We start from the raw sequence: 57,671 nt of genomic DNA, 5'->3' as shown, positions 1-57,671 counted from the left end.
TTATAGTCCCTTTTATTATAACCTGCTCCTTTTCCTTATCCAGCGACTTTATAATCCTTCTCATTTCCTCAACTTTACTCTCGTCTCCGCTAAAAATTACCTTATTGTCAATTCCAATCACTTCAAATCCAAAAAAGCCATTAAGCGCCTCAGTAATATCCTTCACATTCCTGTACTCCAAATCAACTTCTCCAGTTTTCTTTTTAATTTCCTTTACAGTCTGCTGCGTCTGATTCTGCCCCTGATTCTTGCTTTCCTCCTTCTTTTTTCCAAGATTATTATTTTTATTCTCCTGCTTACTGGTACTTTTTCCCTTATTTTCACTATTTTCCTTTTTCTCAACTTGAACTTTCTTTGGAACTTCATAAATAAATATTTTTTTAGCATTTTCTATATCGCTCTTGTTTACATAGTCAGCCGCTTTCGCTCCAAAAATATTACCCCAGCCAAACCAGAAAGCCAAAACCAAAACAATTGGCAGCCTACAGTTTCTCTTTTTTTTCAAAATTACAATCCCTCCTTTCAAATACGAAATTTATGCAATTTCTCCTCTATTTTCAACAGCAATTTTCTTTTTATCCGCAACTTTCTCTATAAAACCAAGCGAAATTTTAAATCCATCGCTTGTAAGTTCTATAAACATTTTGGAAGTATCAATATACTTTTTGCTTTTATTCACAAAATAAATAAACTTTCCAAAATTATTCAAACTCCCGTACATTGTGAAATGAATATATTTAAGCCTATATCCGTTCCGTTCCCAGACATTTTCCGACTTTGAGATTTCCTTCATTTTCAGTCCACTGTCATGAGAAAATATATAAATCATCTTTTTAAATTCAGATTCATTTTTTATCGACAAAAACGACAATCTTTTCGTCAATGCCAATATTTGACTATATTCTCCCATAATCCTTTCACGCTCTGAATTTTTCTCTTCTACCACATCCACAATCTTACTTTCCAGATTCCTTTTATTCTCAATCAAAATTTTCCTATTATTTAAAATTTCCTTATATTTCCCATACTTTTTATTAGTGCTCACCAGCATAAAAATAACCCCAGCCGCAAGCACCAGTATCTTCAAATTTAATTTTATCATCCTATTTCTTCCTATATATCTTTATTCTATTAAAAAAGTTTACTCATACTGCAATACTAAGCTCCATTTAAAAAACGAAAATTGTATTTTATTTTTTTTATATTTATTAATTTAAAGCGGTTCAAAAATATACTCAAAAACCGTCGCTGTATCATTATCTTTCAAATATCCCAATTCAGAACTTGGATACTTTTTTAAAATATTATTTTCAAATCGTTCAAAATTATTAAAATTTTCCATTTCACCTTGAACAGTCCATTTTGCATTTTCATAATTAATTTTTGTATAATCAATGCCATTTTTACTGTTTTCAACTAAAAATTTTATAACTGAATAATATTCCCGTCTTTTTATCGCTCCGTCAATTTCACGAAGAGTTGCAAGTTCCTTTGAATAATCAGGTATTTCTTCGGTCTTTTTTTTCAAATAATCCTTTTCCAGCAACTTTATCTCCTTCTGAATAATTTCATTTTCCACAGTTTTTTTCTGAAGTGGAATCGAATTATAAATCAAAAAATACGCAATAATAAAAATTCCGGCAATAATAACATCAGAAAATTTTACATTTTTTACGCTCTCCTTATCAAAAATTGCTGTTTTCTTTACAAAATCAGGACCATCTGAAAAATCTGCCCCCATAAATATAACTTTTACATCGTTTTCTCCACTTCCAACAACCGTCATATCTCCAAAATCAAAGTTTTCAGCATCATCTACATCCTCAATTTTCAACTCAATTTTTTCTACTTCAGCAATCTTCTCATCCTCAATCAAAATTCTAAGGCTGTTCTCTTCTCCAAGCTGCAAAATCTCAATTCTATCGCCTTTATTCCCTGATTTTACATCATTGTCAAAAAATCCCCAATTATCGCTACTCTCCTCATTTATATCAATTTCCTCTATTTCACCAAAATTTCTATCTATATTTGAATTTTTTATAATTCCTGTTTCCTGAACACCTTCCACAGCTCCTGTCGCATTTTGAAAATTTTCTTGATTTTCAAAAAAATCGTCATTATTTTCAAAATTTTTATCAAAGTTTTCATTCTGACTAATTTCAAAAGTTCCATACCTATAATAACTGCAGACAGCATCAAAATCTATTTTTAATTCCGAAATAACCATCTGATGTTTTTTTAAACAATTCCTTACTTTAGTAATTTCCCTTTTATCCAAATAAATATCCAAAAACTGATTTTCCAAATGATTTATAACCAATTTTCTATTTACAAAACTAATCTTTTTCTTAAAAATTTCCGAAATATCTTCCAATTTTATAGATTTTTTTCCTAAATTTTCAACATCATTTTCCTTTTTATCAGATTTTTCCACATTTTCTCCAAAATTGCCAAATAAAAAATATGAAAAATGTAAAATCACAGCCGCTTTCATATTTTTTTCAACCTGATTTTCCTCAAAAAACGACTCTAAAGCCATTTCCAGTTCCTGATTTTCAAAAAAATATATTTCTTCGTTAAAATATATATAAATTTTATTTTTACTTCTTATATATATTTTTATTTTTTCTCCCATCACTCCCCCTTTATTATTTTATTTTATTTCTAATATTCCATTTTGAACAGTTTTATAAAAAACCTGATTCCAAAACTCTCATTTCTACTTCCAGCGGACTCAATCTCCCAAACTCTATCTTTTCCTGAAACAATATCTCTTCATTCAAAATTTTCCTTGCAAAAATAACTTTCAATTCACTATAAACTTTATTTTCTTCAAGTGGCAAGGAATATTCATTATCATTGCTGTCCTTTATAGATTTTATCCTGTAATTTCCTATACTTTCAGTTTCTTTTGGTAAAAAAACTAAGTTTTTCATCTCAATAATCTGTCCATTCTTTTTTAAAATACTGTCAAAATACCGCTCCTTCTTATCTAGCGAAACTGTATTCCCGTCAAATAAAATCCCTTTATTCAAAATCCGTTCCATATTCTGATTTTCCTTCTGCGTCAAAAATTTCTTCTCAATTTTATTTTCTTTGCTACTTTTCAAAAAAACCATTTCCTTCTTTTGCTGAACATAATAAACAAAATTAATCGAAAAAGCTGAAATTATCGACAAAATTACCAAAACATAAACCAGACTTGCCCCCGCATTTCTTTTTTTAAAATTCTTATTTTCCTTATCTAGTTCCCTGCTTTTCAATAACCTAAAATATTTATTCCCCATTATCCAAAACCTCAATTTAAATTCTTATAGCTCTAACACTCTCGTTTTTCTCCTCATTTAGCCTAATAATCAACAAATCTCCCACTTTCTCAAACTTTGCCTCACGAAATTTCCCAACTTCAACCCTGCTTCCAAACTTTCTTAAATTTTCAGCATCAGAAATATACAATTTTCCCTTATTATATTCAAGCTTATAAAAAATTTGATCCAGCTTAAATACTATTCGATTTTCTTTAACAAAAATGTTATTATTCTCCCCCTCATAAGAAAATCCCTGAATATCTCTATTTTTTATATCCAAAACAATTTTATCCATCGAAAAATACATCTTCTCGTACATTTTCTGATTATCCTTCTTTGCCTTTTCCACAATAACTACACGTTTCAAGAACACAGAAACCACAAATACAAGCACCGAAAATATAAACAAGCTTATCAATATTTCAACTAATAAATATCCTTCTCTTTTTTTCATTTATTTTCCTCCTGCAAATTATTTTTTTAACTATTTTAATTAATATTTGGAAAATAATAATCCTTTATTTTATCAATATTTATTTCAAAAATATATTCCTTCTGCCCAAACTCATTTACAAAATACCCATCCGTCCTCTTTATTTCCACATTTATTTTATCTTCCTGAAACTTGCCCTTTTTATCCCGTTTTTGTTTCAAATTTTTCAAAACTTGATATTTTTTTTCAACTGCAAATCTATTATAAAAATCTTCCACTTTTGAAATCTCGTATTTCCCAATGAAATTCACAATTTCATTATATTTTTTTGCCTTTAATATTTCAGCCATATTTTCAATATTTACATTCTTTTCATTTAAATTATCGACTTTAATGTCCGTTTTAAATGTCTGTAAAAATAAATTTGCAACTGGCACAATGATAACTGTTACAAAAAACATCGAAATCAAACTTTCAATTAACGTTTCTCCCCTATTCCTTCTCATATTTTCCCCAACTTTTATTTACCAAAAATCTCAAAAATAACATAACTTCCGATGATAAACGGTGCAAATGGGATATATTCATACTTTTTCCACTTTTTCAAAAATAAAAATAGAAAAGCGATTATTCCAGAAAAAATATATAAAATCATATAAAAATTTATAACCTTGTCCACTCCAAAATATCCCAAAATTCCACCAATTCCCATCATCAGCTTCACATCCCCAAAGCCTATCAGCGTTTTTCCAAAATAATCTTCTAAAATATAAAGCACTATCATCGGCATTGAATAAGCACAAATTCCCAAATAATACCCTTCTAAATTAGTATTTTGAATTGCTAATACTAGTCCTAATGCAAGTAAAATAACAAAACTTTCTTCAGGAATAATCCTTTTTTTCAAATCAATCAAGATAATTCTAAAAAGAATACAATATTTCACAATTTCAAGCACAATATTCATTATTTCCTAATTTCTTCCCCCGCAAATGCCTTGCTTCCTGCAGATACTTTGGCAAAAACCTCTCCATCCTGATAAACTACATTTCCTTCAATATTTCCAATCTTAAATTTCCCGTTGCTGTCCAGCCCAATTCCAAGTTTATTGAGATTTCCATGCTCTGTTAAAATATCCTGTAAATTCTTAGGTGCATCTCCGCCATGATCAATACTCCAAGAAGTTGTAGTATTATTAAGTTCCGCAACTGCTCCAATTACCTTGCTTCTATTAGCCTTATTCAAATACTTCCCAACTTGTGGCACTGCAATTGCCGATATTATGGTAATAATCGCTACTACCAGTATCACCTCTACGAGCGTAAACCCTTTTTCCCTATCCTTTAATCCTTTGTTTTCCTCCCTTCTTTTCATTTTTTCAATTTTACTCTTTTCTTTTTTTGAAACCTTATCCATAATTACCCACCTCTTTTTATTAATTTTTATTTAATAATTTATACTATATTTTTAAATAAAAGTCAATATATAAATTAAATTATTTTAAAAATTTATTAATTTTTTATGAATTATAGTTTTTTTGCATAAAAAAAAGACTGACCTCTAGAATACTTCCAGTCAGCTTTTTTCATGCTTTTCTTATTCTTAAAATTTTAATTTTTTTAGCACAGTAATATTAATTTTTCCAAAAGAAAAAATATTTATTAGTCTATTAAATCTGATAAATTTTCAACATTTTCAATATTAATAACTTCAATTTCCTTATTAATTTTCTTAATTAGTCCTGCCAGAACTTTTCCTGGTCCGATTTCATAAATCTTTGTAACTTTGTTTTCAGCCAGTTTATTTATTGTGTCTACCCATTTTACTGGTCCGAATGTTTGACTGTACAGTTCATTTTGAATTTCATCAGCAGAATTTAAAATATTTGCTGTGGTATTGGCAACAATCGGAGTTACTGGATTATTCCAAGTGTAGTTTTCAAATTCTTTTTTTAGAATTTGGGCAACAGGTTTCATTAATGATGAATGGAAAGGTCCTGAAACTGCTAGAGGCAATGCTCTTCTTGCTCCTTTTTCCTTAAATAGTTCAAGATTTTTTTCAATTACTTCTTTCTCTCCAGCAATAACTGTCTGTTTTGGCTCATTATAATTTACAGCTTCCACAATTCCGTCAATTTCATTACATATATTTTCCACATCTTCTGCACTAAGTCCTAATATTGCAGCCATTCCGCCATCAATATTGGCATTACTCATTATTTCCCCTCTTTTTGAAATCAATTTTAATGTGTCAATTTCACTTAAAACTCCAGCTGCATATAAAGAGCTGTATTCTCCCAAACTATGTCCAGCCACAAAATCAGCATTTATACCTTTTTCTTTCAATAATTTTGTTAAAATGACTGAAAATAGTGCAATTGCAGGCTGTGCGTACTTTGTATTTTTCAGTTCCTCGTCAGTTCCTTCAAAAACAACTTTTTTCACATCTTCATTATTTTCAAAAATCTTATCAATTAATTTTTTATTCTCAGCATCCACTTCATCATATAGTTTTTTCCCCATTCCAGCATACTGTGTTCCTTGTCCAGGAAATACAAAAGCAATTTTTGACATAAAATTCTCCTCCTACTCTCACATGTTTTACTTGATTTTAATTGGGCAAATAATCATAATTTTTAATTTCAATAAAAATTACTAAATTATAACTATTTTTTTATTTCTTCAGCATCTACTATTTCTTCATCTTTTGATTCTTTCGTATTTTTTCCAGTAAATTTAGTCAGTTGCTTTTTATCAGCCATTTCCTTTATACCAAGTCCCATAACAGCCAGTCCTAAAATCAATGGGACAATAAATAACGGCAAATCTTCCCATACATAATGAGTAACATACAAGTATGCTCCTACACCAAGAAAAATCCATCCATGTTTTTTCTTTTTAACTAAGAAATAAACACCCACAAGAATCATTACTACCTGATAATTTACAATATACTTCATAATGTCCTCAGGTATGAATTTAAATAAACTTAAAACTACAATTACCAGTCCCCAAAAAATTTTTGAATTCATAACTTTGCCTCCTACAATTTATATTTTAAAAAATTATTTTCCAATTTTCCAACTATTTTGATAATTCCACCAAAATTGAACCATAAGTCAGTCCACCACCAAATCCAGTAGCAACAAACTTATCACCTTTTTTAAGTTTCCCTTCCTTTATCGCCTCATCAAGCGCTATCGGAATTGATCCCGCCGAAGTATTTCCGTACTTATCCAAATTTACGAAAAATTTATCTAGCGGCTGCTTAAATCTTTTTGCAATTGATTCAATAATTCTGATATTCGCCTGATGCGGAATAAATAAATCAACGTCATCAGCAGTTATTCCAGCCTGCCCTAATACATCTTCCACAGTTTCAGGGAACACTCTTACTGCAAATTTAAAGATTTCCCTTCCATTCATTTTTAAGTAAATATCCTTATTATCAATTTTTTCTTTAGATATAGGCTCTTTTGTACCTCCTGCAGGCACTAGCAGCTCACTTGCCCCAGAACCGTCAGCTACAAGATGGCTTGCCAGATATCCTCCATTTTCCACTTCTCCAAGCACGACAGCCCCTGCACCATCTCCAAACAGGATACAAGTACCCCTGTCTGTCCAGTCAACCACTCTCGACATCGCTTCTGCCCCGATAACAAGCACTTTTTTATAAAGACCAGCCTTAACAAAGCTATGCCCAGCCGAATAAGCATAGACAAATCCTGTACAAGCCGCACTCAAGTCAAATGCCGCCGCATTTATCCCCAATTTATCCTGAACAAGTGCAGCAGTTGACGGAGTCCCGTAATCAGGAGTCATAGTCGCAACAATAACCAGATCAATCTCATTTTTATCTATTCCAGCATCTTCAATTGCTCTTTGCGCCGCCCTAAACGCCAAGTCAGACGTCCCTTCATTTTCATCCACGATTCTTCTTTCCTTGATACCAGTTCTAACTGTTATCCATTCATCATTTGTATCCACAATCTTTGCCAAATCATCATTTGTCATTATCTTTTCAGGCACATAAGATCCTGTTCCTAAAATTCCAACTTTCATATCTCACCTCAGATTTATTTTTATTTTTTACTATTTATATTTCTTATTTTTTATAATTTTATACCAATTCCAGTTTAAAATCATTCTACTAAAGTCTATCATAAAATTTTTAAAAATACAACTAAAAAACATTTAAATTAATAAATAATAAAAACAATAAAAAAGCAAGACATAAATCCTGCTTCAACAAACTATTCAGCATCAGTTGTTTCATTATTTGATAATACTTGTCTGCCTTTATAAACTCCTGTTTCCAAGTTTAATCTGTGTGGTCTTCTTACTGTTCCATCAGCTTCTACAATAATATTTGGAGCTTTGATGGAATCATGCGATCTTCTCATATTTCTTTTTGCTTTAGAGGTTCTTTTCTTAGGTACTGCCATTATTTATCGACTCCTTTCTAATTTTTATATCATTAATATTTCAATTTAATATTGTAAAAATAATTATAGAAAATCATAATTTTTTCACATTTATACAAACTATTATAATAAATATAAAGCCATTTGTCAAGGCTTTAATCTATTTTTTCCATTTATTCAGAAGATTTTTTATTTTTTTTCTAACTTTTATTGAATTTCTGTTACTTTAATTTTTCAAAAATTTATTTTTGATTCTCTTCAGATAATGTATTAACTTTTTCTTGCTTATTTTTTTCAATAATAATTTGATATTTTTTCTCAGTATCAAATTCAATATTTTTTATCTTTTCAGAAATTTCATCTGTCATTGTTTCATTCCCAACAACTAAAACAACAAAGTTCTCATTATTATTTGCATCTATCAATTTCCCAATTTTAACTTCACTAATATTATTTGAAAAATTTTTATATAAAATATTTTCAACAGTTTTTAAATCATTTTCCAAAATTTCTTGATTTTTATTTTCAATCGGTAATGAAACATCTTCAGCATTTTCTTTTATTTTTTCTTCGTTCAGATATTTTGATAAGTCCTGTGCTGTTAAATACTTTTCATTGGATAACTGCTGTATTTTTAATTTATAGTTTTTCAATTTATATTTTTCCAGTTTTTTTTCTAATTTCTCAATATCCTGTTTTTTAAAGGCATCTCCTACAATTTTTAAAGTAACAGTTTTATCTTTTTTATTAATAGAATTATCAAAAACATAATGATTTTTTAATTCCCTTGAAATAAATTTTTTTAATGAATTTTCTCTCGCTGTATCTTGAACTAAAGTTGTTGCTGTATATATACTTGGAATAATTATGATTAAACTTCCTATATAAAATATTACTTGTTTTTTTATTGAAACTTTATTTCTTGCTTCAAAAATATTTCCAGAATAAACTATCAAACCAACTAATGTTGCTATCATTATAAAAAATACATTTATTATAAACAAATATCCTGCTCCAAGAAAAATTTTCAGATTCCCATGAGCAATCCCAAATCCTATTACACACAAAGGAGGCATTAATGCTGTTGCAATAGCTACTCCAGGAACTACATTTCCACCATCTTCTTTAGTTTTTCCAATTACTCCTGCAATTCCACCAAAAATTGCGATTAAAACGTCCCATAAAGTAGGATAAGTTCTTGCTAGTATCTGTGGTGTTGCATCATTTATAGGGCTTACTAAAAAATAAAAAGTGGAACTTACTACACTTATTAATATAAAAATTCCCAATCTAAAAAGTGATACATAAACTCTTTTTAAATTTCCATTTGATAATCCCAATCCTAGCGACTGAATTGGTGACATTAGTGGCGAAATCAACATTGCTCCAATAATTACTGCAACAGAATTTGTATTTAATCCTATTGAAGCTATAATCATTGCACAAATCAGAATAAACATTGTTTCCTTTGTAAAATCAGAATCTTCAATAATATTTCTTTTTAAAATCTTGTATTTCTCATGTTTTATTTTTTCTATCATTTTACTATATCTCCTTTATATTTTTATAAATTAGTAACTTATTTAATTTCTATTTCAAAAAATTTAATCATCTTCATAAACAGGCTCTATATGAATCAAAAGCCTTTTTATATTTTTATATTTATGCTTAATTTTTTTTGAAATTTTATTTGTAATATCGTGTGCTTCTTCAATCGTCTTATTTTTATCCATTCGTACATCCACAAACATATAAATGTCTTTTCCAGAAGTAGTCATGCGAAAATCGTGTGCATTTTCAATTTCTTCAAATTGTAATATTTCTGAACGAATTTTTTCAATCAGGGCATCATCTTGTGAATCCAGCAATATCAAAGAATTTTCCTTTATCAGTTCATAACCGCTCTTTATAATATACATCGACACAATAAATCCTACAATTGTATCAAATGCAGGATGAATCTTTGATAGAGTAAGCCCAATCAAAACAGAAGTTGATATTACAATATCTGTCTTGTAATCTGCAAGAAGTGAATTTATCAAAGCATTATTATATTTTTTTGCTTTCTTTTGCATAAAAGCCAACTGAAAAATTTTTATCAGTATTGCCAGAACAGTTATAATTATTGGAATGAATGTGATATTTACATTATTTTCACTGTTAAAGGAAATTAATTTTGAAAAATTATCTTTTATAAGTTCAAAAGCCGTTATCATTATAAATGTACCAATTATCACGCTAAAAACCGGCTCTATCTTTCCATGCCCAAACGGATGCTCCTTATCTTCGGGATTACTTCCAACCTTTAGCCCCACTATAACCAATACATTGGTAATTAAGTCAGAAAGTGAATTTAATCCATCGGAAAGCAATGACATACTGTAAAAAATTTTCCCAGCCATAATTTTTAATAAAGCAAGAACAATATTTACACAAATTGCAAACTTGGAAATAGATAGCATATTTTTTTTCTGTCTTTTAGTTTCTGTCAGATTATTTAATATATATCCGTCCTCTGTTTTTATAAATCGCTGTTTTTCAAGGAAATTGTTCATTTTTTTATGATTAGTTATGATTAGTGAATCAAAATTTTTATTTGTAATCCAATTAATTATATATTTTAAAAAAAATGTTCCATATCCATTATTTCTTAATTTTGGTAAAATAAATATTTTTTTCAATTGGGCAATATTGTTTAAAATAAGAATTACATATCCACACAACTCTCCATTATTATATAAAAAAAATATATCATCCTTCTCTTTATCAAAAGAAAATTTCGGATCTATCTCCAATAAATCTATTAAAATTTTACTTATATTCTCCTTTCTATCCCATTCAACTACTTTCATCGTGAAACCTCCATTCGTAGTAAAAGAAACTAAACTAAAAAATAATTATTAAACCACTCTTAGCTTTTTAAAACAAAACTAAATAAATTTAATTTTTGAAAAAGGAATTTCAATTTTAAGATAATACACTATAATTAATTAAATAAAAAGTCATACATCAAATTCTCGAAAACATTCTACCATCCGTTTCTTAATCCAAAAGCTCAAAAACAGCTACCCTGTAAACCTAGAGAAACTAACTTAGTGCTGCTTCGTTCCCAACCTGACACATTTCGCTAACTCTCTACAATACAGGACTATTTTCTCAACACTTTTGAAATAAGACGTTGATACTAGAACTTCCCTTAAATTTGACATCACCTCTACTAAAGCGGGTTGTAGATACAGGGCACCGCTAACTCCCCGGCTAGTATGACTAAACTAGTATATCATTTTTATTAAATATTGTCAATGTTATAACTTCTTTTTTTATAAGCGTTGCGATCTAAAATTTTTGAAATTTTTTCAAATCAATATGTTATTTACCAAAACTCAAAAGCTCCATCAATTCCTTCTCATTCATCTCAAAAATTTCTTTTGCTTCTTTATCATCACTTTTATTGTTTTTTTCCAAAATATTTTCACTTAAGGTTCGTTTCTTTTCCTGAATTTTTATTATTTTTTCCTCAATTGTGCCTTCTGTTATCAGTTTTATGACTTGGACGCTTTTTTTCTGTCCAATTCTGTGGGCCCTATCACTTGCTTGATTTTCCACAGCAAAATTCCACCATGGATCGTAATGGATTACAACATCCGCTCCAACCAGATTTAATCCTGTTCCTCCAGCTTTTAACGAAATCAGAACAGCCTGCCCTTCACCTGAATTAAATTTTTTGGAAATTTCCATACGTTCTTTGGATTTTACACTTCCGTCAATATAAAAATATTTGACATTTTCCTTTTCCAGTTCTTTCTTTATTTCTTCCAGCGTTCCTAAAAATTGCGAAAATATGAGCATTCTGTGATTATTTCCCAAAATATCTGGCATTAGTTCCTTTAACAGCTCAATTTTAGCAACCTCACCTGTGTAATTTTCATCAAATAATTGTGGAGAATTACAAATTTGACGTAATTTTGTCAAAATTGCCAGCACTTTTAAATTATTGTTTTCTTCCTTGTTAAATTCTCTAAGTTCCTGTTTTGCCTTTTTGACGTATGCCATGTATAATTTCTTCTGCTCTTCGCTTAATTCGACAATCATGTTGTTTTCCACTTTTTCAGGCAGTTCCGTTAATACCTCGCTTTTTGTTCTTCGCAAAATAAACGGGGAAACTATATTTTTTAGGTTAAATATTTTTTTTGAATCTGGATTGTGTAATGAATGTCTGTATTTTCTTCTGAATTTTGTTATGTTATCAAGATAGCCAGGCAAGATAAAGTCAAAGATTGACCAGAGTTCCATTATGCTGTTTTCGATTGGAGTTCCTGTAAGGGCGAAATTTACGGAACTGTTTAATTTATTTGTTGCTTTTTTTACAAGTGATGATACATTTTTAATATTTTGCGCCTCATCCAGTATTGCCACATCGAATTTTTTATTTTTATAATTTTTCACATCATTTCTGAAAGTCTGATATGTCGTTATTAGAATCCCTTTTTCTGTTTTTTTCACTATTTCTCTTCTTGCCTCAGCCGTTCCTTCAACAAGTATTGGCTTTATATCCGAAAATTTATAAAATTCTTCCTTCCAGTTGTGCAGAAGTGAAGTTGGAACAATAATTATTCCAAACAAATCCTTATTTTCCAGCTGAATTTCCGAAATAAGCGAAATCGCCTGTAAAGTTTTCCCAAGTCCCATATCATCTGCCAAAATTCCGCCAAAGCCAATATCATACATATTTTTTAGCCAGTTAAACCCAATTTTCTGATAAGGAAATAGTTTTACCTTTATATTTGACGGCTCCTTGTTTTCACGATTTTTTATTTTTTCAAATAGCTGCTTAAATTCCTCCATTTCATTTAGTTCCTCATTAATACTGCTAGAAACTTGTGCCAGCTGCAAGGCTTTTATCTTGGAAATTCTATTTTCTCCAATTTTCAAATCTGAAATTGCATCAGCAATCCCAATCATCTCTTCAGCGCTCCTGTTGGCAATTTTCACAAGTTCCCCGCTTGACAGCGTAATGAATTTATCTTCATTCCTCACTGCTTCCAGAACTGTTTCCACATCTTTTTCATCAATTCCTTCAATATTGAAATTTACGCTAAAAAGTTCATTTCCAACAGATTTTATATTGATTTCCACGCCAACTCTGCGGATTTTTCTTATCTTATCATTCACATTAATATTCACATTTTCAGAATATTTTTCATCAATAATATCCGCCATCACAAGAAATTCATTTTTGTCAATTTCCAGTACAATATCAGCTGATTTAAGTTGTTTTGGCATATTATAAAATTCATGTTCCCAATGCCAGTGATTCTCAATAAGCTTTGCATCTGCATATTTTTGAAAATTTTCAGAAATTTCTTTTTGCAACTTTTCATTTTTTTTCGGAATAAAATAGCCATCATCAGTCTTAATGCTTTCCTCAAGGCAGGAAATCGTTACTTGAAGTTTATTTTTACCATACCCTTCTTCTACAAAAATATTTACTTTTCCATACTCTTCTGTAATTTTAGCAACTGGAATTTCATATTTTGAAAGCATTTCTTTTATTTCATTAACAAATTTTCCTGATATTTCATTCAGATATTCTGTTCCGCTCCTAGTTCCATCTGTAAGAGTATTCATTATCTCCCATTCCACATCACTCATTTTATGAAATTTCTCAATATTTGATATGCCGTTTCTCAAGCTAAAATAACGGCTTGTAGATGACAAAACTATAAAATCCCTTAGAATTATTTTTTCTCTTCCACGTTTATCCTTTTGAAATGCAAATATCGGCTCATATTCCCCTGTAACATAAAGCGTCTTGCCTTCAGATCTTATTGTTTTTTTATTTTCTACAGCTGAAAATATCTGTTCTGCCAGCAATGGATTCATCGGCTCGCCTTGCGGCTTTCCATAATAACTATTAAAATGCATTCCAAATCCCTGTTTTTTCTTAAAATAATCGTCCAGATTCTTTATTATTTTTTTATCTGTTTCATTAAAATAATGCAAATCTGGATTGTAAATATTTCTCGGTGTAACTTCATAAGATTCTTTTTCCCCTATTGAACTGATAAAAGATTCCAAATCTTTTACATAATGCAAGCTTTTTTCTCCTGCCTTCATTCTCAAAGCCAATACTGAAGGTATTACTTGATTTATTTCCAGTTCCAGCCTGTACTCATTTTTTTCTGAATCTGGAATTTCATTTTTATCAAGCCTGTTCTTTAAGTCCATCAGCTTTTCCCTAAACTTATTAATTTCTTCCTCTTCAATTTCCTTATAGATATTTTTTTCTTCTTTTTCAAAAGATTTTTTAGCCTCTTTAAAAATTTCATCATACTCTTCATCTTCTGCGATTGTTACATAACTATTAATCTTTTCTCTATCTTTCTCCCTTTTAAATTCCCTATTTTCCTTAAAATAAATATTTCCAACCTCAATTTCCTTATCCGCCGCTATTCCAGTCGCAATAATATGTTTACATGGTTTCCCTGTATCAGAAAAATTTGGGCAGGTACATTCATACACTATGCTTTCATCCTGTTGCCTATTACCTGCAAAGTAAGTTATATCAACATCATAAGCGTTTCCATAATTTCCCGTAACCCGTGATTCTACCGTTATTTTATCCCCAGTTTTTATAAGTGTTGTCAATTCTGCTTTTTTCTTATTAAAATATCTAATTCCCCTATCCACGATAGATAAGCTAGTTAATTTACTTAATTTATCAAATAATTTCTCCAATTTTGTATTTTCCTTCCTAAAAAGTATTCTGTATTCAATCTTATCAAAGAAATCTGAAAATTACAACTTTATTTTAAAAAAATACAGCGAAATCTAAATTCCACTGTAATTTTAACTTATTTCCATTAAGTTTGAACAAACAACTTCCCATTTTTTATAAACATATTTTTTACTTTAACTTTTTTCTTGCCATCTGACTCATATTTATAAACTGGATTTGTTTCAAGATAATTTGCTATTATCGCCTTCATTGATTTCGCAGCAGGCGTTGTCACAACATCTTTTCCATTTTTATCCAGTATTCTCTCCACTTGCATATCTACCAGATAAAGCTGCTCCGTCTTTTCATCAAACTTAATTTCGCTATTTAGTTCAATAACTCCCTCTGATCTGTCTGCCAGCAGTGAAGCGTCATAATCAGTTGTAAGATAAATTCTGTTATCCTTAAATGAAAGCTTAGGATTTTTTACAGTAATTTTCCCTACCAAAAAGTTTTTTGTAATTGGAAATTTTTCCTTCATCTTTGATTCAATTACCGAATTTGGCACACGAATTGTCTTATTTGCCAAAAAATCGCAGGAAATTATTCCAAACATCATTATTAGCATTAATAACGCCGTTTTTAAAAATGAATTTTTACTTTTCATAACCAATCTTTTTCTCCTTTTCTTTGCTACAATTTACCTGATTTTATTTTTAAATAGTTTTATCAAGTATTTGCTTGTCCTAATAATACAAAATATTATTTATTATTTCATATTTTTAAAATTAGTTTTATCTTTTATTACAAAATTTTACTTCAAATATTTTTTCAAAAATTTTGCCGTATACGACTTTCGTGATTTTATTATTTCCTCCGGAGTTCCCTTTGCAATAATCTGTCCGCCCTTATGCCCGCCTTCAGGCCCTATATCTATTATATAGTCAGCATATTTTATAACATCAAGGTTATGCTCGATTACAAGCACCGTATTCCCTTTTTCCACAAGTCGATTCAACACTTCCAGCAGTTTTCTAATATCTTCAAAATGAAGTCCCGTCGTCGGTTCATCTAGCACGTAAATCGTTTTCCCACGTGAAATTTTAGAAAGTTCTGTGGCAAGTTTTATTCTTTGAGCTTCCCCTCCAGAAAGAGTTGTAGCAGGCTGTCCCAACTGAATATAGTTCATTCCCACGTCAATCAATGTCTGCAATTTTCTCTCAAGCGTCGGAATATTCTTGAAAAATTCGTATGCTTCCTCAACCGTCATATCCAGCACATCCGAAATATTTTTCCCCTTGTAATGCACTTCCAGCGTTTCTCTATTATAACGTTTCCCTTTACAAACTTCACATTCCACATAAACGTCAGGCAAAAAATTCATCTCAATTTTATTAATTCCAGCACCACCACAGGCTTCGCATCGCCCACCTTTTACATTGAACGAAAATCTTCCTTTGTTATACCCTCTCACTTTTGCATCATTTGTCTGAGCAAATAAATCTCTTATATCGTCAAATAATTTTGTATAAGTTGCAGTATTTGAACGAGGTGTTCTTCCAATCGGCGACTGATTTATGTCAATAACCTTTTCCAAATGTTCAAGCCCGTCTATTCCGCCATTTTCCAGTGGATACAATTTCCCTTTATTAAGTCTATTATGAAGTTCTGGATAAAGTGTCTGATTTATCAATGTCGATTTTCCACTTCCAGAAACCCCTGTAACCACCGTAAATACTTCCAAAGGAATGTGTACTGTAACATTTTTCAGATTATTTCCTTTCGCATTTTTCAAAACGATTTCTTTAGTGGCTTTTCTTCTCTTTTCAGGTACTTCTATTTTTATTTTCCCATTCAAATATTGTGCAGTCAATGATTTTTTATTTTTCATAACCTGTTTTGGAGTCCCTTCTGCAACGACTTCTCCACCATTAATTCCAGCTCCTGGCCCTATATCAATCAGATAATCAGCTTCCCTCATCGTATCCTCATCATGTTCAACGACAATTAGACTATTCCCAATGTCACGTAAATCCTTCAATGTTGCAAGTAATTTATCATTATCCCTCTGATGAAGTCCAATACTAGGCTCATCCAGCACATAAATTACGCCTGTAAGCCTGCTTCCAATCTGGGTTGCCAGCCTTATTCTCTGAGATTCCCCACCAGATAAAGTTTTTGTCATTCTGGCAAGGCTCAAATAGTCAAGCCCCACATTTATCATAAATTTCAGTCGTTCTTTTATCTCCTTCAGTATTTCAGCCGCAATTTGCATCTGCTTTTCAGTAAGCGTAATATTTTCATAAAATTTCAATGCATCAACAACACTTACTTCTGTCAGGTCAATAATGCTCTTATCATTTATAGTTATCGCTAGAACAACATCTTTCAGCCTTTTCCCCTTACAAGTCTTACAAGTTCTTTCCGTCATATATTTTGCTTCAATTTCTTCCTTTGCAGACTCAGAAGCAGTTTCCCTATACCTACGCTCAATACCATTCACAATTCCCTCAAAATCCCTATTTCCATTATAACTAAAACTGTCCCCGCTCCAAGAAAACTTAAACTTCTTATTACTTCCATAAAAAATTATATCCTTTTCTTTCCGAGTCAATTCAGACACCTTTTTATCCAAGTCGATTTTATGTGCCTTTGCCATCGCCGTGAATAAATCCCAGTTCCATCCCCTTTTCGTCGTTGCCCCCGGAAAAATAATTCCACCTTCATTAATTGACAAATTTTCATCTACAATCAATTTATTCTCATCCACTTCCAGCCTTGAACCAAGCCCATTACAAACTTCACAAGCCCCATAAGGCGCATTAAACGAAAACAGTCTTGGCACAACATCTGGAAAAATCACATCGGGATGATTTGGACAGGAAAAATTTTCACTATATTTGTTATCTTCTCCATTCACATTTGCAATAATTTTTCCATTGGAAAGCTCACTTGCCGTTTCGATAGCTTCTGTAATTCTGCTCAAAAATTCCTTGTCATCTTTTTTTACAACAAGCCTATCTACAACAACTTCAATATTATGTCTTTTATTCTTATCTAAGTCAATTGTGTCATTCAAATCCAAAATATCTCCATTCACCCGAACTCTCTGAAACCCTCTTTTTTGCAAATTCAAAAACAGATTTTTATGAGTCCCCTTTTTATCAATAACAACAGGTGACAATACAATAAGTTTATCCTTTTCGTTTCGTCCATTCACAAGATTATCCACAATTTCCTGAATCGACTGCTTTTCCACCTTCTGATGACAAATCGGACAATGTGCCTCTCCAATGTGTGCCCATAAAAGTCTCATATAATCATAAATTTCGGTAGTTGTCCCAACAGTTGAACGTGGATTCTTAGAAACACTTTTCTGCTCAATCGAAATCGCAGGCGAAAGCCCCTCAATACTATCCAATTCAGGCTTCTGCATCTGCCCAATAAACATCCTAGCATAAGCTGACAAACTCTCCACATACCTTCTCTGCCCTTCTGAATAAATCGTATCAAACGCAAGCGAGGATTTCCCACTCCCCGAAACCCCTGTAATTACCACAAGCTCATTCTTAGGAATCTCAATATCAATATTCTTCAAATTATGTTCCCTTGCTCCAATAATTTTTATTTTGTTGTCTTTCATTCTTTTCGATGTTCCTCTCTCCTAAAATTCCCCTCAATAAACCAATCCTTTTTTTATTTTTTTACTTTAGATTATTTTTATTAATAATAGTTTTTTATTTTATATTCTTATTCTTTTTTAACGTAAGGGCATCAAACGCCATGCCCTTACAACCCCGCTTTACGCAAAACTTTCTTATAAAGAAAAAATAAAACTCGATTTTGAATCAAAGTTATTTTAATACAAATAGTCAAATATAATTTAAAATTTATTTCAAAATCTCAAACAGTTATTTTTTCTTTAACGAAATTTTGCTTCGTTTTTATTTTAGTTAAAAAAATTCTTTAGTTTTAATAATTCGACGGAGCTTTTATTTGTTCAACTACGACTGTCTGACGACTGAAAGGAGGAGTTTCGGAGTTGGGCAAATAAAAGTCGTAGTCTAGCCATAGGTGCAGGATTTGCGGCAATGAGCAATCCTGCAAAAATAAATAAAGAAAAGCTATTTATTAATAATAAATTTTTAAAGATAAAAAAGCCTGTTTCACAAATTTTTTTAACAATCTATGAAACAGATTTTTCCAATTATTATTTTAATTTAAATATTTTTTATATTTATTTGTTAATTCCAGTATTCTTTGTTGTATTAAATTAATCCGTTCTCTTGTTTCAGATTTTTCTCTAACGCATAGGTTATACCAATTTCTATACATTCCATAATTTCTCATTTCTTCATCTGAATATTTTATCCACATTTTTTGAGAATTAATTAACTCCTGCTTCGATTTAGAATAACGTCTTCTATTTTTATCAAATTTTTGAATTAATTTATTGTATATTTCATTCATTTTTCTTTGTTCATTTTCTAGTATTTTTAAATGTTCATTATCATTTTCCCCACATGCACTAAAAAATTTAGCTGTACTTATTTCCAAATCTTTTGGAAAAGAAACTAAAGAAAATACCATAAATATAAAAACTATTTTTCTCATATTAAATATTCCTTTTGTGTTTTTATTCTTTTATTGCTCTTGTTGCCACAAAACTTGCAATATTAAGTTCATGCAACCTTCCGAATCCATTTGTATCATCATAAATATCTGTTAGTCTAAATCCAGCTTTCAATTGCCCGCCTATCTGTTCTGATATTGTGTGAGAAAATTGAATTCCGCAATCCTGTTCTTCCAGCTGTTTTCTTTGCTCTTCGTTGACTAATGGGTTGAATGGAAGACTGTTTATGATTTTCTCTTCCTTTTCATCTACAGTATAATTTGTTCCAATATCCAGTCCACACAATAAAATTCCATCTTTTTTCAAAATTCGATAACATTCTTTAAATACTGGTTCAACTTTTTCAATATAGCAGTTGCTTACTGGATGAAAAATTATGTCAAAACTGTTATCTGAAAATGGTAATTTTTTTGTCATATCGGCTTTGATAATTTCTATTTCATATTTTTCACGTTCTGCAACTATTTTTTCAGCTTTCAGCTGTTTATCTGAATAATCCAAAACAGTGCAGTTTGCACCCAAAGCACTAAATATAGGCATTTGCTGGCCTCCTCCAGAAGCCAGTCCTAGTATTTTTTTATCTTTTAAGTTTCCAAACCATTCGTGAGGCACAGGATTTACTGGTGTCAAAAGGACATCCCAATTACCATTTTTGGCATTTAAATACGTTTCATGGCTAATTGGCTTTCCCCATTCCTAGCCTTCTTCAATCCATCGATCAATTGTTTCTGCATTTATTTTCTGATAAGATTTTGACATTTTTATTCCTTTTTTATTATCAAATTTTATTTTTCATATGGCAATCCTGATGCCTTCGGTGCTTTCGATTTTCCTACAAATCCAACCAACGCCAACAATGTTAAAATATACGGTATCATTGTCAAAAATTGCTGAGATATTGGGAGTCCTATTGTTTTGGAAACATCGGCGAATGCTTGTCCAAAAGCGAATAATAAACTTGCTAAAATTGCTCCTATTGGATTCCATTTCCCAAAAATCATTGCTGCCAAGGCGATATATCCACGCCCTGCTGACATGTTGTTTGAAAAAGACGGAAGCAGTACGGCTGTAAGATAAGCCCCGCCAAGTCCTCCTAATGCACCTGATATAAGTACAGCGATATATCTTGTCTTATAAACACTTATCCCAACTGTATCGGCCGCTAATGGATGTTCTCCAACTGAACGGATTCTCAAACCTAAAACAGTTTTATACAAAAAGAAATACATTGCTATGCCGATTCCATAGATTACAATTATCATTAATGGACGATTTGCCAATGACTTTGCTAACGGAGTGCTTCCAGCAGTTTTATAGATAGTTTTTATTGAATATGAAGTTATTGCGGCTGCAAATAGATTTATTGCAACTCCGCTTATAATCTGGTTTCCTCTAAGGTTGATACTGATTACTGCGTGAAGTAGCGAAATTAAAATTCCCACTATCATTCCAAAAACTATTCCTAAATAAGGATTCCCTGTGGCAATATTGACAACTGCCGTTGCAAATGCTGAACTTAGCATAATTCCTTCAAGCCCAATATTAACAATTCCACTTCTTTCAGAGATACACGCTCCTACGGCTGTTATAAGGATTGGAGGTGCTATTATTATTGTTTGCTGCAATAAATTAAGTATTTGTTGTAATATATTCATTTTATCTTTCCTTTCTAACTCAATATTTTTTATTTAATAACTAAATTTACGCCACTTTCTTTTTATTAATCATAAATTTAAATAAATTTTCTGATGCTACAAAAATAATGATTAACGCTTGTATAATAAATACAATATCCTTGTCAATCTGGTATCTCTGCTGCAGCATTTGTCCTCCAACCTCAAGTGATGCATAAAATATTGCTGCAACTAATATTCCAAATGGGTTGTTTTTTCCAAGAAGCGCCACCGCAAGTCCTGTAAATCCGTAATCTCCCATAATAAGCTCTGTATATGTGTACTCTGAAGCTCCACCTAAAACACGTTCAGCTCCTCCAAGTCCAGCACACGCTCCAGCAATTCCCATTGCCAAAAACATAATATATTTTGGATTAATTCCTGCATTTTCAGAAACTGTGTCGCTTTGCCCGACTGCTTTTATCTCGTATCCTTTTTTGAAATATTTGAAAAAGAAAAACAACCCTATTGTCAAAAGAACTGCAATTATGAAACCAAAATTCAAATTTTGTTTTGTAACTTTTGCAAAAAGCAGCGGCAGTCTTGCCCCTTCAAACACACGTGGAGATTGTGTATTTTGTGTAGTTGGATCTTTTAAAATTCCGTTTAACATGAAATTTTGTATTTCAATCATAATATAATTTAACATAATTGTACTAATTACTTCATTCACTCCAAACTTTGCACGTAACAGCCCAGCTATTCCAGCCCATAAAAATCCTGCAATTACAGCTACAATTATTACAATGAATACATTTCCAAAAACATAATTTCTAAATGTAATTGCCCAGAAAGTTGCTGCAAGCCCTCCTGCAACCATTTGCCCCTGCATTCCGATATTAAATAATCCCGCTTTAAAGGCTACCATTGTGGCAAGTGCCGAGAATATTAATGGTGTTGCAATAAATAACGTTTTCGCAAGACCGCTCAAGAATGGAGATCTTGGAGAAGTCTGATAAAAAGCTGCTCTCATCATATCAAGATAGGCTGTAAACGGATTTACACCTTTCGTCATCATTATCATTCCACCAATAATTAATGCGATTAATACTGCAATTATAGATGGTAGAAAATCCTTTACCTTATTTTTAATCATCTATTTTCCCTCCTGCCATTAATATTCCTATTTTTTCTGTTGTTGCGTCTTTTCTATCCAAAATTCCTACAATTCTTCCTGAATACATTACTGCAATCCTGTCGCTTAACGCCATTATTTCTGACAGTTCTGCCGAAACAACCATTATCGCCTTTTTCTTAGTTTTTTCATTCAGAATAGTATTGTGAATCATCTCAATCGCACCAATATCGACTCCCCTTGTAGGCTGTGCCGCAATGATAAATTTATTTTCACGCTCCAGCTCTCTTGCTACAACGACTTTCTGCTGATTTCCACCAGACAGTCCGCCAAACTTGATTTTCCCATCTGTTGGTCTAATATCGTATTTTTTTATGTATTCGTTAGTTTTTCTTTCAATTTCACCGTAGTCAAGCAATGCTCCCTTAGAATACTGATCCTGAAGTCCCAAGGCCATATTTTCTTCCATTGTAAAATCATCAATAGTAGCTCGTTTATGTCTGTTTTCAGGTATGTGGGAAAGCCCTTTTTCCTTGATAAGTTTTGGCGTTTTGTTTTCCAGTTCGTCATTGCCTATAAAATACGTTCCATTGTCAACTTTTGCAAGCCCTGCCAAAGCCTCAATAAGCTCAGTCTGTCCATTTCCTTCCACTCCGGCGATTCCCAGCACTTCACCTTCCCGGATTTCAAACGAAACCCCCTTAACTTTTTCAATGCTTCCATTTTTTACACTCAAATTATCAACTTTTACAACCACATTCCCAAATTTTACATCTGGACGTTTCACTTCAAACAAAACCACACGCCCAACCATAAGATTTGCAATTTTTTCCTTCGTTGCTTCTGCAGTTTTCAATCCTCCAACATCGCTTCCACGTCGAATAACCGTAATATTATCTGACAAGTCAAGCACTTCCTGCAATTTATGTGAAATAAAAATAATTGTTTTTCCTTCCTTTATAAGGTTTCTCATAATCTCATACAGCTCTTTTACTTCCTGTGGCGTAAGCACCGCACTCGGCTCATCAAATACCAGTAATTCCGCACCTTTAAATAATACCTTTAAAATCTCGATTCTCTGATGAATCCCAACTGATAAGTCTGACACTTTCGCATCCGGATCAATATTCAGCCCATATTTTTCAGAAACTTCCCTAACCTGGTTTCTCGCAGTATTCAAGTCAAAAAACACTCCGCCCTTTTTAGGCTCAAATCCTAGAACCATATTTTCAGCAACTGTCAGCGTGTCAACTAACATAAAGTGCTGATAAACCATTCCAATTCCTAAATTTGCCGCAGTTGTAGGACTGTCAATGTCAACTTTTTTCCCCTTGTAAAAAATTTCACCAGAAGTCGGAGAATAAAGTCCATTCAAAATCTTCATAAGCGTGGACTTTCCAGCACCATTTTCCCCAACAATCGCATGAATCTCCCCTTTTTTAATCTTCAGCGTAATATCATCATTTGCAACGATTTTTCCGCCCAAAAACTCTTTCCGTATATTTCTCATTTCCAAAATATATTCGCTCATCTTTCCTCCTACTTCTAAAGATTAATTTTGTTCAATACTTTTCATTCCTAAACCATTCATCCTAAAAATTTTTTTGCAATTTATATTTTTGAATTATTTTTATGAATAATTATTGTTCCTCTTTTTTATATAACTTACATATTCAAAGGGGAAAATAAAAAACAAAGGAAAAATTATTATTAATAAAAATAACCTAAAATTTAAAAATAAAAAAAATAAATGAATAATTTGAAATTTCATATTGAACAAATTTATTATTTATATTATTAAAAATATAATTTTAAAAAAAATCTGATACATAATAATTAGAATTTGTCTTTAACAAATCCAGCACTGCTATCGGCTTTTTAACCACATTTATCTTATAATCCCTGTAATAATACTTAGGATTTTTCCCCCCGACAAACACAACTGTATTGTTTTCATTATAAGTATACCCTGTATATTCATCATTTTCAAGTAGCAATGGTGTTCTTTTTAATTTTAATTTATTTTTAGCAAGTTCTTCAATAATTTCACTAGGAAAGCCTGTTAAATAAACATTTCTCTGAACCTCCGGCAATACTGCCTGATCCTCTAATTTGTCAGAAATTAAAATATCCTTGTCAAATTTATACACAGAATCATCTTTAAATTTATTTAATCCAGAATTTTCATAAGTTTCCTTTATAAAAAATTCAACATTCGATTTTTCAAAGTTTTCTACAACTTCCTTTCGATGATTTCTCAATTCTTCAATTAAAAATTCCTTATCCAGTTCCGAATAGACATTTGTTGGCTTAAAATCGGTTTTATTTAAAAGTTCATAAAGTACATAAATCTGCCTATTCAAATATTCCTGATCCGTTCCTACATATTCCGTCAAATTAGCGCCGTTAGACATTGCAGCTATCTGCTGCCTATAATATTCATCCAAAGAAGATGCAGGTAGTTCCAGTATTTTTTCTTCTTCTGAAAGCTGATCAATTTTTATATCCTGCATTTCCTGGTAAAATCTATTTTCCAGAAGCAATGAATACTTCTTCCCCTTTTTTATATTTTTCAAGAAAGTGTTAAATTCATTGTAAAATCTATTTTTCCCAAACAAATCTGTCGGATACGTAATTTCAAACAGCTTTATCTCATAACGTCCCGGTATAACTTTCCGCATTTTCTCTTTCCCGTCAATCATTACTTTTACCTGATTAAATCGAGGCTTTTCCTCTTCCTTCCATTTTATCTCCTTTTTTATCTTATCAAAAAGAGCAAAACTCGTCATACTGCACCCAAGCAGCATCAAAATTATTAACTGTTTCAAGGTTTTCCTCCTAATATATTCTTATAAATTTTCTTTTATTGAAATAGCAATATTTTCTGGCACAATTTCCATCAGTTCTGCTAGTGTTGCATTCCTTATATTTTTTATTAATCCAAATTTTTTTATTAATTCCTTTTTACGCTTTGGCCCGATTCCTGCAATGTCATCCAATGCACTTTTAACATTCCGTTTACTTCTTAATTTTCTATGATGCGTAATCCCAAATCTATGGGCTTCATCCCGCAGTCTTTGCAAAATTTTCAATGTTTCGTCTGTCTTTTCAAATAAATAAGGCTCGCTTTCATAACTTTTAAAAATTTCCTCTTCCCTTTTTGCAATTCCAATTACATCAGTATGCTCTATTTTCCCAAGTTTTTCCAATACATCCACAGCCACTCCAAGCTGCCCTTTTCCACCATCTATTAGAATTAAATTAGGCATTTTATCATTTTCCATTTTGGAATATCTTCGTGTCAACGCTTCCCTCATCATTAAAAAGTCATCAGGTGTGTCCTTTACTGTAATCTTAAAATGCCTGTATTCCTTCGGTGTTGTTTCCCCATCAAGTGCCACCGTCATCGCTGCAACCGCATCTTTTCCCTGAATATTTGAAATATCAAAACATTCGATTCTGTAAGGCAAACTTTTTAAATGCAGTTCTTTTTTCAAGTTATGCAGCCCTTCCTGAACCATACGACGTTTTCTGTAATATTTATCCACTTCTTCACGCAGGTTTAAATATCCCATTTCCAGAAGCTGCAATCTTCGGCTGTTTATTTTTGGAAAATGAAATTTTATTTCCTTATGCTTTTCAATTTTTGCCCATTCTTTTATCAAAAGTTCGCTTTGCGCAAATCGTTCATCACAAATAATATGTTTTGGAATGTTCCTTTTTTCATAATACGAAGTAATTAGCCGCTCAAACAGGTTTTCCTCCTGGCTTCTCTCCAGCGAGATTATTATATGATTTTTATTAATTACTTTTCCTTCACGAATGTTTAACACGCACAAAAACACATTTTCCCTTTTTTCCTCAAATACAAACACGTCTTCATCAATTTCCTTGCTGTATTCAATAATCTGTGTTTCCAGCATTTTTTTCATCACAGACAGTTTTTCCCGCTCGTTAATTGCACGCTCAAATTCCATTTCATCACTAAACTTTTTCATTCGGCTTTCCAGCATTTCAATAACCTTGTCAGAATGCCCCTTCAAAAAATTCTTGAAATTTTTTACATTTATACTGTACTCATCTTCAATATCCTTGTATTTACAGGGAGCAGGACAAGTTTTCATATAATATTTTAAGCAAGGTTTTGTAATTTTGTCCATATTTCGATTGCAGTCCCGCACGGGAAATATCTTAATAAGCGACTTCATTGCAAAAAATATCCCCATCGGATAAGGCCCGAAATATTCTGCATTTTCATTTAATTTTTTCGTGCTTCTCACAATTTCCACTTTAGGAAATTTTTCCTTTGTAAATTTTATATACGGATAAGTTTTTTCATCTTTTAATAAAATATTATATTTTGGCTTATTCTTCTTTATAAGATTATTTTCCAGAATAAGCGCCTCAACTTCCGATTTACAGATAAAAAATTCAATATCCCTAATGTTTTTAACCAATTCCAGCGTTTTCTGATTATGCGAATTTACATTCATAAAATAAGACTTTACCCTATTTTGCAAATTTTTCGCCTTTCCCACATAAATAATCTTTCCACGCTCATTTTTCATCAGATAAACTCCTGGATGGGTGGGAATATCCTTGTATTTAATTGGTGACTTTATTTCTTCTTCCATTTTGCCTTTTTATACCTCCGTTTTATCACCTATTTCCCTATGGAATTTTGTTATCTTGTATTCCAGCCTTTCGGACAAATCTTTATGCAGCATATTTACAAAAGTTGCAGATCTGTGCTGCCCTCCTGAACATCCTATTCCTATACGCAAATGTGACTTTCCGTCCTTCTCATACTTTGGTATCAGATATTCAAGCATATCAAGAAGCATTTTATAAAATTCCCTGCTTTCTTCAAGCCCCATTACATAATCCATAACGTCCTTATGATTTCCTGTTTTATGCTTTAAATCTTCGATGTAATAAGGATTTGGCAAAAATCTCAAGTCAAACATTAAATGCAGATCCAGTGGTATACCGTTCTTAAATCCAAAAGAAGTCAGATTTACACTTAATTTTGCTTTTTTCCCTGAATATTCCTTTTCCAGTATTTTCTGAAGTTCCTTTACAGACGTTTTAGTCGTGTCTATAACCAAATCTGCCTTTAGCATAAAGTCCTTAATTATTTTCCTTTCAGCCTCTATATTTTCAAGCAGCGTATCATATAAATTTAAAGGGTGTTTTCTTCTGGAAAGCTCATATCTGCTAAGAAGCACATTTGTTCTTGCGTCAAGATATATAATTTCGTAGTCTATTTCATTTTTATCCAAAAATTCAAGCTGCTTTAAAAACTGCTCTATAAATTCCTGATTTCTTATATCTATTGCAACCGCAACTTTATTTCGTTTTTTGTTGCTTAAAAATATTTCATTCAGATACTGAAACAAACTTATCGGAAAATTGTCAATACAAAAGTATTCCCTGTCCTCAAAAAAATTCATTGTTTCTGATTTTCCTGCACCACTCATCCCTGTTATTATAACAAGCTCTTTTTTTTCTCCTTCATCTTCCATTATCATCTTACTCCCTCTCATTTTATTATTATCCCATTTTTTTAATATTTTTCTTTGTTAATTATACCATAAATTTTTCATTTAGATAAATTATTTTTAAAATATTTTAGCAACTACCACCTTGTTTTCTAATCTATTATTTAAATGCCTATTCTAAGCCCTTTAAAAGCCTTATGTGATAATATTATTCTAAATTTAAAATTGGAGGAAATAATATGAAAAAATCTATTAATTTTATAATTTTAGGATCCATCCTTTCCATAATTGCCATCAGTGCCTACATATTTACACAAAATAAAATAGAAATTCCAAAAGAAATGATAATTTCTGCTGTTAAATCACACTTTCCAATTGAAGAATCAATGTTCATAATTGGAGATATGAAACTTTCCAACCCAACAGTCTACTTTGAAAATGACAAACTTATAATTGACACTGATTACGAATTTAAAGACAGAGCTACTTCCGAACTGACTACTGGAAAAGCCAGATTTGAAAACGATTTAGAATATAAAAATTCAAATCTTTATCTTTGGAATTTTAATTTAAAAAAATTAATAACAAAAGATGGAAAAGATATCAAGCCAGATAAATACGCCCTTACCCTTATAAATACCATATCCTACGAACTGCAATACAAAAAACCTTTACTCTACTTAGGAAATAACAAAAAATTTAATTCTATAAAAAGCGTTAAAATCAAAAACAACAAAGTTTTAGGGGAGAAGTAGATTTTTCTATTTCTCTTTTTTTACAGTAAATAAAAATAAGACTGACTAATTTTTTTATTTTTCTTTACAACTGACTTTTCGTAATTTACTTAAAATCCTCAACCCCAATAGAAAATTTTCTCATTCCCTTTCCCTTTCATTTTTTTAATCTTTTATTCAATTATTCAATTATGCCTTGTAAATTAATAAAAATCAATTTTTTCTTTTTTATAAAAAATTATTAAGATTTATTTGACTTTTTTAATTTTATGGGGTATATATTATTATGTGAGCAGTTATTCACATAATTAAATTTATAAATTAAAATATAGAAAGGAAATAACATAATGAAAGCAGTAGTAGTTAATAAAGAAGGAACTGGAATAGAAGTTGTAGAAAAGAAATTAAGAGGGTTAAAAGCGGGAGAAGCGTTAGTTGATGTGGAATATTGCGGTGTTTGCCATACTGATTTACATGTGGCTCATGGAGATTTTGGAAAAGTTCCTGGAAGAGTTTTGGGACATGAAGGAATTGGAATTGTAAGAGAAGTTGCAGACGGTGTAACATCTTTGAAGCCTGGAGATAGAGTAAGTATTGCTTGGTTCTTTGAAGGATGTGGAAGATGTGAATACTGTATCAATGGACAGGAAACTTTGTGTAGAGATGTAATAAATGCAGGATATTCTGCCGATGGAGGAATGGCTGAACAATGTATCGTTACAGCTGATTATGCAGTAAAAGTTCCAGAAGGATTGGATCCAGCTCAAGCCAGCAGTATCACTTGCGCAGGAGTTACAACTTATAAAGCAATAAAAGTTGGAAAACCTCAACCAGGACAATGGGTAGTAATTTATGGTGCTGGAGGATTAGGAAACTTGGCAGTTCAATATGCTAAAAAAGTATTTAATACTCACGTAATCGCTGTTGACATAAACGATGACAAATTGACACTTGCAAAAGAAGTTGGAGCAGATTATATTATAAACGGTAAAAAAGAAGATCCAGTTGCAAAAATTAAGGAATTAAGCGGACTTGGGGCTCATATTGCTGTAGTTACTGCTGTATCAAAAGTTGCATTTAACCAGGCTGTTGATTCAGTAAGAGCCGCTGGAAAAGTTGTCGCAGTTGGACTTCCATCAGAAACTATGGACTTGCCAATCGTAAAAACAGTATTAGATGGTATCGAAGTAATCGGATCACTTGTTGGAACAAGAGAAGACTTAAGGGAAGCATTCCAATTTGGAGCAGAAGGATTGGTTGTACCTGTAGTTCAAACTAGAACTATTGAAGAAGCACCAGAAATCTTTAAGGAAATGGAAGAAGGAACAATTCAAGGACGTATGGTAATTGATATGCACTCACATTCTTGTGGTTGTGGACACAAACACTAATTTCATTTAAATTCATCTAAATAAATAAAAAAATGTAATTAACTTGATTGTTAGTTACATTTTTTCTTTAAAAAGATATGTTATTAATACTATTTCCTGTCTAAATAGTGAAAATCAAAAAATTTATGAAATTAAAGTCATTTTTTACAAGATTATACTATTAATTATTGAATTATCATTTAATTAAATTTAATCATTAAGTATCCATATAAGGGATTTTTATTTAGATTTTGAGAAATTGCTTATTGTTAATAAATATTTTTCCTATAGTTTTTATGTTTTTTCTTTTTATAAAGCAAGGGAAATCAATCGCCATTTCCCTTTATTTCGCAATAATAGTTATTTTAACATTTTTAAATAATGGCATATTAAAGATAATGGCGAAAGTGCTGTGCACTAACCCTGGCTCGTCTAAGCATTTTTTTGAAATATTCCCAAATTTTATTTGGGAAAGTAGTCTGAACTTTATTGTTTGGATAAACCTGAATTACTACGAAAACGAAACTCGCTTACGCTCACTTTCGCAAATTAAAGATTAGAACAACTCTCTAAAATATATTTGTTATAAAGGTTTTGGCGAAAGAAACACATAAATGTGTTTAATCGTTTTCATTCCAAAAAAATCACGACATTCTATATTAAATTATAAAGATTATATATTTAATTTCTTAAATTTGGAAAATATTAAAGAGCAAAATTTCGTTAAAGGAAAAATAACTGTCTGAGCGTAGTTTTACGAAGCGAGTTTTATTTTTTCTTTATAAGAAAGTTTTGCGTAAAGCGGGGTTGTAAGGGCATGGCGTCTGATGCCCTTACGTTACAAAAAAATAGAAAAACTATTATTATTAATCATAATATTTATAAATAAAATTATAAAAGTCTTTAAGATGGATACTTAAGAATTAAATTTAATTTTTTTAACAAGACTATTAAATTAAATTATTATAGAATTTTATTTCATTTTAAAAAATTTAAAATTTCAATCTCATTTCATACCAGACAGCACCGCCGTGAACAGACTCTGAAACTCCTTCTTTTTCAAAACCAAATTTTGAATAATATGAAACAAGTTTATCTTTACAAGTTAAGACTACCCCTTTTCTGCCTTTACTTTTTGACTCAAAAATAAGCTCATTGATTAATTTTTCAGCATATCCTCTCTTTCTATATTCAGGGAGCGTATTCACTCCAAAAATCATTTGCCAATTTCCTTTTTCGTTATGTAAATTAGGATTTTCATACATTTCATCTAACAAATTTGGACTATCTGTCGCCATTCCATTTACAAAACTCACAATTTTTTTATTTCCATCTTTCCCTTCTTCTTCAAGGATCCAGAAATAATTAGGATAAACAGCTAATCTGCCTTCAAAAGATTCCCTAGTTGCAGCTTCACTTGCTGGAAAACACACCGCTTCTATTGCCGTTATCTCATCCAAATCTTCTATTCTTGCCTTTCTAATGTTCATAATTTATTTTCCCTTCAACTTTTTGTTATTAAATTATAACATTTCAGAGAACACAAATCTAGTTATTAATTTATCATTTTTCGATTAATAGGACACCTGTCTATCATTTATAAAAATTCTTGGATTTGCTGAACTAAACAAGGGATAACCCTTATTGTTCAATCTTGCATTGTACACCGCTATTTTTTGCACATTAATTTCATTTTTCCAAATATATTTTGCTAATTTGTCGTCTAAATAGATTTTTCTTCCAGAAACTTTTCTTTTATATTCATTTTCTCTCTTTTCATAACACTCTTCCACTCCTGAACCAATTTCATACACAGGAAATTTAGCGTATCCATAAAATGTTCTAAATCCTATTATTGACAAAAAATCTCTTGAATTTATCGTACATTCATAATAAAAAGTTTTGCTCGTTGAACTTTCAAAATTTCTATATAAACTTTCCGAATATGCTTTTTCATCATTCATTTTTTCTACTAATCTGTATTCTCTTTTATCTTTCGGATTTATCACTTTTCCATCTACAATATTTTCATCTCTTGAGCTTGAACTCGAACTTGAGTAACTGTTACCGCCTATAAAAGCATCTCTTAATTTAGACCAAAAATCGGCTTTTGCTTGTTGTGTTATTACTGCAAATACCAATAGAACCAGTAAAAAAACTTTTTTTCTTTTCATAAAAAATCATCTCCTAAAATTTCTTGCTTCTTTGCAAAATGTTAAAAATTTACTCTAACTCCTGTAGTAAACACATTATTTCGTGCTTTTTTATCAACTTTTCCATCATAATTCAAGTACCACGCAAAATTTGGTGTAACTTCATTTAAAACTCCAGCTCCTACCCAAGTCTGATTTTTTGAAAGTCCGATTCCTTTCACTTTAAATTTCGCATTTGGCAATCCTGAATACGACGCTTCAAAACTTAAATCTTCATTTTTTAATGCTCTCTGATGAGTTACATATCCTTGCACTGTAGCTTTTGAGCCATTTTTAAAGTTAAAACTTTGGCTAGCTCTAATCCCGGCAAGCCCGCTTGTCTGATTATAAGTTTTTTTGTCCGCTTTTAATCCAAATTGACTGTTTTCTTCATTAAATGCACCTCTTTGAACTGTATCGTGTGAAATTCCAACAAATGGTGTAAACACAAAATCTCCTTTTTTAACATCGTAACCTGTTTCCAAATATCCTGAAATTACTTTATCATTATGCTCAATTTTGGCTCTTGAAATGTCATTGGTAGACAAAATAATATCTCTTTTGACTTCACTGTTTACAAAACCAATTCCAATTCTTCCTTGCACATACAATGGATTATCATTATTTCCAGCTCTTCCATAAAGTGAAATTCCAAAATTGTCTGAATCTGATTTCCCGCCATGTCTATTAAATTTCACATTTCCTTTTGAATAAGACAACACCGTTCCTAAAATCAAGTTTTCTCCAAATTTCTTATCAATTCCAACTTGCCCGCCATAAACTTTAGTCTTTCCTTCGGCATACCCGTCTTGTTTCAACTTTCCACTTGCACCAATTCCAGAAATCCACAATCCGAACTTATCTCCAACGTTGTCGAGTGTTCCAAGCATTACAAGTCTATTCGACAAATCCTTATTTACAGTTTGCGACTGCTGAAATGTCAAAGCTTGAGCTGAAGCATAAATTTGCCCTGATAAACTGTCCAGTGCACCTGAACTCGAAGATAACGAATTTTTTTGCAGTTTTGCCGCACTTAAAGCAAACTTAGAAACATCTGCATTTCCTTCTTCAATTTTTTTATCCAGTTCCTTAAAGGAAACTTCCACATTTTTAGCCGTGTTTTTTTGCATTTCATCACTATCACTTAAATTATTAACGTAGTCTTCCACATTTTTTCTGCTAATTGTAGCTTTAATTGAATTTTCAGTATTTTCCACTTTTCCATTAATCAGTTCACCTGTTTCCACTTTTTCAAATTTTCCTTCTATTCCTTTTTCAGCTTCAATAACTGTCGCTGTTGTTGGCGCTGCTGTAACATAATTATTATTCAGGACTCTCAAAGTGCTACCCAAAGTCTGATTTCTCTCTCTTCCATCGATTTTTACAGTTCCCTTTACTATCAATTTCGTTCCAATTTCAGCTTCTGTTACCGAACCATATTCTGCTGTATAATTTCCTTCTATAATAGCACCTTTTCCAACATTTTTAAGTATTCCTTTATTAATTACATCTTTCCCTATTTTTGTGTTTGAATTCGTTATTAATGTTCCAGTGCTTCCTATTTTAATACCAGATGAATGGCGTCCTCTAATATCAAGTATTCCTCCATTAATCTCTGTATCCTGCCAAGAATAAAAACCGGCATCTCCTTTTAAAATTAATTTTCCAGCTCCTTCTTTTTCTAATCTGCCACCTCGAATATAATTACTAAACTCCCAAGTCGTAAAAGCAGGAACAAAAATTTTGTCATTTATATAAACTGGCCCTCCCAATGCTTTTGCACCATTTAATAATCCTGTTCCAAATATATCATCCGTACCCGTTGCTCCAATGTCAGTAGCTGTTGAAAGTATTATTTCTCTAATCATCCCCATTTTCATTCCAGGAAATTTTTCATACAATTGTCCTGCAACTGTTGCAACATTTTCTGCCGCTTTTGCCGATGTGCCATCCTCACTTACCGCCGTTATTGTCCAAGATTTCGCCACTCCCGCATTTGAAAGCGGTTCTAGATCCTTCCATTCCAATCCTGTTGTTCCTGGTTTATTTGCAAGTGCAACAACATTTATCCAGGATTTTTCTAAACTATTTTCAAAATATGGCAATCCCCCCTGAAGCGATGGATTCTTGTTCCCCTTAGCATCACCTGCTGGCCAGATATATAAATTATCTCCTGCATATGAATTTACCCTTGCAATGTATTCATCCATTAACTCTGCGCCGATTGCCGCTCTATAGCTGTTTGAATCAGCTAAATCTGAACTAAAATCTGTAACTTGCTGTGTTGTTCCGGAATTATGCACAAATATTTTTCTGCTCATAGGAACTCCCGCTGAAACCTCATAATCCTGTTTTGTTATTGGTGTTCCAGCTGTACTTGGAATTTTTTTTACTGCATCTGATGTTATAGAATTATTTATTCTGTTGGGATTTTCAGGCAAATACTGAAAATACTTTTCTCTAATTACAATAGCATTGTCGTAATAAACATCATTAACTCCTATTACTGGTTCTGATGGTGTTAATGGGGTTAGCGGTGCTGACGGTGTCGGTGATGCTGACGACCCGCCTGATTTTGAGCCACCACTTCCACAGCTTAATAAAATCAATAGTAAAGCATAAACATACATATTTTTGAGGTTTCTTTTCATTTTGACCAACTCCTGTTATAATTTGATTTGACATTGATTTGATTTAATTCAATTATAATACTTTAACATTAAAGAAAAATGAGAAAACTTGACTAAATCCTTAATTTAAACGATATTATTACTCTTAAAGCATTTTTTTTATATCTTATTCATAGCAAATCAGACTCAATGATTAAGGTTATTTTTATAAAAATTTTAAAAAGTCTATTCTAAGAAATTTATTGACAATAAGCGCTTTGTCTGATAAAATTTTATAGGCATAAAATTGTTTTTTAGTCAGGCAGCTTTGGCTTTGAACTAAAATTTTAAATTTATGCTTATTTTGTATTTTTCGGAGGTGAATGTTTTGAACGAGGAAGTCCCGAGTCAGAAACTGAATAATTTAGATTTTACAAATATATGCAATGGATAAGGGGAATCTCTTCGCTGCTGTTATTCTTCTTATTTTGAAATTGCATAAAATAAAAAGCATAAGGGAAAGGATATAACAGTGGAAGACAACACTATTCAAACACTTATAAAAGAAAAAAAATATTTTGAAATTAGAAAATATTTAAATGACTTAAATACCGTTGAAGTTTCGGAACTGCTAAATCAGTTTGAATCTTCTGAATTAATAATGATTTTTAGGCTGCTTTCCAAAAATAGGGCAGCGGATGTATTTTCATATCTGGATACAGAGCATCAGGAAATGATTATTAACACTATGACTGATGTGGAAACGAAAAATATATTTGATGAGCTTTATTTTGATGATATTGTCGATATTATTGAGGAAATGCCATCAAATGTAGTAAAAAAGATTTTAAAAAATACTGATGCTAAAGACAGGCATACAATAAATCTTTTGCTGAAGTATCCTGACAATTCAGCCGGAAGCATTATGACAACTGAATATATGGATTTGAAAAAGGATATGAAGGTATCTCAAGCAATCGCTAAAATCAGGAACACTGTGGAAGATATGGAAAATGTCTATACTTGTTATGTCATTAGCGAGGACAGAAAGCTGGAAGGTGTTATTTCACTAAAGGAATTAATTACAAATGAAGATGACACGGTTGTGAAAAATATAATGAACCGTAATTTTGTAAGCGTTCACACAAATGACGATCAGGAACATGTTGCTGAAATAATTAAAAAGTATAATTTGATTGTGCTTCCAGTTACAGATATAGAGAACAGGCTTCTTGGGATAATTACAATTGACGATATAATGGACGTTGTGGAACAGGAAGCGACAGAAGATTTCCACAAAATGGCGGGAATTACACCAGTTGAGGAATCTTACCTCAAGACAAGCGCTTTTACTATGGCAAGGCAGAGAATTAGCTGGCTTGTTGTACTTATGATTTCTGCAACTTTTACAGGAAGAATTATAAAAAGCTATGAAGATGTGCTGCAATCGGTAGTTATTTTATCTTCATTCATCCCAATGCTAATGGATACCGGAGGAAATGCAGGAGCCCAGTCTTCTACAATTGTTATTCGTGCCTTGGCACTGGGTGAAGTAAATCCAAAGGATATTTTTAAAATATTAAAAAAAGAATTTTCTATCTCATTTATCGTGGCAGTCGTTCTGGCAGGAATTAACTATTTACGGCTTATAACTTTGACAAAAACGCCTTTAAATGTCGCCTTGACTGTTTCGATCACCCTTATTTTCGTAGTTATGATTTCCAAAATAATAGGTGCATTTTTACCTGTTGTTGCAAAAACATTTAAAATGGATCCCGCAATTATGGCAGGGCCTCTAATAACTACAATTTTAGACGCTTTGACCCTTTCCATCTATTTTAAATTTGCAACTATATTTTTGAGTAATATTATAAAGTAGGGAGGGAATGATGAAAGAATTAATTGAAACTCTTTTAAAAGAAAAAAAATATTTTGAAATAAAAAGTGAGTTAAATGAACTGAACGCAGTGGAAGTTTCTGATATATTAAATCAGTTTAAGTTGCCTGAACTTGTAATAATGATTTTTAGACTGTTGAAAAAAGATAAGGCGGCGGATGTGTTTCCTTATCTGGATTCAGAACATCAGGAAATGATTATTCACGCCTCAACAGATATTGAAACACGTGAAATTTTTGATGAGCTGTACTTTGATGATATTGTCGATATTATTGAAGAAATGCCATCAGATATTGTAAAAAAAATATTAAAGAATACCGACAAAAAGGACAGGCACTTGATAAATCAGTTGTTAAAGTATCCTGATAATTCAGCTGGAAGCATTATGACAACCGAGTATGTGGATCTGCAAAAAAATATGAAAGTGTCGGAAGCAATTGAAGAAATTAGAAAAACTGGAAAAGATAAGGAAAATATCTATACTTGCTATGTTACTGGAGAAAATGGTGTACTGGAAGGCGTGCTTTCCCTCAAGGAATTAATTGCCAAAAAGGATACTATCTTAATTGAAGATGTTATGAATAAAAATTTTGTAAGCGTCAATACAAATGATGATCAGGAAATTGTAGCCGACCTGTTCAAAAAATACGATTTTATCGTTATGCCGGTTGTTGATCACGAAAACAGAATTTTGGGAATAATTACAATAGATGACGTGATGGATGTAGTGGATCAGGAAGTTACGGAAGATTTTCATAAAATGGCAGGGATTACTTCTCCCACTGACGACTCTTACTTAAAGACAAATGTCTTTACAATGGCAAAACAGAGAATTGGGTGGCTTGCCGTACTTATGATTTCTGATACAATTTCTGGAAATATCATTCAGGGGTATGAAAAAGTGCTGGCTAAATCTATTATTCTGACAGCTTTTATCCCAATGCTGATGTCGAGTGGAGGAAATGTCGGTTCCCAGTCATCAACAGTTGTAATCCGTTCCTTGGCACTGGGTGAAATCTCTCCAAAAGATGCCTTTAAAGTTATTAAAAAAGAATTTTTTATTGGTATAATGGTTTCCATCGTCTTGTCAGCCTTAAATTTCATAAGATTGATTACACTGGAAAAAACCAATCCGACAATCGCTCTTATTGTTTCATTAACCCTTGTATTTACAATAATAATTTCAAAACTGGTAGGAGCATTGCTGCCGCTCGGAGCAAAAATTGTAAAAGCCGATCCAGCCGTTATGGCAACCCCTCTGATAACAACAATTTCAGACGCTGTAACACTTGTTATTTACTTTACTTTTGCAACAATGCTTTTAAAGAACCTTAAATAATATAAATCTAATGAAATACTGTCTATAAAATTATACAAACATAGTATAATGTAAAAAAAATCGAAGGAGAAATTTATGAAGGCAAAAATTTTAATTTTACTAAGTATGCTTTTATTTGTAGTAAGCTGTGGAACTCATCCTGCACAAAAAGATTTTGAGGAAAAAATGAAAATAATCCAATCAGGAGATATGTCAAAATTTGGCAAAGCTGAAGGAAATATTAATGCTATTTTAGAAAATTTTAGCAAAGTATACGGTGAAGGAATGAAAAAAATAACTTACAAAGTCAATAAAGTCGAGTCAAAAGGAAACATTGCTACAATAAATGTTACTATAAAAGCTCCCGATTTAACTTCATACATAGGTGAACTTCAAACTAGGCTCTCTGAAAGAATGTCTAAAGCTATGCCAAAAAATAATGAAGATTTACAAAAAGAAGTTATGCAAGTTGGAAAAGAGTTCTTTAACGAGAAATTTAATAGCAAAGATTTAAAATATTCAGAAAAAACGCTGGACGTAAAATATGTAAAAAATGGTAAAGACTGGATAATAAGTGACGAAAACGAAGAGTTTTTCAAAATGATTACATTTGGACTTGCTAATTAGAATATCGATTTTCTTATAATTATAAATACTCTAATTTTAATTAATTGGAGTATTTTTTTATGAAAATAAGGAATTTCATCAGCCTTCTTTTTTAAATGTTTCTATAAAAAAACCGCACCTCTTATCTTGTGTCCAAGATTTTAGATGCAGTTCATTTTTCCTATTTTAAAAATTAATATTTTGTAATCAAATACTCAAATGCTCCAAGTGCCGCTTTTGCACCTTCTCCCATTGCGATGATTATTTGTTTTTGTCTAATGCTAGTAACATCTCCCGCTGCAAAGATTCCAGCCACAGAAGTTAAGTTATTTTCAGGATTAATTACAATTTCTCCAATTTTATTTGTTTCAACCAAGCCTTTTACAACTTCGCTTCTTGGTGACAACCCAATTTCCACAAACATACCTTCCACATTCAACGTTTTTTCTTCATTAGTTTCTCTGCTTTTATAAACAATACTTTCTACAAATTCTTTTCCATTAACTCTAACTGTTGCAGAATTTAAAATAGTTTTTATATTTGACTGTTCAGCCAATTTTTCCTGTAAAATCTTATCAGCCTTTAATTCTGGCATAAATTCAATTAATGTAACTGATTTTGCAATTCCAGACAAATCCAGTGCCGCTTCCACACCTGAATTTCCCCCACCAATTACAGCCACATCCAGCCCTTTATAGAAAGGCCCGTCACAAGTTGAGCAGTAATGCACTCCTTTACCAACATATTCAGCTTCTCCAGGAATATTCAAACTTCTAGGTTTTGCTCCAGTTGCTACAATAACTGTTTTTGTTTTATAACTTTTTCCATCATCAGTTACCAAAATCTTATCTTTTCCATCTTCCTTTATCTCTTTTACTAAATGACCTTCCTTAAATGCAATTTCATGTTCTTTTAAATGTTTTTCCAATGTTTCAGCAAATTTAGCTCCAGTTGTAGAAACAGTTCCGATAATATTCTCAATTTCATTTGTATCAAGAATCTGTCCACCAATCTTCACTCCAACCATCGCCACATTAAGCCCTTTTCTAGCCGCATAAATTGCTGCAGAAACAGCTGCAGGCCCAGATCCGACTACAGTCACATCATAAAGTTTATTTTCATCAATTTTTACTAATTTCCCTTCATCTAAAGCACCAAGATTTAAGCTAAAATCCATTTTCCATACCTCCAATTTAATTTTTATTTATTTTATAATAATTTATTTAATTTTGTAATCATTACAATTTATTTTAATATAATTTTCTAAAATTGTCAATATTTAAATTTTAACTTTAATAAATGTCATATTTATTTTATCAACAATTTCCAATATTTTCTTACCTATTAAAAAATTAAAAACAAAACCCACCAGTTATAAATAACCAGTGGGCAAAGGTAGGAGGAGATTAATTCAAGCCGACTATCTTTGACGGCTAAAAATCAAGAAAAAAATGATTATAGCCAATAAAACAGTCCAGTCTTGATTAATCATCTTGACCACCCCCAATCTATATGCTTTGTTGTCGTTTAAGTTTGCGGATCTTAATCGACAGAATATTATATCATAAAAAACACCCCCATTCAATTAAGAATGAGGGATTTTCCGCATTTTTTCTATGACTATAAGCATATAGATTGTTTTTTATTCAAAAGTATTATATCATTTTTCAAAAAAAAAATCAATACTAAAATTTTATATTTTTTTATACAGGAATCATTTCGTCAATTTCTCAAATGTTTTTTTATACTTCTTCAAAACTTTAGAAGAAATTATTTCCAATTCCTTATCTTCTGCAATTTTTACTGATTTATTCTCAACTTTCTTTGTTAAATTTCTTAATTTTGTTTCCATATTACTCACCTCTTATAGAAGATAATATCATAGATATGTAATAAAATTCAACCTATTTTTCAAAATTCTATTTAACTTTAAAAAATTTCAATCTCAAAGCATTCCCCAAAACAGATACTGAACTAAACGACATTGCAAAAGCCGCTATCATCGGATCCAATTTTGGTCCATTGAAAAATGCATAAAATATTCCAGCGGCAAATGGTATTCCAAGTACGTTATAAAAGAATGCCCAAAATAGATTTTCCTTTATATTTGTGATTGTCACTTTACTTAATGCTATTGCACCCGCAACATCTCTCAAATCGTTTCTAATTAAGACAATATCAGCTGATTCTATAGCAACATCCGTTCCATTTCCTATTGCAATTCCAACGTTTGCTTGAGCAAGTGCTGGTGAATCGTTAATTCCGTCTCCAACCATTGCAACAAATTCATCTTTTTCCTGAAGTTCCTTTACTTTTTGAGATTTCTGATAAGGCAGCACTTCTGAAATTACATCATCTATTCCCACTTGCTTTGCGATAAATTTCGCAGTTTTTTCGTTATCTCCAGTTAGTATTATTGTCTTGATTCCCATTTTTTTCAGTTTTTCTATAGCTTCCTTGCTTGTTTCCTTGATAACATCTGCAACTGCAACAAGCCCTGCCAATTCGTTATCAATCGAAATGTACATTGGCGTTTTTCCTTCATTCGACAGAATATCATAATCTTTTTGAGAAATTTCCACATTGATTTTTCGATTTTCCATAAGTTTTCTATTTCCAATTTGCACTTCTTTACCATCAATTGCCGCACGAATACCGTAACCTGGCATTGCCCTAAATTTTTCATAGGGTTTAATTTCAATATTTTTCTCTTTTGCTTCATTTACAATTGCCTCTGCTAATGGATGCTCTGAATCATTTTCTACACTTGCAGCAATTTTTAACAATTCATTCTCGTTATAATTTCCATAAGCAATCAAATCAGTCAGTACAGGCTTTCCTTTCGTAATCGTACCAGTCTTATCAAAGACAACCGTTTTAATTTTATGTGCTGTTTCAAGAGCTTCTCCACTTTTAATAAGGATACCGTTTTCAGCCCCTTTTCCAGTTCCAACCATTATCGATGTAGGTGTTGCAAGTCCCAATGCACACGGACACGCAATTACAAGTACAGCGATGAAAAACGACAATGCAGTAACCAATCCACTTCCACTTAGAAACCAGGCAATCCCTGTAATTATCGCAATCCCAATAACAATCGGTACAAAATATGCCGCCACAATGTCTGCCATTCGAGAAATAGGAGCCTTTGACCCCTGTGCTTCTTCAACCAGTTTTATAATTTGTGACAAAACTGTATTTTTACCAATTTCAGTCGCCTCAAATCTAATACTTCCATTTTTATTTATACTTCCTCCAACAACCTTATCTCCAACTTTTTTGCTTACTGGCAAACTTTCTCCTGTCAACATTGATTCATCAACAGAAGTCGCCCCTTCCACAATCTTTCCGTCCACCGCAATTTTTTCTCCCGGTTTCACAATAACAATATCTCCAACTTTCAATTTTTCAATCAGAACTTCCTTTTCCACTCCATTTTCAATGATTTTAGCCTTTTTAGGCTGAAGTCCGATAAGTTTTTTTATTGCCGATGAAGTTTGACCTTTTGTTTTTGCCTCCAGCAGTTTTCCAAATAAAATTAATGTAATAATTGTACCAGCTGACTCATAATACAAATCCATATGTGCTTCAGGATCTACAGTTACAATTCTGAAAGTGGCATAAATTCCATAAAGTACCGCCGCTGTCGCCCCAATCGCAATTAATGAATCCATTGTTGGAGATTTTCTTACTAAATTTTTAAATCCATGTGAAAAAAAATCTCTCCCAGCATGAATAATAGGCAAAGTCAACACAAACTGTGCCAATGCAAAATTAAACGGATTTACTTTAGGATTCAAAAATTCAGGAAGTGTTGCCCCGAGCATATGCCCCATCGAAATATACAAAAGTGGAACAACAAAAATAATTGCCAAAATTAATCGATTTTTCAAACTTGTTATTTTTTCTTGATAAAGTTCCAGTTTTTTATCTTCTGTCATATCCTCAACCAGCCCATACCCAGCCGACTCTACTATTTTCCTAATTTTATCAAAATTATATTTTTTCTCATCATATTCAATATTCAATTTTTCAGTTGCAATATTAACTGAAGCGTTAATATCATTATTTTTATTAAGCGCCTTTTCCACAGCATTAGCACAAGCTGCACAGCTCATTCCAGTTACTGTATAATTTTCTGTTTTCATATTATTATGCTCCTTTCGTTTCTTCAAAAATTCATTTAACAATTAAAATCTAATTCTTCTAACTTTGTTTCATTTATAAATTTAATAAATTCTTGATAACAGTACTTACTTATCTTATCATTCATTTCTTCCACAATATCATCAAGATTTTCACCATCGTCAGTATATTCTTTTTCGCTCTCGTTGAGTATTTGAAATTTTTTGACTAATCCAGGTGATAATTTCTCTAGAATTTCTTCACACTCTTCTTTCTCAAAAATCTTTTCATAAACAGCATTATTATTAATATCAAAATTTATGATCCCATACACTATTCCCATTGATAATGAATAACTGCAAAAAATATAGTATAAATTATCTATTCCTTTATTTTTTGCAACTTCTTGAAGTTCATTTCTTTCCTGACTTGGAGAAAAAGTTCTTGCATAACTCCAATTGGCACGTCCCTGTAATGTTAGAAGTTTTTCATTATAATAAACAATTGTATCATATTCAAGTTCTAGTATAGCATCATAGATATCCAAATCATCCAGTATATCGTCTTCTTTTATCGTATTATCTTTTTTATATTTAATTCTTGTATAAAAATCTATTATTTCTGACATAATCTTATCACCTCTTAATCAATTGGTCTAAATGTTGAATAACTTTTTGTCCATTCTCTCCATTCTTTTGGAGTTATTGTTTTTAAATCAAATTTTTTCATAAAATTGTATGGATCTTCATAACTTTCTAATGGAGTATTATCAATTATTTCTTTAGGGGCAACTTCATTATCTATACCTAAATCAAATCCATGAAGCAATGCTATTTTTGCATATATTATAACATAAATATGTAAATAAAAACTATAGTTAGTAATACGATCTCTAACCAATGCCTTTGCTATCTTAGGCATCATCATTATATCTATTATTTCTTTCATTTTTTCAATATCCTTTAATGCTAAAGCCTTCAAAAATTCCATTCCATAAACACGGTATCTATAATAACTATCTCTAAAATTTTTAGATTTTTCCAAATATACTGAACATCGCTTTTTCACTTCTTCAAAATCACCAATTATTGCTAATAAAGTTGTCCTTGTTATAAAAAAATCTCCATATGTATTAGTTAAATTTTTATAAATATCTTTTTCTGAATCATAATCGTTAGGTTGTATTTCCTCTATATTATTTTTTAAAAACACTATAAAATCAGGATTATTTGACATCAGCATATAAAATAAATCTGAATTATCAAAAAATACCTTCTCATCTAATGCTTTTGATAAAAATTCTAATTTAGCAATTATATAGCAATAATATCTACAAGTTTTTATGTCCTTTTCTACAAATAATTTTTTTGAAGAAAGTTGTAAATACTCAAATCCAAGAGATTTCATACAGTATAGCTGATCACCTTTTTTATTTTCAATATAATCAATATCTTGCTCTATTTCTTCATAATTTAATGAATCATTTGTTTCATTCAAAATTCTATTCACACCGAATTCGTATTTAGTTTTTCCCGCCACAATGTTCATTTTATACCTCCAGTTATCAAATTTTATACTTATTAAACATGTTTTTTTTATTTCGAGAAGGAGTTAAAACCCCTTACCTCATAATACTTACTTTATTAACACTTACAGTTTCCCTAACAAGTCTATTATTAAAATAACAAATTACTCTTATAATTTCATTAATCATCCTTCTCTGCAATTACACTGCCCTTCAACACAATCACACAAAACTTCCTTCACAGCCGTTTTCCTCTTTTTCTCCACAGCCTTCAAAATCAAGTCCAAGTCGCCAAAACTCAGTTCACTGTTCTCAATAACTTTCCCTATCATTTCTCCAACTTTCGTTTTACAAATTTTATCAAAAGTTCCTAAAATATAACTATTAGCCACTTCTTTTTCCGTAAAATCCGTCGAATAAATATACTTGTTCCCAATTTCCCTCTTTTTCAAAATATTCTTTTCCAATAGCCGATTTAACAGCGTCTTTATTGTAGCCTGCTTCCAGTTCATTTTCTCACAAAGCACCTTTGATACAAACTTGCTTGTAACTTCACTATTTGCCCACACAACTCGCATTACTTCCCATTCTGCATCGGTTATATGCTGTTTTTTATCAATTTTGCAGTTTTCTTTCACATTCTTACCTCCTTACCTCACTTAATGTTTACATTCGTAATCTTTTATATTAATAGTTTACAATAGTAATCGTTTTTTGTCAAGTTTTTTTGTTTTTTTTTAAATAATTTTGTGTTATAACACCTGTGTAAATAACTCCTAAGGAGAGTATCCTTATAGTTAATTAAATGGTGAACAAATTAGGCTAGATTTTTCTAGTCTTTTTTGTTATAATAATTTTGCGGGTTTCACCACCCAAAAAATAAATTAAAATGTGAGAGTTTTCACTCCCACACAAAAAATTCAAATATATAAATATTATTTTAGACTTCTTTTGTTTCCGCTACCTTTTTATACCAGTAAGCACTTTTCTTTGGATAACGTTTTTGTGTTTCAAAGTCAACATAGAATAATCCATATCTTTTTTCATAGCCATTTGACCAAGAAAATACATCCATTAATGACCATAAGAAATATCCTTTTACATTCGCTCCATCCCTTATGGCGTCTGAAATTACTTCCAGATGTTGTCTTATGTAGTCAATTCTGGCATCATCATAAACTGTATTGTCTTCAAAAACATCTTTATATCCTAAACCATTTTCAGTAATATAGATTTTTTTATAGTTTGGATAATCTCTTTTTACTCTAAAAATTTGATCGTAAAGTCCTTTTGGATAAATTATCCAGTCCCAGTCAGTTCTTGGGATACTTTCATTGGCTTTTCTTTGTCCCACGCCTTTTATCTGATATTTGGAACTTCCTTTATTTCCTGTTGCATTGTGGATAATTTCAGTTTCACCATCGTATTCAGCCATCCAGTCGCTCATATAATAATTTATTCCAAGAAAATCATTCAAATCTTTTGCAGCTTTCAATTCTTCAAAGTCTTCTTCTCTTAAATCTAATTTCCCGCCATTAACTTTTAAAATGTGATTTACACCTTCCATTGTTTCCTTTGAATATTCACCTTTAAAAGTAGCATCTAAAATAAATTTATTATGGATAATATCGTCCAGTTCAGCGGCTCTAACATCTTTTGGATTATTTGGATCATAGGGATATTTTGTCGGTAATGCACAGACCATGCCTATTTCTCCATTGTATCCGTTTTTCTTAAACAAATTTACTGCTTTTGCGTGTGCCAAAACCATATTATGGTGTGACTGAAACAATTTTTCAAAATCATATTTTATTCCTGGAGGAAATTTTCCAACAAGATATTGACCATCTCCAATTGGTCCTATTTCATTAAATGTTGTCCAATAGTTTACTTCACTAAATTCTTCAAAACAGAATTTCGCATAATTTACAAAGTGCTCTATATTTTCACGATTTAAAAAATCTCCGTTGGAGTGCAAAACTTCTGGTGTATCAAAATGGTGAAGAGTTACAAAAGGTTCTACTTTTCTTTTTTACATTCTGCAAATAATTTATGATAAAATTCTACTCCTTTTGGATTTAATTCTCCATAGCCATTTGGAAAAATTCTTGACCATGCTATTGAAATTCTTATTCCATTTATACCGAATTCTTCGCAAAGTTTCAAATCGACTGGATATTGATGATAAAAATCACTCGCAGGTTCTGCCGTATACCAATAGTTTTCTTCTAAAAATTTATCCCATGCAACTGGTCCCTTCCCATCAATTTTGATTGCACCTTCAGCCTGATATGCCGCTGTTGCTCCTCCAAAAATAAAATCTTCCGGTAATTTTTTTGACATAATTAAACCTCCATAATTATATAAAACTATTACTTAGTATTAAAATATATTAATTAATCTTGAAATTGTGCTTGCACAAAGTCTAACGCACCTTTACCGTCACGAGTCAAACTAATATATTGAGCTCCTTCGGTTTTTGCTAATTTAATTCCTAATTTATCAGTTTCTGCCTTCATATCTTCAAAATTTGATGCAACTTGTGGCGCAAGAATAACCAAATCAAATTCAGGAAGTATTTCACGGTGTGCACCATATCCACCTGCTGCAGCTTTAACTGGAACATTATGTTCTTTTGCTGCCTTATTTAAAGCATTTGCTAAAAGTCCACTTGTTCCTCCACCAGCACACAATACAAGTACATTTGTTTCTTTTGTTATATTATTTTTAACGGCAGCAGTTTTTTCAACACCAGCTTTTTCAAGAATATTATCTGCTTTTTCAGTGTTGAAGTTTGCAGCAACTTTTTCTTTTAATTCGTTATTTGTAGTTCCAAGGCGTTCTTCTTCGAGAATTTGTTTATCGTATACTTTTATAAATGGATAATAAATAATAAAGTCCACAACAATTAAAAGTGCCGCTAAAATAAATGATAATACCTGAAGATTTGTTCCCAGTATTATTCCCAATGGTCCTGGAGTTGTCCATGGAAGATTAGCAGTAAAGCTGTTCATTCCAAGTACATCTATAAATATTTTAAAAATCCAAACATTTATTATTGGTGCAAAGATAAATGGTATAAAGAATACTGGATTTAATACAATTGGAGCACCAAATAAAATTGGTTCGTTTACACCAAAGAATGTAGGCACAACAGAAGCACGTCCAATAGCTTTATTTCTCTTAGATTTACAAATCCACATAAACATAAATGGCACTATCAAAGTAGCTCCAGTTCCTCCCATTGTAACTATAAACATTTGTGTTCCTGAAGTTAAGATTTTATCCGCATGTTGTCCAGCTCTCATAAGATTTAAATTTGCATCTATATTAGCATAAGTGACAACTGCAATAGCCGGTTCTACAATTGAAGGCCCATGAATTCCAACAAACCAGAAGAACGCAAAAGCCCCAAATATAATAGTAATTCCTACATATCCATCAGCTGCTGAAAATAATGGTCCAAAAAGTTTACCTACTGCTTCTGCAACTCCTGTACCAATAAAATGACGTACAAGAATATCAAGAACATAAAGTGATACAACTGATAAAGTAAATGGTATTACATCTTTAAAAACTTGTGAAATATTAGGCGGAACTTCGGAAGGCATTTTAATAGTTACTTCATTTTTTATACAAAACTTATAAATTGTTACAGTTATAAATGATGCTAAAAATGCAGTTAAAAGTCCTTTTGTACCCAAGAATCCAGTTGAAATTCCATCTTTAGTTGGATCTGCCGCTAATAACAACAATCCAACCATTGAGGCTAAAAGTGTAGAAAGATAATTAATTTGATTAGTTGCTGGCATAGAACGGTTTACAGAATCTGTTAATGATTTAGCTGTTGTTCCAGCTACTAAAAATGCTAAGATTCCCATAGAATAACTATATGGTTTCATTAATAAAGCTTCTATACTTTTTGGCCAAAAAAATCCAAAAGCATTTGGAACATAAGCAACTAAGATAAAAATACTAGAAAATAATATAACTGGCATACCAGCTATAAAACCATCACGAATTGCTCTTAAATATATATTCCGAGATAATTTTTCAAAAAAAGGTTTTCCTTTTTCTATAAATTCAATCAGTTTTTCCATTACTTTGCTCCTCTTTTATATAATTCTATTAAATGTTTCATTAATTCTTTCAATAATATTGTTGTCATCAAATGATCCTGTCCATGAATCATAATAAAACTCATTTCCAAATTTTCTCCAGCTGATTCTTTAGCTAAAATATCTGTTTGCGCATTATGAGCACCAACTAAGCATTCTTCAGCTTCTTTTACTAAGTTTTCTGCTTCTTCAAATTCACCATTTTGAGCTTTATTTAATGCAATCATCAATTTAGATCTTGCATCTCCTGCAAAAGCTACAATTTCAAATCCTACCATTGTTACATCTTCTTTTGTCATAATTCTCTCCCTTTTAACATTTTTTATTTTTTATCTCGTTTTTTTAATTTACGATTTTTCTAAAATCTACTTTTCCTTCCAAGATGTTGCTGTTTTTTCAACCACTTCATTTAGTTCTTCAATATTCTTTCTTCCAATTGTATCCAACCATTCCACAGTTGCTTTTTCACCTTCCTTAGCAAACACTTCTACTCCATTTGCCCAAGTCGCTCTTCCACATAGTACCCCATTAAATTTAGCACCTGAATCATGAGCAAATTTTAATGTATCTTGGAAAAATTTTGCACTTACTCCAGCACTTAGGTAAATATATGGCAAGTTTGTTGCTTTGTCTTGTTGTTTGAAATAGTTTGCTGCTTCTTCTTTAGTATAAACAACTTCTCCATCAGCAAATCCTTCAACATATTTCATATTTACAGGAACTTCGACTTTTAAAACATCGACATTGTATCTCGGATCTGAAAATTCTTTCATTGCTTCAATAACTTTTCTAGGTTTTACTTTTGCATATTCTGCTGTGCTGTTGTCGTCAATTTTACAGTCATAACTTAAAATTTCCAAAAAGAAAGGTATGTCTTCTGCAACACATTCAGCTCCTACTCTTTCCATATATGCTTTTTTCTGAATATTTATTTCTTCACATTCGTCTACATCATAGTATAACAAGAATTTTACTGCATCTGCTCCTTCTTCTTTCAGTCTTTTTGCAGACCATTCAACAAGGCAATCTGGCAATCTTCCAACTGCATTCGCATCATATCCTGTTTTTTCATAAGCTAGCAATAATCCCGCATTTTTATCTCTAGCTTTTGCTGCATCCAACCCATATTCAGGATCTAACAAGATTGAAGAAGAATATTTTGTTAAATGTTTTGAAACTAATACTTTAAATTCTTTTATTTGTTCAGCAGTCGCTTCTTTTTCCTGATTTTTATTTATCATTTTTTTCAAGGCACCTCTTTGGTCAATTGCTAGTGCTGATATAAAGCCATTTTTATCACTTAAATTTTCTAAATATTTTCTTTTTTGTGCTGATAATTTCATTATTTTTTCCTCCGTTTTTTTATACTTTTTAACAAAGAGATTTTTCTTCCTTGTTCTATAAATATTTTTTCTACTTGCTTTTTATTTTTGAAATTATATTTCCAAAATTTCTACTTCATTAAATAATTTGTCATAATTTTCCAAATTTACAAATCCTGTTAATTTTTCCATTGCATTCAACATTCCAAGAACATTTGCTTTTCTCAATAAATCTTCGTCACTCGCATTTTCATGAATTGCTGATGTTATTCCTGCAACTGTTGAATCTCCTGAACCTACAGGATTTACGACTTCTATTTTAGGAACATTCACTTTATAAAATTTATCATTGTGTTTCGCAAAAGCTCCATCTGCTCCGAGCGAAACGATTATCCACTCAATTTTTTCAAATAATTTATCTTTTAAAACTTTTTTTAATTCATCTGGATTTTTAGATACGTCTTTTCCAATTAATTGTGATAACTCTTCTGTATTAGGTTTTATTACTTTTGGTTTATATTCATGCTTTAAAACTTCTAACAATGCTTTTCCTGAGCAGTCAAGGACAACTGGTTTTTCATATTTGGTGCAAATTTCTATCATTTTTGCATAATAATCATCTTCCATTCCGCTAGGAAAACTTCCCGAAATAGAGATTAGTTTAACCTTTTTTACTAATTCTTCAAAATGTTTCAAAAAATTCTCGCTCTCAGATGAAGTTACTGAAGGCCCGCTTTCTAAAATTTCGCTTTGCATTCCTTCATGTAAAATCGCAATACAGTTTCTTGTTTCACCAGAAATTTCAAAAAATTTATGCTCTATTTCCTTTTCTGTCAATTTTTTCTGAATATCCATTCCCAAGCCCCCACCTATAAGCCCTGTTGCTATAACTTTATCATTCAGCTGTTTCAGCACTCTTGTTACATTCAAACCTTTTCCTCCAGGCGTCTTGCTCACTTTAGAAATTCTGTTTACTGTATCCAGATTAAATTTTTCCAGAGGATATGAAATATCAACAGACGGATTCATTGTTACTGTTAAAATCATCTTAATCAGCCCCTTTAATCTTTATATTCCCCTCTGTCCCATTTTTCCAAAAATTCCATAAAAAAATCTTTATCAGTTTGTTCTGGATTTACAGTTTCTATATGTTTAATTTTTTTAATTAATTTTTCACGTTCTTCTGTTTTTTTATATTCTGCTTTTATAAATGCTTCCACTATATCGCATAAAAGCAGCTCTCCAGTTATTTTTCCACCAAATCCAATAACATTTGCATTTAAATATTCCTTTGCATAAATTGCAGTTGTCATATCTCTTACTAAAGCCGAACGTATTCCCGGAACCTTATTTACAGCATTATTAATTCCAACACCTGTTCCACATATACATACTCCCAGATCAGCTTCCCCGCTTGCAACCGCTTCACCTACTTTTTTACCATAAATCGGATAATGAGTACGTGTAAAATCATAAGTCCCAAAGTCCAACACTTCGTAACCTTTTGATTTTAAAAAATCTGATAGCGCTATTTTCATATCTGTTACTATGTGATCGCATCCAATTGCTATTTTCATATCTTTACCATCCTTTTTTACTCTTTTATTTTTATTTTTTTATTATCATTCCATTTTTAAACAGCTTTTTATTTCTTCCCTCAATAATAAAGCAGCTTTAAAATTAAGCACAAAAATTAAAATTATGCTATTTAACTCCAAAATAATTTATTTCCAGTTAAACAGGCTAACACATCTTATTTAACATATCCACTCTAATTTGATGTCTTCCACCATCATATCCGGCAGTCAAAAATCCCTTCACAATATTTTTGGCAACTTCTGTTCCCACAATTTTTGAACCTATTGTAATTATCCTTGCATTATTGTGTCCTCTTGTCATATAAGCTGAACGTTCATCTGAAACTTCTGCGGCAATCATTCCCTTTATTTTAGTGGCAACCATAAAACTTCCTGCACCGTATGCATCAAACACTATCCCCAGACTGTCATCATCAGCTAACACAGTTTGAGCAACAGAATACGTTGTTTCAACAAAATCCTTATTTTCTGATTTATCAATTACATCATATCCATTTTCCAGCAAATAATTTTTAATATAATCTTTTAATTCATTACCATCCACATCAGAACCTAATATAACTTTCATTATTTTTCCCTCCATTTTTTAATTCATTTCACTGCGCAGCTACAAATTTTCAAATAATATATTATTTATCCCACAATTGAAATATACCTCAAAAAATGAAAATTACAACACATTAAACCCGTTAAAAATAAGGGTTGTTTAGTAAACAAACTTTTTTAGTCGCAATTTTATATTTATTTGAAAAATCACTTTAAGTAAACAGAAATGAAATTATTTGAGTTGGAATTTAATTTTTTTTATAAATTTTATTAATTTGAAAATTAGTAACATCATTTTAATACTAAACCCTTTTTAAGAATATGAATAAATTTTTATAATAGAGTTATTTGATAACTAATTCATAATCATTCAACTTTTTTATTTTCGTAGGATTGCTCATTGCCACAAAACCTTATCTTGTAGTAAAAATTTATCCTAATAATTAAAATTGTAGTAAGATTGCTACGCAATAACCTATGGCTAGTCTACGACAGATTAGTTTATACTAAATTATGTTTGAAAAATAAAAATGAGGACGCTTTTTGTCCCCATCAAATACTTCCACAACTTTCCCTCTCGATTAATTCCACAGGTAAATAAACCTTTTTCCTATAGCTTCTATTATGTTCCAGCAGTTCCAGCAGTACATTTATTGTTTCTTCTGCGATAATTTTTGTATCAATTCTAAGCGTTGTTAATGGCGGAGTCATATATTGAGAGATTTTTAAGTCGTTAAATCCAATAATTGAAATATCATCACAAATTTTCAGGCTCTTCTCCCTTACAGCCTTGTAAGCACCCATTGCAATAGAGTCATTTGCACAAAATACTGCTGTCGGAGGTCCTTCTAACTTTAGTATTTCCTTCATCATTTTGTATCCTGATTCCGCTGAAAATTCATCTACTTTTACAAATTTTTCATTATACAGTTCAAGTTCTTTCATAATTTCAATAAAATACTGCTCCCGAAAATCCACAAGATTTCTAACGATTTGATTTCTGCCGCCCAGCAGCCCAATTTTCTTATGTCCTAATCCCAATAAGTAATCAATTACAATTTTTACCGAATGTTTCATATCAAACTTTATATAGTCAATGGAATTATCTGAATTATAAGCGTCCACACAAATAATATTTTCATTCAGTGACTTCAAAAAGTCCAGCTGGCTTCTTTTTATTTCTCCAATGACAATAATAGCGCTGCAAACAATAAAATTCATTAAAATCTCTTCATTTTTTTCAAACAGCTGCAACTCAAAAACCTTGCTTTTTATCCCCTTTTTCTTTAACGCATACTCCAAATCCAGCCGTAATGACACAAAATATGGATCTTCACTTTCTATCTTTTCGTCAAACGACTTTATAATTGAAACATTTAATTGTGTATTTTTTCTTTTTGTATTTTTTTTCTTGTAATTCAACTCCTTAACTGCATCCAGCACCTTCTGCTTTGTTTCCTTTGTTACACCAAAATATTTATCATTATTCAAAATTCTGGAAACAGTGGCAATAAAAACGCCTGCATGCTTTGCAACATCTCTAATCGTAGACATTTTTTCCCTCTCTTTAAAACCTTAAAATTTACTTTTTTATACTATAACTTCCTTAACTTTTCATTTGTTTTATAATATAATTTTTTAGTTTTTTTAGTAAAATTTTTAATATTTTTACTAAAACTTTTTTTGAAATATAAATCTTACAATTATTATAAAAATTATGGCGAAAGAAATACATTCGTATTTAGTTATTTTTCCTTTAACAAAATTTTGCTTATTTAATATTTTCAAAATATTAAAACCTAAAATTTAAATATAATAATCTTTATAATTTAATATAGAATGTCGTGATTTTTTTGGAATGAAAACGACTAAACACATTTATGTGTTTCTTTCGCCAGAACCTTCATAGCAAATATATTTTATAGAGTTGTTCTAATCTTTATTTGCGAAAGTGAGTGTTAGCAAGTTTCGTTTTCGTAGTAATCCAGATTTATCCAAATAATAAATGTTTCGACTACTTTCCCAAATAAAATTTGGGAATATTTCAAAAAAATGCTTAGACGAGCCAGGGTTAGTGCATAGCACTTTCGCTATTCTCTTTAATATGCCACTAGTTAAATATATTAAAATAACTATTATTGCGAAATAAAGGGAAATGGCGACTGATTTCCCTTGCTTTATAAAAAGAAAAAACATAGTAATATGAAAAAATATTTATTATCAATAAGCAGTTTTTCAAAATCTAAATAAAAATCCTTTATATGGATACTTAATGATTAAATTTAATTAAAGGATATTTTATAATTAATTTTTTTATTTTATTCCAAAATATTGCTGGAAATTTCCCAAAAATATGATAAAATAATAACATAGTAAAACCAGTTTAAAAATAAATTCAAAGTTACAGCAAAAATCTAGATTTATTTAATTTCTATCAGTTCAAATTGATAATTAATCAAGTATATGTTAAATTCTTATAAATTTGAATTAACGAAATTCATGAAACTCTAGATTTTGACAATGTATCGGGAAGTTAATTTTAAATTTTTACTATAACAAATCAAAAATTATTTATTTTAGGAGGAAAAACAGATGAAAAAAATTATGAGAGGTGTACTGTTATTCGGTATGTTAGGAGGAATGCTTTTGTCTTGCGGAAATAAAAAAAGTAATAATTCTCAAGACGAAAAAAAAGATTCTCAAGTTAGTGAAAAGGTTTATAAAATTGGATTGTCACAGATTGTAGATCATCCAGCATTAAATGCGGCTAAACAAGGTTTTAAGGATGCTTTGGCAAAGGCTGGGATAAAGGCTGATTATGATGATAAAATTGCAAACAATGATATGAGCAATCAGACATTGATTATGCAGCAGTTTGCAGCAGATAAGAAAGACTTGGTATTTGCGGTTACGACACCGACAGCACAGGCGGCTAAAAATCAGGTTACAGGAAATATACCAGTTGTGTTTGCGTCAGTTACAGATCCAAAAAGTGCAGGGCTTGAAGGGATTCCAAATGTTACGGGAACAAGCGGAGCGGCACCAGTTAATGAAAATTTGAAATTAATGAGAGAATTATTGCCAAAAGCGAAAAAAATAGGAATAATTTATAATTCATCTGAACAAAACTCAGTTTCTGAAGTAAATAATTTGAAAAAGCTCGCAGGACAATACGGATTCACAGTAGTTGAAAAAGCTGTCACAAACGGTACAGAAATGGTTGCAGCGGCAAACCTGATAGCAAAAGATATTGATGTTTACTACGCTATTCAGGATAATACAGTGGCATCATACTTTGCGGCACTACTTGATGTATTTAACAAATCAAAAATACCTGTTTTAGCCACAAATGACGTTTATTCAAATGCAGGGGGGCTAATTTCGCAAGGAACTACCGACTACAACATCGGCTACCGTTCCGGAGAAATTGCAGCCGAAATTTTACTAAAAGGCAAAAAGCCAAGCGAAATCCCAATAGAAACAGTTAAAAATTTACAAATTGAAATTAACAAACAAAACATGGAATTATTGGGAATAAAAATACCAGACAGTATTTTAAAACAGGCTAAGATGGTAGAAACTAAAAAATAAAATTTGATAATTTTAAGACAATTAAAAAACTGGAGCTAAAAAATCTAAATAGCTTCAGTTTATTTTTGGATTAATTTTTCTCTTGAAGTTTTTTAGAAGATTTTCTCAAATTATTATTATACCAACTATTCATTATCTGGAGCTGACGAGATTGCGCCTATATTAATTTCAATTACTTCTTTTACAAGTTTTGGAAGATTTATTAGAACAGGAAAATCAGAAGGCATAGGCTTTCTGAATTTTAACGTGTATTCGTTATCTGTTGGAAAATTTATGGCTTTATTTTCTCTTGCCCTTATTGAATCCCTTAAATAAAAAAAATCTTCCAAAGTGCTTCCCTTTTCTATCGAACAGCCCATAAGCCAATACTTCCCTTCAGGAATATTTTCAAAAATACATTTATTTTCTGTTTTAAAAGGAATTAAAACTTTTCCAAAATGAGGCAGATCATCAGGAACACAATTTTTAAAAAGCCCTATAAACGTAATTTCACTTTTATAATTTTTTGGATAAATTAAATTTACGCACAAAAAATTTTTAGTATTATTTCCATTTATTTTTAAACTTCTACCGTAAGAAATTTCCTCTATTTCACTTGAATTTATATATTCTCTTAAAATTTTATAAAATTCCTTTATAGTTTTTTTATAATTTGATGGCGAAATTCCAGTATATTTTTTGAAAATATTTGAAAAAGTACCTGAACTGTTATAGCCTGTTCTTATTTGAGAAATGATGATATCTTCATTTTCGTTAATTATTATATCCAAAGCCTTTTCAATTTTTAAAAATGAAAGAAAACGACTTGCCGAAAATCCTGTTTTTTTCTTAAATTTTTTACTAAATTCAAATTTACTGTACCCAAATTCTCTGGCTGTACCTTCAATAGTGCAATTTTTTTCAATATTTTTCCTCATATACTCGGCAATCTCTTTTATTTTCATTTTATCAACTCATTTCTTTAAAATTTTTTATTTTAATAATAATTAATATGCATATTTCAACTATAGCTTAGTTAAACTCCCATTCTTCTATAATTATACCACATAAAATTAGTGTCCTTTATTTTTTAATAGAAATTCTTTATAAAAATTAATTTTTTCACAATTTATGATAAGTTTTTTTACATTTTTCAAGGTATCATATAATTGATAATGATATATTAATAAATTTTTTAAGGAGATGGTTTTTATGAAAAAAATATTATCAGTAATAATTTTAATTTTCTTGATGATTGTAAGCTGTGGTGGAAAGCACATTACTCAAAAGGATTTTGAAAATTCAATGAATGCGTTGCAGAAGGGAAATATTTCGGAATTTGTAGGAAAAGACAGTGAAGCAGCAGAAGCGCTGAATATCTTTTCTGAAGGATACAAAAAAATAACATATAAAATAAATAAAGTTACGACAAGCAGTAATGAATCCGTTTTAAATGTTACAATTAAAGCACCTGTTTTAACAGGAGTAATGGAAGAAGTACAAAAAAAATCTATGCAAAATGTCAAAAACTTGATGGGAAAATCTGGAAAAGAATTAGAAGAAGAAAGTAAAAAAATATTATCAGAAGTAATTTCACAAAAATTAAACAGCCCTGATTTGAAATACGATGAGGAAACATTTGATGTAATCTATACAAAAAAAGGTAATACCTGGGAATTAAACTCTGAAAAGAATGATAAACTTCTAAAAATAGTAACATTGGGTATACAAATGTAAGTATTTACACGGCATAAAAAAGGGAAATAAAAAATCTTACAGATAAAGATCCGAAATATATAGTGAACTACTCCCGCTTTTAAAAGCGGGAGCTTCTTGCTGTCTTTTTGTTAAAATTAAAAAAGTTTTTGAGTCATATTTTATATATAAAATTTAATTTTTAGAATTTTCATATTTCTTTCTATCATTAGCATTCAAATATTTTTTTCTAAGCCTGATAAAGTTAGGTGTAATTTCCACTAACTCATCATTTTCGATATATTCAAGTGCCAATTCCAGCGTAAATTCTTTTGGAGGTGCCAATTTTACAGCGTCATCACTTCCAGCAGCCCTCATATTTGTAAGTTTTTTACCTTTACATACATTTACAACTAAGTCGTTTTCTCTTGAATGCTCTCCAACTATCATTCCCTCATAAACTTCTACTCCTGGCCCTATAAACAGGATTCCACGTGGCTGCAAGTTGTTTAATGAATAACCTATGCTTGTTCCAGCCTCCATTGCGATAAGAACTCCTCTTCTTCTTCCTGTAACTTCCCCTTTAAAAGGCTCGTATTCAAAAAATGAATGGTTTATAATTCCTGTTCCTCTTGTTTCTGTCAAAAATTCATTTCTAAATCCAATTAATCCACGTGATGGC

The 57,671-nt window shown here is 31.1% G+C and carries 49 protein-coding genes, 1 other RNA gene and 2 pseudogenes (2 of these 52 cut by a window edge); 7 read left to right on the top strand and 45 right to left on the bottom strand.

Going from position 1 to position 57,671, the window contains the following annotated elements; all coding sequences use genetic code 11:
• From HW275_RS09495 to rapZ, 26 genes and pseudogenes are all read right to left on the bottom strand, one after another.
• Nucleotides 1-505: the start of a type II secretion system protein GspD gene (locus HW275_RS09495; protein ID WP_218975117.1), read on the bottom strand. The gene continues 674 nt to the left of window position 1, outside the view; the window shows 505 of its 1,179 coding nt (coding positions 1-505); the start codon lies at nucleotides 503-505; its stop codon lies beyond the left edge, outside the window.
• A gap of 30 nt (nucleotides 506-535) precedes the next feature.
• The gene (locus tag HW275_RS09490; protein WP_178936290.1) at nucleotides 536-1,102 is read right to left on the bottom strand and encodes a hypothetical protein; all 567 of its coding nucleotides are present in this window, start codon (nucleotides 1,100-1,102) and stop codon (nucleotides 536-538) included.
• A 111-nt stretch (nucleotides 1,103-1,213) separates the two neighbouring features.
• Entirely contained in the window at nucleotides 1,214-2,635 is a 1,422-nt protein-coding gene (locus HW275_RS09485) for a hypothetical protein (RefSeq protein ID WP_178936289.1), read from the bottom strand.
• Nucleotides 2,636-2,687: 52 nt separating this feature from the next.
• Complete coding sequence (locus HW275_RS09480) at nucleotides 2,688-3,287, bottom strand: hypothetical protein (RefSeq protein ID WP_178936288.1); 600 nt, start codon at nucleotides 3,285-3,287, stop codon at nucleotides 2,688-2,690.
• Between the two features lie 16 nt (nucleotides 3,288-3,303).
• Entirely contained in the window at nucleotides 3,304-3,762 is a 459-nt protein-coding gene (locus HW275_RS09475; protein WP_178936287.1) for a prepilin-type N-terminal cleavage/methylation domain-containing protein, read from the bottom strand.
• 35 nt (nucleotides 3,763-3,797) lie between these two features.
• Nucleotides 3,798-4,247, bottom strand: a complete 450-nt coding sequence (locus HW275_RS09470; RefSeq protein ID WP_178936286.1) for a hypothetical protein — start codon at nucleotides 4,245-4,247, stop codon at nucleotides 3,798-3,800.
• Between the two features lie 14 nt (nucleotides 4,248-4,261).
• Nucleotides 4,262-4,708 (bottom strand): A24 family peptidase, encoded by a 447-nt coding sequence (locus HW275_RS09465; protein ID WP_178936285.1) that lies wholly within the window; start codon nucleotides 4,706-4,708, stop codon nucleotides 4,262-4,264.
• Nucleotides 4,708-5,157: a prepilin-type N-terminal cleavage/methylation domain-containing protein gene (locus HW275_RS09460; RefSeq protein ID WP_178936284.1), complete on the bottom strand. Its 450-nt coding sequence runs from the start codon at nucleotides 5,155-5,157 to the stop codon at nucleotides 4,708-4,710. The genes HW275_RS09465 and HW275_RS09460 overlap by 1 nt, the downstream gene beginning before the upstream one ends.
• Nucleotides 5,158-5,402: 245 nt before the next feature.
• Nucleotides 5,403-6,314: an ACP S-malonyltransferase gene (fabD, locus tag HW275_RS09455; protein WP_178936283.1), complete on the bottom strand. Its 912-nt coding sequence runs from the start codon at nucleotides 6,312-6,314 to the stop codon at nucleotides 5,403-5,405.
• Between the two features lie 92 nt (nucleotides 6,315-6,406).
• Nucleotides 6,407-6,772 carry a hypothetical protein gene (locus HW275_RS09450; RefSeq protein ID WP_178936282.1) on the bottom strand — a complete coding sequence of 122 codons (366 nt, stop codon included), beginning with the start codon at nucleotides 6,770-6,772 and terminating at the stop codon, nucleotides 6,407-6,409.
• 52 nt (nucleotides 6,773-6,824) lie between these two features.
• Nucleotides 6,825-7,802, bottom strand: a complete 978-nt coding sequence (locus tag HW275_RS09445) for a beta-ketoacyl-ACP synthase III (RefSeq protein WP_178936281.1) — start codon at nucleotides 7,800-7,802, stop codon at nucleotides 6,825-6,827.
• Nucleotides 7,803-7,993: 191 nt separating this feature from the next.
• Nucleotides 7,994-8,185: a 50S ribosomal protein L32 gene (gene rpmF, locus HW275_RS09440; protein ID WP_178936280.1), complete on the bottom strand. Its 192-nt coding sequence runs from the start codon at nucleotides 8,183-8,185 to the stop codon at nucleotides 7,994-7,996.
• A 221-nt stretch (nucleotides 8,186-8,406) separates the two neighbouring features.
• Nucleotides 8,407-9,705, bottom strand: a complete 1,299-nt coding sequence (locus HW275_RS09435; RefSeq protein ID WP_178936279.1) for a TIGR00341 family protein — start codon at nucleotides 9,703-9,705, stop codon at nucleotides 8,407-8,409.
• A 63-nt stretch (nucleotides 9,706-9,768) separates the two neighbouring features.
• Entirely contained in the window at nucleotides 9,769-11,016 is a 1,248-nt protein-coding gene (locus HW275_RS09430; RefSeq protein ID WP_178936278.1) for a GNAT family N-acetyltransferase, read from the bottom strand.
• A gap of 150 nt (nucleotides 11,017-11,166) precedes the next feature.
• An RNA gene (gene ffs, locus HW275_RS09425) (signal recognition particle sRNA large type) lies at nucleotides 11,167-11,431 on the bottom strand.
• 102 nt (nucleotides 11,432-11,533) lie between these two features.
• Entirely contained in the window at nucleotides 11,534-14,902 is a 3,369-nt protein-coding gene (locus tag HW275_RS09420; RefSeq protein ID WP_178936277.1) for a DEAD/DEAH box helicase, read from the bottom strand.
• 125 nt (nucleotides 14,903-15,027) lie between these two features.
• A complete protein-coding gene (locus tag HW275_RS09415) occupies nucleotides 15,028-15,549 on the bottom strand; it encodes a DUF1439 domain-containing protein (RefSeq protein ID WP_178936276.1) in 522 nt (173 codons plus the stop codon).
• 147 nt (nucleotides 15,550-15,696) lie between these two features.
• Nucleotides 15,697-18,525 (bottom strand): excinuclease ABC subunit UvrA, encoded by a 2,829-nt coding sequence (gene uvrA / locus HW275_RS09410; RefSeq protein WP_178936275.1) that lies wholly within the window; start codon nucleotides 18,523-18,525, stop codon nucleotides 15,697-15,699.
• A gap of 572 nt (nucleotides 18,526-19,097) precedes the next feature.
• The gene (locus HW275_RS09405; protein WP_178936274.1) at nucleotides 19,098-19,496 is read right to left on the bottom strand and encodes a lysozyme inhibitor LprI family protein; all 399 of its coding nucleotides are present in this window, start codon (nucleotides 19,494-19,496) and stop codon (nucleotides 19,098-19,100) included.
• 22 nt (nucleotides 19,497-19,518) lie between these two features.
• Nucleotides 19,519-20,274: pseudogene (locus tag HW275_RS09400) on the bottom strand (class I SAM-dependent methyltransferase).
• Nucleotides 20,275-20,300: 26 nt separating this feature from the next.
• Nucleotides 20,301-21,170, bottom strand: a complete 870-nt coding sequence (locus HW275_RS09395) for an ABC transporter permease (protein WP_178936273.1) — start codon at nucleotides 21,168-21,170, stop codon at nucleotides 20,301-20,303.
• Between the two features lie 46 nt (nucleotides 21,171-21,216).
• Complete coding sequence (locus HW275_RS09390; RefSeq protein WP_178936272.1) at nucleotides 21,217-22,284, bottom strand: ABC transporter permease; 1,068 nt, start codon at nucleotides 22,282-22,284, stop codon at nucleotides 21,217-21,219.
• A complete protein-coding gene (locus HW275_RS09385) occupies nucleotides 22,277-23,794 on the bottom strand; it encodes an ABC transporter ATP-binding protein (RefSeq protein WP_178936271.1) in 1,518 nt (505 codons plus the stop codon). Before HW275_RS09385 ends, HW275_RS09390 begins: the two co-directional genes overlap by 8 nt.
• Nucleotides 23,795-24,074: 280 nt before the next feature.
• The gene (locus tag HW275_RS09380) at nucleotides 24,075-25,091 is read right to left on the bottom strand and encodes a hypothetical protein (protein WP_178936270.1); all 1,017 of its coding nucleotides are present in this window, start codon (nucleotides 25,089-25,091) and stop codon (nucleotides 24,075-24,077) included.
• A gap of 21 nt (nucleotides 25,092-25,112) precedes the next feature.
• Nucleotides 25,113-26,897, bottom strand: coding sequence for an excinuclease ABC subunit UvrC (uvrC, locus tag HW275_RS09375; RefSeq protein ID WP_178936269.1), 1,785 nt, complete (start codon nucleotides 26,895-26,897; stop codon nucleotides 25,113-25,115).
• 9 nt (nucleotides 26,898-26,906) lie between these two features.
• Nucleotides 26,907-27,794 (bottom strand): RNase adapter RapZ, encoded by an 888-nt coding sequence (rapZ, locus tag HW275_RS09370; protein WP_178936446.1) that lies wholly within the window; start codon nucleotides 27,792-27,794, stop codon nucleotides 26,907-26,909.
• A 209-nt stretch (nucleotides 27,795-28,003) separates the two neighbouring features.
• Between rapZ and HW275_RS09365 the strand changes: the two genes are divergently transcribed.
• Both HW275_RS09365 and adhP read left to right on the top strand, forming a co-directional pair.
• Entirely contained in the window at nucleotides 28,004-28,519 is a 516-nt protein-coding gene (locus tag HW275_RS09365; RefSeq protein WP_178936268.1) for a hypothetical protein, read from the top strand.
• A 326-nt stretch (nucleotides 28,520-28,845) separates the two neighbouring features.
• Nucleotides 28,846-29,889: an alcohol dehydrogenase AdhP gene (gene adhP, locus HW275_RS09360; RefSeq protein WP_178936267.1), complete on the top strand. Its 1,044-nt coding sequence runs from the start codon at nucleotides 28,846-28,848 to the stop codon at nucleotides 29,887-29,889.
• Nucleotides 29,890-30,860: 971 nt separating this feature from the next.
• On the opposite strand, the gene HW275_RS09355 is transcribed toward adhP, so the two are convergent.
• The 3 genes from HW275_RS09355 to HW275_RS09345 all read right to left on the bottom strand — a co-directional run bounded on the left by HW275_RS09355 (nucleotide 30,861) and on the right by HW275_RS09345 (nucleotide 34,711).
• The gene (locus HW275_RS09355) at nucleotides 30,861-31,358 is read right to left on the bottom strand and encodes a GNAT family N-acetyltransferase (protein WP_178936266.1); all 498 of its coding nucleotides are present in this window, start codon (nucleotides 31,356-31,358) and stop codon (nucleotides 30,861-30,863) included.
• A gap of 84 nt (nucleotides 31,359-31,442) precedes the next feature.
• A complete protein-coding gene (locus HW275_RS09350; protein WP_178936265.1) occupies nucleotides 31,443-32,042 on the bottom strand; it encodes a hypothetical protein in 600 nt (199 codons plus the stop codon).
• A 41-nt stretch (nucleotides 32,043-32,083) separates the two neighbouring features.
• Nucleotides 32,084-34,711: an autotransporter domain-containing protein gene (locus tag HW275_RS09345; protein ID WP_178936264.1), complete on the bottom strand. Its 2,628-nt coding sequence runs from the start codon at nucleotides 34,709-34,711 to the stop codon at nucleotides 32,084-32,086.
• Between the two features lie 490 nt (nucleotides 34,712-35,201).
• Between HW275_RS09345 and mgtE (HW275_RS09340) the strand changes: the two genes are divergently transcribed.
• From mgtE (HW275_RS09340) to HW275_RS09330, 3 genes are all read left to right on the top strand, one after another.
• Nucleotides 35,202-36,548 carry a magnesium transporter gene (mgtE, locus tag HW275_RS09340; protein ID WP_178936263.1) on the top strand — a complete coding sequence of 449 codons (1,347 nt, stop codon included), beginning with the start codon at nucleotides 35,202-35,204 and terminating at the stop codon, nucleotides 36,546-36,548.
• A 10-nt stretch (nucleotides 36,549-36,558) separates the two neighbouring features.
• The gene (mgtE, locus tag HW275_RS09335; protein WP_178936262.1) at nucleotides 36,559-37,905 is read left to right on the top strand and encodes a magnesium transporter; all 1,347 of its coding nucleotides are present in this window, start codon (nucleotides 36,559-36,561) and stop codon (nucleotides 37,903-37,905) included.
• A gap of 75 nt (nucleotides 37,906-37,980) precedes the next feature.
• Entirely contained in the window at nucleotides 37,981-38,511 is a 531-nt protein-coding gene (locus tag HW275_RS09330) for a DUF5105 domain-containing protein (protein ID WP_178936261.1), read from the top strand.
• 172 nt (nucleotides 38,512-38,683) lie between these two features.
• Here HW275_RS09330 and HW275_RS09325 read toward each other — a convergent pair whose 3' ends face one another.
• The 14 genes and pseudogenes from HW275_RS09325 to HW275_RS09260 form a co-directional block, all read right to left on the bottom strand.
• The gene (locus tag HW275_RS09325) at nucleotides 38,684-39,667 is read right to left on the bottom strand and encodes an FAD-dependent oxidoreductase (RefSeq protein WP_178936260.1); all 984 of its coding nucleotides are present in this window, start codon (nucleotides 39,665-39,667) and stop codon (nucleotides 38,684-38,686) included.
• Between the two features lie 537 nt (nucleotides 39,668-40,204).
• Entirely contained in the window at nucleotides 40,205-40,342 is a 138-nt protein-coding gene (locus HW275_RS09320) for a hypothetical protein (protein WP_178936259.1), read from the bottom strand.
• Between the two features lie 67 nt (nucleotides 40,343-40,409).
• Nucleotides 40,410-42,638 carry a cation-translocating P-type ATPase gene (locus HW275_RS09315; protein ID WP_178936258.1) on the bottom strand — a complete coding sequence of 743 codons (2,229 nt, stop codon included), beginning with the start codon at nucleotides 42,636-42,638 and terminating at the stop codon, nucleotides 40,410-40,412.
• Nucleotides 42,639-42,673: 35 nt separating this feature from the next.
• Nucleotides 42,674-43,243: a hypothetical protein gene (locus tag HW275_RS09310; protein ID WP_178936257.1), complete on the bottom strand. Its 570-nt coding sequence runs from the start codon at nucleotides 43,241-43,243 to the stop codon at nucleotides 42,674-42,676.
• A gap of 14 nt (nucleotides 43,244-43,257) precedes the next feature.
• Nucleotides 43,258-44,163: an Imm49 family immunity protein gene (locus tag HW275_RS09305; protein WP_178936256.1), complete on the bottom strand. Its 906-nt coding sequence runs from the start codon at nucleotides 44,161-44,163 to the stop codon at nucleotides 43,258-43,260.
• Nucleotides 44,164-44,325: 162 nt separating this feature from the next.
• Nucleotides 44,326-44,778: a CopY/TcrY family copper transport repressor gene (locus HW275_RS09300; RefSeq protein WP_178936255.1), complete on the bottom strand. Its 453-nt coding sequence runs from the start codon at nucleotides 44,776-44,778 to the stop codon at nucleotides 44,326-44,328.
• A 302-nt stretch (nucleotides 44,779-45,080) separates the two neighbouring features.
• Nucleotides 45,081-46,483, bottom strand: a pseudogene (gene lacG / locus HW275_RS09295) (6-phospho-beta-galactosidase).
• A gap of 53 nt (nucleotides 46,484-46,536) precedes the next feature.
• Nucleotides 46,537-48,240, bottom strand: a complete 1,704-nt coding sequence (locus HW275_RS09290) for a lactose-specific PTS transporter subunit EIIC (protein WP_178936254.1) — start codon at nucleotides 48,238-48,240, stop codon at nucleotides 46,537-46,539.
• Nucleotides 48,240-48,557 carry a lactose-specific PTS transporter subunit IIA gene (gene lacF / locus HW275_RS09285; protein WP_178936253.1) on the bottom strand — a complete coding sequence of 106 codons (318 nt, stop codon included), beginning with the start codon at nucleotides 48,555-48,557 and terminating at the stop codon, nucleotides 48,240-48,242. Before lacF ends, HW275_RS09290 begins: the two co-directional genes overlap by 1 nt.
• A gap of 66 nt (nucleotides 48,558-48,623) precedes the next feature.
• Nucleotides 48,624-49,601, bottom strand: a complete 978-nt coding sequence (gene lacD / locus HW275_RS09280) for a tagatose-bisphosphate aldolase (protein WP_178936252.1) — start codon at nucleotides 49,599-49,601, stop codon at nucleotides 48,624-48,626.
• Nucleotides 49,602-49,694: 93 nt separating this feature from the next.
• Nucleotides 49,695-50,627: a tagatose-6-phosphate kinase gene (locus tag HW275_RS09275; protein ID WP_178936251.1), complete on the bottom strand. Its 933-nt coding sequence runs from the start codon at nucleotides 50,625-50,627 to the stop codon at nucleotides 49,695-49,697.
• Nucleotides 50,628-50,641: 14 nt separating this feature from the next.
• A complete protein-coding gene (gene lacB / locus HW275_RS09270; protein WP_178936250.1) occupies nucleotides 50,642-51,157 on the bottom strand; it encodes a galactose-6-phosphate isomerase subunit LacB in 516 nt (171 codons plus the stop codon).
• Between the two features lie 166 nt (nucleotides 51,158-51,323).
• Nucleotides 51,324-51,746, bottom strand: coding sequence for a galactose-6-phosphate isomerase subunit LacA (gene lacA, locus HW275_RS09265; RefSeq protein WP_178936249.1), 423 nt, complete (start codon nucleotides 51,744-51,746; stop codon nucleotides 51,324-51,326).
• 530 nt (nucleotides 51,747-52,276) lie between these two features.
• The gene (locus HW275_RS09260) at nucleotides 52,277-53,278 is read right to left on the bottom strand and encodes a LacI family DNA-binding transcriptional regulator (RefSeq protein ID WP_178936248.1); all 1,002 of its coding nucleotides are present in this window, start codon (nucleotides 53,276-53,278) and stop codon (nucleotides 52,277-52,279) included.
• A 1,038-nt stretch (nucleotides 53,279-54,316) separates the two neighbouring features.
• On the opposite strand from HW275_RS09260, the gene HW275_RS09255 reads away from it, so the two are divergent.
• Complete coding sequence (locus HW275_RS09255; protein ID WP_178936247.1) at nucleotides 54,317-55,315, top strand: ABC transporter substrate-binding protein; 999 nt, start codon at nucleotides 54,317-54,319, stop codon at nucleotides 55,313-55,315.
• Between the two features lie 125 nt (nucleotides 55,316-55,440).
• On the opposite strand, the gene HW275_RS09250 is transcribed toward HW275_RS09255, so the two are convergent.
• A complete protein-coding gene (locus HW275_RS09250) occupies nucleotides 55,441-56,259 on the bottom strand; it encodes a helix-turn-helix domain-containing protein (protein WP_178936246.1) in 819 nt (272 codons plus the stop codon).
• Nucleotides 56,260-56,506: 247 nt separating this feature from the next.
• Here HW275_RS09250 and HW275_RS09245 point away from each other — a divergent pair, with 247 nt between their 5' ends.
• Complete coding sequence (locus tag HW275_RS09245; protein WP_178936245.1) at nucleotides 56,507-57,031, top strand: hypothetical protein; 525 nt, start codon at nucleotides 56,507-56,509, stop codon at nucleotides 57,029-57,031.
• A gap of 153 nt (nucleotides 57,032-57,184) precedes the next feature.
• On the opposite strand, the gene typA is transcribed toward HW275_RS09245, so the two are convergent.
• Nucleotides 57,185-57,671 carry the 3' portion of a translational GTPase TypA gene (gene typA, locus HW275_RS09240; RefSeq protein WP_178936244.1) on the bottom strand. The gene runs 1,325 nt beyond the window's last position, so 487 of the gene's 1,812 nt are visible here — the last part of the coding sequence; its start codon lies beyond the right edge, outside the window; its stop codon occupies nucleotides 57,185-57,187.

It is taken from the genome of Leptotrichia sp. oral taxon 223, from assembly GCF_013394795.1.
Classification (GTDB): Bacteria; Fusobacteriota; Fusobacteriia; order Fusobacteriales; family Leptotrichiaceae; genus Leptotrichia.
This window is presented reverse-complemented; position numbering and strand designations above follow the sequence as displayed.

Coding starts and splice junctions, on each gene's coding strand:
- HW275_RS09330 (WP_178936261.1), top strand. CDS start 37,981: ATGAAGGCAAAAATTTTAATTTTACTAAGTATGCTTTTATTTGTAGTA.
- HW275_RS09260 (WP_178936248.1), bottom strand. CDS start 53,278: ATGTCTACGATTAGAGATGTTGCAAAGCATGCAGGCGTTTTTATTGCC.
- fabD (WP_178936283.1), bottom strand. CDS start 6,314: ATGTCAAAAATTGCTTTTGTATTTCCTGGACAAGGAACACAGTATGCT.
- HW275_RS09245 (WP_178936245.1), top strand. CDS start 56,507: ATGAAAAAAATATTATCAGTAATAATTTTAATTTTCTTGATGATTGTA.
- HW275_RS09470 (WP_178936286.1), bottom strand. CDS start 4,247: ATGAGAAGGAATAGGGGAGAAACGTTAATTGAAAGTTTGATTTCGATG.
- HW275_RS09485 (WP_178936289.1), bottom strand. CDS start 2,635: ATGGGAGAAAAAATAAAAATATATATAAGAAGTAAAAATAAAATTTAT.
- HW275_RS09320 (WP_178936259.1), bottom strand. CDS start 40,342: ATGGAAACAAAATTAAGAAATTTAACAAAGAAAGTTGAGAATAAATCA.
- rapZ (WP_178936446.1), bottom strand. CDS start 27,794: ATGATAATGGAAGATGAAGGAGAAAAAAAAGAGCTTGTTATAATAACA.
- HW275_RS09405 (WP_178936274.1), bottom strand. CDS start 19,496: ATGAGAAAAATAGTTTTTATATTTATGGTATTTTCTTTAGTTTCTTTT.
- HW275_RS09490 (WP_178936290.1), bottom strand. CDS start 1,102: ATGATAAAATTAAATTTGAAGATACTGGTGCTTGCGGCTGGGGTTATT.
- lacF (WP_178936253.1), bottom strand. CDS start 48,557: ATGACAAAAGAAGATGTAACAATGGTAGGATTTGAAATTGTAGCTTTT.
- HW275_RS09430 (WP_178936278.1), bottom strand. CDS start 11,016: ATGAAAGTAGTTGAATGGGATAGAAAGGAGAATATAAGTAAAATTTTA.
- adhP (WP_178936267.1), top strand. CDS start 28,846: ATGAAAGCAGTAGTAGTTAATAAAGAAGGAACTGGAATAGAAGTTGTA.
- HW275_RS09390 (WP_178936272.1), bottom strand. CDS start 22,284: ATGATTAAAAATAAGGTAAAGGATTTTCTACCATCTATAATTGCAGTA.
- HW275_RS09475 (WP_178936287.1), bottom strand. CDS start 3,762: ATGAAAAAAAGAGAAGGATATTTATTAGTTGAAATATTGATAAGCTTG.
- lacD (WP_178936252.1), bottom strand. CDS start 49,601: ATGAAATTATCAGCACAAAAAAGAAAATATTTAGAAAATTTAAGTGAT.
- HW275_RS09480 (WP_178936288.1), bottom strand. CDS start 3,287: ATGGGGAATAAATATTTTAGGTTATTGAAAAGCAGGGAACTAGATAAG.
- HW275_RS09315 (WP_178936258.1), bottom strand. CDS start 42,638: ATGAAAACAGAAAATTATACAGTAACTGGAATGAGCTGTGCAGCTTGT.
- HW275_RS09450 (WP_178936282.1), bottom strand. CDS start 6,772: ATGAATTCAAAAATTTTTTGGGGACTGGTAATTGTAGTTTTAAGTTTA.
- lacB (WP_178936250.1), bottom strand. CDS start 51,157: ATGAAAATAGCAATTGGATGCGATCACATAGTAACAGATATGAAAATA.
- HW275_RS09305 (WP_178936256.1), bottom strand. CDS start 44,163: ATGAACATTGTGGCGGGAAAAACTAAATACGAATTCGGTGTGAATAGA.
- lacA (WP_178936249.1), bottom strand. CDS start 51,746: ATGAAAGTTATATTAGGTTCTGATGTGGATGGTAATGAATTAAAAGAT.
- HW275_RS09325 (WP_178936260.1), bottom strand. CDS start 39,667: ATGGATTTTAGCTTAAATCTTGGTGCTTTAGATGAAGGGAAATTAGTA.
- HW275_RS09365 (WP_178936268.1), top strand. CDS start 28,004: ATGAAAAAATCTATTAATTTTATAATTTTAGGATCCATCCTTTCCATA.
- HW275_RS09415 (WP_178936276.1), bottom strand. CDS start 15,549: ATGAAAAGTAAAAATTCATTTTTAAAAACGGCGTTATTAATGCTAATA.
- HW275_RS09385 (WP_178936271.1), bottom strand. CDS start 23,794: ATGAGCGAATATATTTTGGAAATGAGAAATATACGGAAAGAGTTTTTG.
- HW275_RS09255 (WP_178936247.1), top strand. CDS start 54,317: ATGAAAAAAATTATGAGAGGTGTACTGTTATTCGGTATGTTAGGAGGA.
- uvrC (WP_178936269.1), bottom strand. CDS start 26,897: ATGGAAGAAGAAATAAAGTCACCAATTAAATACAAGGATATTCCCACC.
- HW275_RS09435 (WP_178936279.1), bottom strand. CDS start 9,705: ATGATAGAAAAAATAAAACATGAGAAATACAAGATTTTAAAAAGAAAT.
- mgtE (WP_178936262.1), top strand. CDS start 36,559: ATGAAAGAATTAATTGAAACTCTTTTAAAAGAAAAAAAATATTTTGAA.
- HW275_RS09460 (WP_178936284.1), bottom strand. CDS start 5,157: ATGGATAAGGTTTCAAAAAAAGAAAAGAGTAAAATTGAAAAAATGAAA.
- HW275_RS09465 (WP_178936285.1), bottom strand. CDS start 4,708: ATGAATATTGTGCTTGAAATTGTGAAATATTGTATTCTTTTTAGAATT.
- HW275_RS09395 (WP_178936273.1), bottom strand. CDS start 21,170: ATGAATATATTACAACAAATACTTAATTTATTGCAGCAAACAATAATA.
- HW275_RS09310 (WP_178936257.1), bottom strand. CDS start 43,243: ATGTCAGAAATAATAGATTTTTATACAAGAATTAAATATAAAAAAGAT.
- HW275_RS09250 (WP_178936246.1), bottom strand. CDS start 56,259: ATGAAAATAAAAGAGATTGCCGAGTATATGAGGAAAAATATTGAAAAA.
- rpmF (WP_178936280.1), bottom strand. CDS start 8,185: ATGGCAGTACCTAAGAAAAGAACCTCTAAAGCAAAAAGAAATATGAGA.
- HW275_RS09445 (WP_178936281.1), bottom strand. CDS start 7,802: ATGAAAGTTGGAATTTTAGGAACAGGATCTTATGTGCCTGAAAAGATA.
- HW275_RS09350 (WP_178936265.1), bottom strand. CDS start 32,042: ATGAAAAGAAAAAAAGTTTTTTTACTGGTTCTATTGGTATTTGCAGTA.
- HW275_RS09290 (WP_178936254.1), bottom strand. CDS start 48,240: ATGGAAAAACTGATTGAATTTATAGAAAAAGGAAAACCTTTTTTTGAA.
- HW275_RS09355 (WP_178936266.1), bottom strand. CDS start 31,358: ATGAACATTAGAAAGGCAAGAATAGAAGATTTGGATGAGATAACGGCA.
- HW275_RS09275 (WP_178936251.1), bottom strand. CDS start 50,627: ATGATTTTAACAGTAACAATGAATCCGTCTGTTGATATTTCATATCCT.
- uvrA (WP_178936275.1), bottom strand. CDS start 18,525: ATGAAAGACAACAAAATAAAAATTATTGGAGCAAGGGAACATAATTTG.
- HW275_RS09345 (WP_178936264.1), bottom strand. CDS start 34,711: ATGAAAAGAAACCTCAAAAATATGTATGTTTATGCTTTACTATTGATT.